The sequence below is a fragment of the Staphylococcus sp. TE8 genome (assembly GCF_000692055.1).
Classification (GTDB): domain Bacteria; phylum Bacillota; class Bacilli; order Staphylococcales; family Staphylococcaceae; genus Staphylococcus; species Staphylococcus capitis.
Map to the genome: position 1 here is coordinate 115,343 of NZ_JMGB01000001.1, position 57,671 is coordinate 173,013.

Annotated in this window: 57 protein-coding genes and 1 pseudogene (2 of these 58 running past the window's edge); 42 read left to right on the plus strand and 16 right to left on the minus strand. The window is 31.7% G+C overall.

Going from position 1 to position 57,671, the window contains the following annotated elements; translation table 11 throughout:
* Positions 1–1,132, plus strand: partial view of a cation:proton antiporter gene (locus CM54_RS00585; protein ID WP_002452630.1) — the 3' portion only. It extends 908 nt beyond the left edge of the window; only the last 1,132 of its 2,040 coding nucleotides appear in the window; the start codon falls outside the window, past its left edge; its stop codon occupies positions 1,130–1,132.
* Between the two features lie 601 nt (positions 1,133–1,733).
* Here the strand turns inward: CM54_RS00585 and mntC are convergent.
* From mntC to CM54_RS00600, 3 genes are read right to left on the minus strand one after another with little or no spacing between them, the layout of a single operon-like run.
* Positions 1,734–2,663, minus strand: coding sequence for a manganese ABC transporter substrate-binding lipoprotein MntC (gene mntC / locus CM54_RS00590; RefSeq protein ID WP_037548245.1), 930 nt, complete (start codon positions 2,661–2,663; stop codon positions 1,734–1,736).
* A complete protein-coding gene (locus CM54_RS00595) occupies positions 2,660–3,496 on the minus strand; it encodes a metal ABC transporter permease (protein ID WP_002433425.1) in 837 nt (278 codons plus the stop codon). The genes mntC and CM54_RS00595 overlap by 4 nt, the downstream gene beginning before the upstream one ends.
* The gene (locus CM54_RS00600) at positions 3,497–4,249 is read right to left on the minus strand and encodes a metal ABC transporter ATP-binding protein (RefSeq protein ID WP_030059002.1); all 753 of its coding nucleotides are present in this window, start codon (positions 4,247–4,249) and stop codon (positions 3,497–3,499) included.
* Between the two features lie 121 nt (positions 4,250–4,370).
* On the opposite strand from CM54_RS00600, the gene CM54_RS00605 reads away from it, so the two are divergent.
* Entirely contained in the window at positions 4,371–5,018 is a 648-nt protein-coding gene (locus tag CM54_RS00605) for a metal-dependent transcriptional regulator (RefSeq protein WP_002433449.1), read from the plus strand.
* A gap of 52 nt (positions 5,019–5,070) precedes the next feature.
* Here CM54_RS00605 and CM54_RS00610 read toward each other — a convergent pair whose 3' ends face one another.
* On the minus strand, positions 5,071–5,817 hold the full coding sequence (locus CM54_RS00610; RefSeq protein ID WP_037548248.1) for a M50 family metallopeptidase: 747 nt from the start codon (positions 5,815–5,817) through the stop codon (positions 5,071–5,073).
* A gap of 228 nt (positions 5,818–6,045) precedes the next feature.
* Here CM54_RS00610 and tarA point away from each other — a divergent pair, with 228 nt between their 5' ends.
* Entirely contained in the window at positions 6,046–6,807 is a 762-nt protein-coding gene (gene tarA, locus CM54_RS00615; RefSeq protein WP_037548252.1) for an N-acetylglucosaminyldiphosphoundecaprenol N-acetyl-beta-D-mannosaminyltransferase TarA, read from the plus strand.
* Between the two features lie 444 nt (positions 6,808–7,251).
* On the opposite strand, the gene CM54_RS00620 is transcribed toward tarA, so the two are convergent.
* From CM54_RS00620 to tagH, 3 genes are all read right to left on the minus strand, one after another.
* On the minus strand, positions 7,252–8,277 hold the full coding sequence (locus CM54_RS00620) for an NAD-dependent formate dehydrogenase (protein ID WP_037548254.1): 1,026 nt from the start codon (positions 8,275–8,277) through the stop codon (positions 7,252–7,254).
* A gap of 217 nt (positions 8,278–8,494) precedes the next feature.
* Positions 8,495–8,854: a DUF2294 domain-containing protein gene (locus tag CM54_RS00625; protein WP_030059007.1), complete on the minus strand. Its 360-nt coding sequence runs from the start codon at positions 8,852–8,854 to the stop codon at positions 8,495–8,497.
* A gap of 204 nt (positions 8,855–9,058) precedes the next feature.
* On the minus strand, positions 9,059–9,853 hold the full coding sequence (gene tagH / locus CM54_RS00630) for a teichoic acids export ABC transporter ATP-binding subunit TagH (RefSeq protein ID WP_002433506.1): 795 nt from the start codon (positions 9,851–9,853) through the stop codon (positions 9,059–9,061).
* A gap of 324 nt (positions 9,854–10,177) precedes the next feature.
* Here tagH and tagG point away from each other — a divergent pair, with 324 nt between their 5' ends.
* The 16 genes from tagG to CM54_RS00710 all read left to right on the plus strand — a co-directional run bounded on the left by tagG (position 10,178) and on the right by CM54_RS00710 (position 27,517).
* Positions 10,178–10,990, plus strand: a complete 813-nt coding sequence (gene tagG, locus CM54_RS00635; protein ID WP_037549778.1) for a teichoic acids export ABC transporter permease subunit TagG — start codon at positions 10,178–10,180, stop codon at positions 10,988–10,990.
* Positions 10,991–11,162: 172 nt separating this feature from the next.
* Positions 11,163–12,257 (plus strand): teichoic acid glycerol-phosphate primase TarB, encoded by a 1,095-nt coding sequence (tarB, locus tag CM54_RS00640; RefSeq protein WP_037548257.1) that lies wholly within the window; start codon positions 11,163–11,165, stop codon positions 12,255–12,257.
* The gene (locus CM54_RS00645; RefSeq protein ID WP_023350714.1) at positions 12,254–13,321 is read left to right on the plus strand and encodes a glycosyltransferase family 2 protein; all 1,068 of its coding nucleotides are present in this window, start codon (positions 12,254–12,256) and stop codon (positions 13,319–13,321) included. Before tarB ends, CM54_RS00645 begins: the two co-directional genes overlap by 4 nt.
* Before the next feature lie 125 nt (positions 13,322–13,446).
* Positions 13,447–13,845: a glycerol-3-phosphate cytidylyltransferase gene (tagD, locus tag CM54_RS00650; protein WP_037548261.1), complete on the plus strand. Its 399-nt coding sequence runs from the start codon at positions 13,447–13,449 to the stop codon at positions 13,843–13,845.
* Between the two features lie 355 nt (positions 13,846–14,200).
* Positions 14,201–15,928: an ABC transporter ATP-binding protein gene (locus CM54_RS00655; RefSeq protein WP_037548264.1), complete on the plus strand. Its 1,728-nt coding sequence runs from the start codon at positions 14,201–14,203 to the stop codon at positions 15,926–15,928.
* A 299-nt stretch (positions 15,929–16,227) separates the two neighbouring features.
* Positions 16,228–17,457, plus strand: coding sequence for a NupC/NupG family nucleoside CNT transporter (locus tag CM54_RS00660; RefSeq protein ID WP_037548266.1), 1,230 nt, complete (start codon positions 16,228–16,230; stop codon positions 17,455–17,457).
* A gap of 873 nt (positions 17,458–18,330) precedes the next feature.
* Entirely contained in the window at positions 18,331–19,164 is an 834-nt protein-coding gene (locus CM54_RS00665) for a YitT family protein (protein ID WP_002433225.1), read from the plus strand.
* Positions 19,165–19,413: 249 nt separating this feature from the next.
* A complete protein-coding gene (locus CM54_RS00670; protein WP_037548269.1) occupies positions 19,414–20,211 on the plus strand; it encodes an ABC transporter ATP-binding protein in 798 nt (265 codons plus the stop codon).
* Positions 20,212–20,238: 27 nt separating this feature from the next.
* Positions 20,239–21,243 (plus strand): FecCD family ABC transporter permease, encoded by a 1,005-nt coding sequence (locus CM54_RS00675; RefSeq protein ID WP_037548271.1) that lies wholly within the window; start codon positions 20,239–20,241, stop codon positions 21,241–21,243.
* The gene (locus CM54_RS00680; RefSeq protein WP_037548274.1) at positions 21,240–22,256 is read left to right on the plus strand and encodes a FecCD family ABC transporter permease; all 1,017 of its coding nucleotides are present in this window, start codon (positions 21,240–21,242) and stop codon (positions 22,254–22,256) included. The genes CM54_RS00675 and CM54_RS00680 overlap by 4 nt, the downstream gene beginning before the upstream one ends.
* 263 nt (positions 22,257–22,519) lie before the next feature.
* Positions 22,520–23,488, plus strand: coding sequence for a dihydroxyacetone kinase subunit DhaK (dhaK, locus tag CM54_RS00685; RefSeq protein ID WP_037548277.1), 969 nt, complete (start codon positions 22,520–22,522; stop codon positions 23,486–23,488).
* 41 nt (positions 23,489–23,529) lie between these two features.
* A complete protein-coding gene (gene dhaL / locus CM54_RS00690; RefSeq protein ID WP_037548281.1) occupies positions 23,530–24,105 on the plus strand; it encodes a dihydroxyacetone kinase subunit DhaL in 576 nt (191 codons plus the stop codon).
* Positions 24,106–24,107: 2 nt separating this feature from the next.
* Positions 24,108–24,485 carry a dihydroxyacetone kinase phosphoryl donor subunit DhaM gene (gene dhaM / locus CM54_RS00695; protein WP_002433105.1) on the plus strand — a complete coding sequence of 126 codons (378 nt, stop codon included), beginning with the start codon at positions 24,108–24,110 and terminating at the stop codon, positions 24,483–24,485.
* Positions 24,486–24,548: 63 nt separating this feature from the next.
* The gene (locus CM54_RS00700; RefSeq protein ID WP_002433134.1) at positions 24,549–25,049 is read left to right on the plus strand and encodes a hypothetical protein; all 501 of its coding nucleotides are present in this window, start codon (positions 24,549–24,551) and stop codon (positions 25,047–25,049) included.
* A 174-nt stretch (positions 25,050–25,223) separates the two neighbouring features.
* The gene (locus tag CM54_RS00705; RefSeq protein WP_002433414.1) at positions 25,224–26,291 is read left to right on the plus strand and encodes a YkvI family membrane protein; all 1,068 of its coding nucleotides are present in this window, start codon (positions 25,224–25,226) and stop codon (positions 26,289–26,291) included.
* 176 nt (positions 26,292–26,467) lie between these two features.
* Positions 26,468–27,517 (plus strand): alpha/beta hydrolase, encoded by a 1,050-nt coding sequence (locus tag CM54_RS00710; RefSeq protein ID WP_037548286.1) that lies wholly within the window; start codon positions 26,468–26,470, stop codon positions 27,515–27,517.
* A 212-nt stretch (positions 27,518–27,729) separates the two neighbouring features.
* On the opposite strand, the gene CM54_RS00715 is transcribed toward CM54_RS00710, so the two are convergent.
* On the minus strand, positions 27,730–28,236 hold the full coding sequence (locus CM54_RS00715) for a GNAT family N-acetyltransferase (protein WP_002433205.1): 507 nt from the start codon (positions 28,234–28,236) through the stop codon (positions 27,730–27,732).
* A gap of 120 nt (positions 28,237–28,356) precedes the next feature.
* On the opposite strand from CM54_RS00715, the gene graX reads away from it, so the two are divergent.
* The 7 genes from graX (at position 28,357) to CM54_RS00750 (ending at position 36,034) form a co-directional block, all read left to right on the plus strand.
* A complete protein-coding gene (graX, locus tag CM54_RS00720) occupies positions 28,357–29,280 on the plus strand; it encodes an auxiliary protein GraX/ApsX (RefSeq protein ID WP_002433148.1) in 924 nt (307 codons plus the stop codon).
* A gap of 16 nt (positions 29,281–29,296) precedes the next feature.
* Positions 29,297–29,971, plus strand: coding sequence for a response regulator transcription factor GraR/ApsR (graR, locus tag CM54_RS00725; RefSeq protein ID WP_002433229.1), 675 nt, complete (start codon positions 29,297–29,299; stop codon positions 29,969–29,971).
* On the plus strand, positions 29,964–31,004 hold the full coding sequence (graS, locus tag CM54_RS00730) for a histidine kinase GraS/ApsS (protein WP_037548290.1): 1,041 nt from the start codon (positions 29,964–29,966) through the stop codon (positions 31,002–31,004). The genes graR and graS overlap by 8 nt, the downstream gene beginning before the upstream one ends.
* Before the next feature lie 144 nt (positions 31,005–31,148).
* Positions 31,149–31,910, plus strand: coding sequence for an ABC transporter ATP-binding protein VraF (vraF, locus tag CM54_RS00735; protein WP_002433512.1), 762 nt, complete (start codon positions 31,149–31,151; stop codon positions 31,908–31,910).
* Positions 31,900–33,789: an ABC transporter permease gene (locus CM54_RS00740; protein WP_037548293.1), complete on the plus strand. Its 1,890-nt coding sequence runs from the start codon at positions 31,900–31,902 to the stop codon at positions 33,787–33,789. Before vraF ends, CM54_RS00740 begins: the two co-directional genes overlap by 11 nt.
* Positions 33,790–34,391: 602 nt before the next feature.
* Complete coding sequence (locus CM54_RS00745) at positions 34,392–35,009, plus strand: DUF47 domain-containing protein (RefSeq protein ID WP_002433514.1); 618 nt, start codon at positions 34,392–34,394, stop codon at positions 35,007–35,009.
* A gap of 14 nt (positions 35,010–35,023) precedes the next feature.
* On the plus strand, positions 35,024–36,034 hold the full coding sequence (locus tag CM54_RS00750; RefSeq protein ID WP_002433186.1) for an inorganic phosphate transporter: 1,011 nt from the start codon (positions 35,024–35,026) through the stop codon (positions 36,032–36,034).
* Positions 36,035–36,329: 295 nt separating this feature from the next.
* Here the strand turns inward: CM54_RS00750 and CM54_RS00755 are convergent, their stop codons facing one another.
* Entirely contained in the window at positions 36,330–37,139 is an 810-nt protein-coding gene (locus CM54_RS00755) for a LysM peptidoglycan-binding domain-containing protein (protein ID WP_002433301.1), read from the minus strand.
* A 434-nt stretch (positions 37,140–37,573) separates the two neighbouring features.
* Between CM54_RS00755 and CM54_RS00760 the strand changes: the two genes are divergently transcribed.
* From CM54_RS00760 to CM54_RS00800, 9 genes and pseudogenes are all read left to right on the plus strand, one after another.
* A complete protein-coding gene (locus tag CM54_RS00760; protein WP_002433380.1) occupies positions 37,574–38,233 on the plus strand; it encodes a Bax inhibitor-1/YccA family protein in 660 nt (219 codons plus the stop codon).
* A gap of 282 nt (positions 38,234–38,515) precedes the next feature.
* Positions 38,516–40,720 (plus strand): annotated as a pseudogene (locus tag CM54_RS13065) (helix-turn-helix transcriptional regulator).
* A gap of 85 nt (positions 40,721–40,805) precedes the next feature.
* Positions 40,806–41,165, plus strand: coding sequence for a transcriptional regulator, SarA/Rot family (locus CM54_RS00770; RefSeq protein ID WP_037548296.1), 360 nt, complete (start codon positions 40,806–40,808; stop codon positions 41,163–41,165).
* A 303-nt stretch (positions 41,166–41,468) separates the two neighbouring features.
* The gene (locus CM54_RS00775; protein WP_037548299.1) at positions 41,469–42,185 is read left to right on the plus strand and encodes a YebC/PmpR family DNA-binding transcriptional regulator; all 717 of its coding nucleotides are present in this window, start codon (positions 41,469–41,471) and stop codon (positions 42,183–42,185) included.
* Complete coding sequence (locus tag CM54_RS00780; protein ID WP_002433293.1) at positions 42,185–42,652, plus strand: cupin domain-containing protein; 468 nt, start codon at positions 42,185–42,187, stop codon at positions 42,650–42,652. Before CM54_RS00775 ends, CM54_RS00780 begins: the two co-directional genes overlap by 1 nt.
* A gap of 414 nt (positions 42,653–43,066) precedes the next feature.
* Entirely contained in the window at positions 43,067–43,672 is a 606-nt protein-coding gene (locus CM54_RS00785) for a DUF402 domain-containing protein (RefSeq protein ID WP_002433428.1), read from the plus strand.
* 93 nt (positions 43,673–43,765) lie between these two features.
* Positions 43,766–44,620 (plus strand): LysR family transcriptional regulator, encoded by an 855-nt coding sequence (locus CM54_RS00790; RefSeq protein WP_002433389.1) that lies wholly within the window; start codon positions 43,766–43,768, stop codon positions 44,618–44,620.
* Between the two features lie 122 nt (positions 44,621–44,742).
* Positions 44,743–45,900, plus strand: coding sequence for a sugar efflux transporter (locus tag CM54_RS00795; protein WP_162837217.1), 1,158 nt, complete (start codon positions 44,743–44,745; stop codon positions 45,898–45,900).
* A gap of 6 nt (positions 45,901–45,906) precedes the next feature.
* Positions 45,907–46,395: a DUF456 domain-containing protein gene (locus CM54_RS00800; protein WP_030059142.1), complete on the plus strand. Its 489-nt coding sequence runs from the start codon at positions 45,907–45,909 to the stop codon at positions 46,393–46,395.
* Between the two features lie 69 nt (positions 46,396–46,464).
* On the opposite strand, the gene CM54_RS00805 is transcribed toward CM54_RS00800, so the two are convergent.
* Positions 46,465–47,154 (minus strand): DUF1129 family protein, encoded by a 690-nt coding sequence (locus tag CM54_RS00805; protein WP_023350700.1) that lies wholly within the window; start codon positions 47,152–47,154, stop codon positions 46,465–46,467.
* Between the two features lie 143 nt (positions 47,155–47,297).
* On the opposite strand from CM54_RS00805, the gene CM54_RS00810 reads away from it, so the two are divergent.
* The 4 genes from CM54_RS00810 to CM54_RS00825 all read left to right on the plus strand — a co-directional run bounded on the left by CM54_RS00810 (position 47,298) and on the right by CM54_RS00825 (position 49,369).
* A complete protein-coding gene (locus CM54_RS00810; protein ID WP_037548303.1) occupies positions 47,298–47,753 on the plus strand; it encodes a GNAT family N-acetyltransferase in 456 nt (151 codons plus the stop codon).
* 57 nt (positions 47,754–47,810) lie between these two features.
* A complete protein-coding gene (locus CM54_RS00815; protein WP_037548305.1) occupies positions 47,811–48,245 on the plus strand; it encodes an SA0632 family lipoprotein in 435 nt (144 codons plus the stop codon).
* Between the two features lie 144 nt (positions 48,246–48,389).
* Positions 48,390–48,686: a hypothetical protein gene (locus CM54_RS00820; protein WP_002433439.1), complete on the plus strand. Its 297-nt coding sequence runs from the start codon at positions 48,390–48,392 to the stop codon at positions 48,684–48,686.
* Positions 48,687–48,808: 122 nt separating this feature from the next.
* The gene (locus CM54_RS00825) at positions 48,809–49,369 is read left to right on the plus strand and encodes a GNAT family N-acetyltransferase (protein ID WP_002432980.1); all 561 of its coding nucleotides are present in this window, start codon (positions 48,809–48,811) and stop codon (positions 49,367–49,369) included.
* Here CM54_RS00825 and CM54_RS12495 read toward each other — a convergent pair.
* The 5 genes from CM54_RS12495 to CM54_RS00845 form a co-directional block, all read right to left on the minus strand.
* Positions 49,326–49,715 (minus strand): hypothetical protein, encoded by a 390-nt coding sequence (locus CM54_RS12495; protein WP_030059134.1) that lies wholly within the window; start codon positions 49,713–49,715, stop codon positions 49,326–49,328. The genes CM54_RS00825 and CM54_RS12495 overlap by 44 nt on opposite strands.
* Positions 49,716–49,780: 65 nt before the next feature.
* A complete protein-coding gene (locus tag CM54_RS00830) occupies positions 49,781–50,347 on the minus strand; it encodes a TIGR00730 family Rossman fold protein (RefSeq protein ID WP_037549781.1) in 567 nt (188 codons plus the stop codon).
* A gap of 13 nt (positions 50,348–50,360) precedes the next feature.
* The gene (locus CM54_RS00835; RefSeq protein ID WP_037548308.1) at positions 50,361–50,807 is read right to left on the minus strand and encodes a YaiI/YqxD family protein; all 447 of its coding nucleotides are present in this window, start codon (positions 50,805–50,807) and stop codon (positions 50,361–50,363) included.
* A gap of 6 nt (positions 50,808–50,813) precedes the next feature.
* Positions 50,814–51,500, minus strand: a complete 687-nt coding sequence (locus CM54_RS00840; protein WP_002469839.1) for a hypothetical protein — start codon at positions 51,498–51,500, stop codon at positions 50,814–50,816.
* A 275-nt stretch (positions 51,501–51,775) separates the two neighbouring features.
* Positions 51,776–52,648, minus strand: a complete 873-nt coding sequence (locus CM54_RS00845) for an undecaprenyl-diphosphate phosphatase (RefSeq protein ID WP_002433118.1) — start codon at positions 52,646–52,648, stop codon at positions 51,776–51,778.
* Positions 52,649–52,873: 225 nt separating this feature from the next.
* Here CM54_RS00845 and CM54_RS00850 point away from each other — a divergent pair, with 225 nt between their 5' ends.
* Together CM54_RS00850 and cydC are read left to right on the plus strand one after the other, a co-directional pair.
* The gene (locus CM54_RS00850) at positions 52,874–54,502 is read left to right on the plus strand and encodes an ABC transporter ATP-binding protein/permease (RefSeq protein WP_037548313.1); all 1,629 of its coding nucleotides are present in this window, start codon (positions 52,874–52,876) and stop codon (positions 54,500–54,502) included.
* Between the two features lie 2 nt (positions 54,503–54,504).
* The gene (gene cydC, locus CM54_RS00855; protein WP_037548316.1) at positions 54,505–56,196 is read left to right on the plus strand and encodes a thiol reductant ABC exporter subunit CydC; all 1,692 of its coding nucleotides are present in this window, start codon (positions 54,505–54,507) and stop codon (positions 56,194–56,196) included.
* A 106-nt stretch (positions 56,197–56,302) separates the two neighbouring features.
* On the opposite strand, the gene mgrA is transcribed toward cydC, so the two are convergent.
* Entirely contained in the window at positions 56,303–56,743 is a 441-nt protein-coding gene (mgrA, locus tag CM54_RS00860) for an HTH-type transcriptional regulator MgrA (RefSeq protein WP_002433445.1), read from the minus strand.
* A gap of 224 nt (positions 56,744–56,967) precedes the next feature.
* Here mgrA and CM54_RS00865 point away from each other — a divergent pair, with 224 nt between their 5' ends.
* Positions 56,968–57,671, plus strand: partial view of a CobW family GTP-binding protein gene (locus CM54_RS00865; protein ID WP_030059123.1) — the 5' portion only. Its footprint extends 223 nt past the window's final position; 704 of the gene's 927 nt are visible here — the first part of the coding sequence; its start codon is at positions 56,968–56,970; its stop codon lies off the right edge, out of view.

The window sequence follows — 57,671 nt, forward strand, 5'->3', positions numbered from 1 at the left end:
AGAACCACATAATTTACTATTCTTAGTAGTTATCACTGTACTAGTCGCTTTAGCGGTATATCTCTTCAGATTTGTATGGGTATATGTGCTTTATCCTTATTTCTATTTATCAGTCAGTCCTTTCCAGAAAATGATATCAAAAGACGATGACGATAAAGCCCCAGAGAAAAAGCCTAAGAGAAGCTTATATGCACTTATTATGACGCTTTGCGGTGTACACGGGACAATTTCACTAGCAATCGCATTAACATTACCTTATTACTTGGCAAATCATCATTCATTCCATTATAGAAATGATTTATTATTTATTGCGTCAGGAATGGTCATCATTAGCTTGGTCATTGCTCAAGTATTACTTCCTTTAGTTACGCCTAATAAACCAAAAGTGAAATTAGGTAATATGACATTCAAAGAAGCAAGAGTATATATTTTGGAACATGTGATTGATTATTTAAATCAGAAATCTACATTTGAAACAAGTTATCGTTATGGAAATGTGATTAAAGAATATCATGATAAACTCACGTTCCTTAAAACAGTTGAAAAGGAAGATGAAAACTCTAAAGAGTTAGAACGTCTTCAAAAAATTGCGTTTAATGTAGAAACAAAAACATTAGAACAACTTGTTGATGATGGTGAGATTACAGATAGTGTACTTGAAAACTATATGCGCTATGCTGAACGTACACAAGTCTACAAACAAGCGTCACTATTTAGAAGGATTACAGTTGTTTTAAGAGGAATGTTATTGAAACGCCGTGTTAAAACTAAAATAAATTCTGCATCTTCTTTAAGTGTTACAGATAACTTACTTGAATTAGGTAAAATAAATAAATTAGTTCATTACAATGTAGTAAGTAGATTGTCTAAAGAGGCAACAACAGATAACAAACTAGAGATTGGTATGATATGCGATGGTTATCTTATGCGTATAGATAACTTAACTCCGAATAATTTCTTCAATTCTCAAAGTGAGGATACGATTACTAGAATTAAGTTGAATGCTTTAAGAGAACAGCGTCGAATTCTTCGTGAATTAATAGAAGATGAAGAAATTACAGAAGGCACAGCATTGAAGCTTAGAGAATCTATCAACTATGATGAAATGGTTATCGTTGATAGTATGACATGATAAAAAATATACGTTTGTTTATAAATTTTCTAAAAAAGAGCTCTCACTCATAAAGTGGTGAGGGCTCTTTTACATATATCATCATAAAAAAGTTGCACTAATCTCAACATAATTAGTGCAACTAATGTCTCCATGGGGGAGGATTGAATATCCATGGAGGTAGCTTAGTGATAGATGAAGCTATCACATCAAGTGATTATTTGTGGCTTCAGTAACTACTCAGAGTTGAATAGAACTGTTATGTACTACTCGAGGATTGATTGAGATGTTAAGATTAGTAGCACATTGTTAGTTTCCTTCTATTGTTTATCGCTCGAAAACAACAAAAAGAATGAGTGATTTCCGCTAAAATATTTACTCTGTAATTCGTGAGAGAGTGGGGCTCAAATAAGTTTGCGAAATATCCCCTTAACTAACACCACCATATCGTGTGTAAAAAAGATGTAGTTTATATTATAGGAGGGTAATATAAATGAAAAAACACACGATATGGGACTGCTAGTTACAAAATAATATATAAAAGTTCTAGAATTATCACGGATGAACATGACTTATGATTAATCTTCTACACTTTCTCACGTGTTCATCCGTGTATTTCTAGTTATTTCATACTGCCATGGATTGTCTCGATATTGGATTTCATCATTTTGTAGTATGAATCACCTTTAGTGCCTTCTTTACCTATAGAATCTGTAAATACTTCTCCATAGATATCCTTTTTTGTCTCTTCTGATAAACTTTGCATGGCTTTTTTATCCACACTTGTTTCAACTAATAGATGTTTGAGATGGTTGTCTTTAACGAAACGAATAGCTTGTTTCATTTGTCCTGGTGTACCTTGCTTTTCAGTATTGATTTCCCAAATATAGCCTGGCTTCACTTTAAATTGTTTAGCAAAGTATTTAAATGCACCTTCACTAGTCATCATAGCTCGATGCGCTTTAGGAATATCATTGAATTTGTTTTTACTCTCTTTATTTAACTTTTTGAGTTTAGCTAAGTAAGTTTTTCCGTGGTTTTTATACGTAGATTGATTTTGTTTATCATGTTGAATTAGAGTTTGTTGAATTGTTTTAACGTATTTAATACCGTTATCTAAACTTAACCAAGCATGTGGATCTTGTTTGTTCTTGTTACCATTTTCACCGTTTAAGTAAATAGGTGTAACATCTTTAGATGTAGCAACAACGCTCTTGTCTTTAGTAGATTTGCCTGCTTGTTTGAGCGCTTTTTCAAACCAACCATTTCCTGTTTCAAGATTTAACCCATTATAGAAAATAACATCTGCGTCAGTTAAAGCTTTAATGTCTTTGGGTTTTACTTCATATTCATGAGGGTCTTGACCGACTGGTACAATACTATGGACTTCGACCTTATCACCGCCGACATGTTTGACCATGTCATATAAAATTGAGTTGGTTGTTACAACTTTTAACTTACCTTCGGTAGAGCTATGATCCTTGTTATGTTGATTCCCACACGCGGCAAGAATCATGATAAATATTAATGCTAAAGCAAAAATCTTCTTCACGTTAAAGCGCCTCTTTTCTGTCTGTTATTCATTCTCGTAATTGCTAACGTTATAACGTAAATAGTAAATGTACAAATCACGATTGTAGCACCACTTGGGACGTTATATATATAACTAAAATATAGTCCGGTAATTGAACTGATAATACTAATAAGACTGGCAATAATCATCATGCTGTACAATTGTTTACTAATCAAAAATGCAGTTGATGCAGGAGTGATAAGTAAAGCCACTACAAGTATGATTCCGACCGTTTGAATACTTGCAACTGTGACAAGTGCTAGTAAAAGCATGACGAAATAATGGATGAGTGTTGTGTTTAAACCGCTCATACGGCTAAATGTTGCGTCAAAAGTAGATATCATTAAAGGTCGATAAAATACAACTATAAGTGTTAGCACACTCATTCCGATAATGATAGTTGTCCAAAATGATTGATTGGTTATAGCCAGTAAATTACCAAATAAAATATGGTATAAATCTGTCGTACTATTGATTAAACTTATAATAATGACTCCTGTTGCTAGAAATGCAGTAAAACTAATACCTATCGCTGCATCTGGTTTTGTCTTGCTTTTAGAAGTAATAAAACCAATAAAAAGACTGGCAATCATACCTGTTACTAATGCACCGATGAACATTGGAATATTGAATAGGAAAGATAGCGCAACGCCTGGTAACACCGCATGGCTCATTGCATCTCCCATTAGAGACAGGCCTCTAAGTACGATAATACTTCCTACAGTACCGCACACAATCCCTACTAATATAGAAGTGATTAATGCACGATTTAAAAATTGATAACTGAGTAAATGATTAAAGAAGTCTAACATTTAACACGCACTCCCTTGTAACTGTGACGATTGAAGTGGTGATAAATCATTATCAAAATTCATGAAAGTTGCATTCAATCGTTCAGAAGTTAAAGCTTCTTTTGGTGGTCCTATATATCTTAAGGATTGATTGAGTAATAAAATACGGTCAAAGTACTCCTCAGCTTTTGATAAATCGTGATGTACAATTAATATCAACTTACCTAAATGTCTAAGGTGCTTAATTTTTTTCATTATTAATTCTTCGCTGTAGATATCAATACCTACAAAAGGCTCGTCAAAACAATAGATATCACTCTCGCTCATTAATGCTCTCGCAACAAGTACACGTTGTAATTGACCACCACTTAATTCTGAAATTTGTCTATGACGCAAATCATCTAATTCTAAATCTTTAAGTAATTGGTTGAGTTTCGCTCGCTCAGTAATTTCTGGACGTTTAAACCACCCAATGTCTTGATAACATCCTGAAAGCACCACTTGTTCTACTTTGATAGGGAAGTCTAAATCTAATTGAGCTTTTTGAGGAATGTAAGTAATATATCTGAGTTGAGTATGTATAGGGCGATCGTATAACAATCTAGTTCCTGTCGCTTTAAATTCCCCGATAAAAGCTTTGAGCATTGATGATTTACCTGCTCCATTGGGACCTACGATGCCGACGATTTCACCACATATAGGTAATGAGAATGACACGTCTTTAAGGACATGCTTTTTCCCTAAAAATAAATTTAATTGATCAATTTTTAGCAAAAATTATAACCTCCTAATAAAAAGTTTAGGTTAACCTAATTTATTTTATAATAAACGTTGAAGTTTTAACATGTCAAGTGAATTCGTGATACAATAAGGTGAATGCGTGTGAGGTGAAATGATGTTAACTGAAGAAAAAGAGGATTACTTAAAAGCAATTTTAACGAATGACGGCGATGTATCCTTTGTATCTAATAAACAACTATCTCAATTTCTAAATATTAAACCCCCATCTGTCAGTGAAATGATAGGACGCTTGGAAAAGGAAGGTTATGTAGAAACTAAACATTATAAAGGTGCACGTTTAACTAAAGAAGGTTTAGACCGAACACTTGATATTATTAAACGTCATCGTTTACTAGAATTATTTTTAATAGAAATATTGCAATACAATTGGGAAGAGGTGCATCAAGAGGCAGAAATTCTTGAACACCGAATTTCTGATTTGTTTGTGGAACGCTTAGATAAAACGTTAAATTTTCCTAAAACATGTCCTCATGGTGGCGTGATTCCACGTGACCATCATTATAAAGAACTCTATACAACGTCTATCTTAGAATTCGAACCTGGTGACAATGTTATAGTCAGAAGAGTGCGTGATAAGACAGACTTACTTGTATACCTTTCAAGTAAAGATATCTATATCGGCAATACGGTAGAAATCGTTTCGAAAGATGATACTAATAAAGTAATTATTATTAAACGAAATGAAAATGTAACTATTTTAAGTTATGAAAATGCAATGAATATTTTTGCCGAAAAACAATAAAAGCTTAAGTTCTTAATGAGCGTTCTTTGAATCATTAAGAGCTTAAGCTTTTTTATAAAATCGTGTATTTAATGAGTAAATAGATCGTATAGAGGTTGAAGGCAATCCATATCGTACTATAAATGATTGTAGGTACTTTAGTGATATCAGTTAAAGCACTGCCGTCCCAACTTGGCTTAGGTCGTTGGAAGGTAAGATTAAATATTGTCCATGAAGATTGAATAATTTCACCTAGTAAAACGCCTAAAATAAGATGATAACTTAAAGAGACGATGTCATACACCATCATTGTATGGTTATGCTGGACTAAAAAGTATAAGAGTATACTGATTAACAGAATGACAATAATAGGTGATAGTTTTCGAGAGGTTAATATTAAAAAATAAATAAAAATCAAGAGATATGTGACTAGAAAAATACTTGGATGTTCAAAATGCGCAGCCACTAATCCAATTAAAAACATGATGGGTGGCATTAAGTAACCCCCAATTGTGGTTATGAATTGACCCAAATAACCTTTAGATTGAGTGATAGCATAGCCTTGTTGTAATGTTGTTTGTCTTTCAGTGGGACTTGTAACGATAACTAGATCTTTAGCTCGTCCACCTGCAAGACGATTAAATAATACATGACCAAACTCATGAGTTAAAACTGGTATATAGTTCAAATAGACATCTAGAAATCGAATGATACCGTTATGTCTGTTTTGATGAATAAAGATATAAATTATTCCAATTGCAATGATGAGATAAATATTTAAATGAATAACTGTTGTGAAAAAGTTCTCTAGATAGGACATGATTAACCTCGAATAAATAAATTTAAATATGTTCATTTATTTAATATTATAAATGAAAAAGCAGGAATTAGCCTTTAGACTTTAGATGTAATTTAAGGATTAAAGATTTCTTGTTTAATTTTGGATGTGGTAAAATAGACGGTACATTTTTAAGCATAGTACTATTAATACTTCTATATTTAATTTTAATTAATAAATGACTACACGAAGTGAAGTGGGGCAAATTTGATGAATAACGAGCAATTTAATAACAGTAAAGTCAACGTGCTGGGCGTAAAATTCAATAATACTACGATGTTGGAAATGATTGAGAATATCAAATCATTTTTCGAAAATAGAACTGAAAGTAATTTATTTATAGTAACGGCTAATCCTGAAATTGTTGTTTATGCAACTGAACATCCTTCGTATATGGATTTAATTAATAGTTCGGATTATGTTGTAGCTGATGGAACTGGAGTGGTTAAAGCATCAAAGCGATTAAATCAACCTCTGAGACGTCGAGTACCAGGGATTGAGTTGCTTGAAGAATGTTTGAAAATAGCTCATGCAAATCATCAGCGTGTGTATTTACTTGGTTCAAAAAATGAAATTATCGAAGCGGCTGAACGTAAATTACACTTAAAATATTCTTATGTGACGTTCGCTTACCATCATGGATATATTAATCTAGAGGATGAAACGGTGGTCAAAAGAATAACTAGTTTTAATCCTGACTACATTTTTGTTGGAATGGGATTCCCGAAACAAGAGGAATGGATTCATAAACATAATTCCAAATTTAATCAAACTGTTATGATGGGCGTAGGTGGCTCATTTGAAGTTTTAAGTGGGACGAAAAAGCGTGCCCCAAAATTGTTTCAAAAGCTGAATATTGAATGGGTATATCGTTTGCTTATAGATTGGAAGCGTATAGGTAGAATGATGAGTATTCCAAAATTTATGATAAAAGTATCTAAGCAAAAAAGAAAAAACAAAACTGATAAATAAGATAAAGCGAGAGATGGTTCAGGGAGGCCACCTCTCGCTTTCTATTTGAACAGGGATAACAATAATTTTAGGGATTTAACAACTCAATTATTTCTCAGGGGAAGGGGTAGAAAATAATTGAGATTATTTAATTTAATTCTGTAATATCAAGGGTAAGAAAAAGCTCTTTCAATGTCTTTTGTAAGCGAACAGGGATCTTACATGGCTGATAACATTTTTGATTTTGGGAAAGGTATAACGTTGATTAACTCGCCATAAGACATCTACTAAAGCTATCAAAGAGTACATGTACGCTATTAAGTCCAGAATGGCGCTTTTCATAGCGAAGTCTCTTTAAGTTATATCATCGTTCATTGAACTATACTTAGGGTTGTCATGATTTAAATAGTTGAGTGATTTGAATAAAGGTTTTTTAAAAATCTAATTAAACGTATTAAAGTGCTATTATTTAGCAGTATAACTTGAGCTTGAAATTTTTCCGCTTGAAACGATAACATCTTTATCTTGGAAAGGTTCATTATTAAAGAAACGATTTAGAATATCTTTGACACCATCTTCAATACGTTTTTGAGATTCTAAAGTCATACCTGAATAATGAATAGTCATACCATTTCTAGGCATTGTTCTCCAAGGATGGTCAGCTGGTGCTGGTTGTGGGTACCATACGTCGCCGGCATAACCTTGAATTTGACCACTATTAACAGCGTTGACTAATGCTTGAGTGTTGACGATTTTACCACGAGCTGTATTAACTAAATAACTACCTTTTTTCATTTTATTTAATACATCTTCATTAAATAAATTATCAGTAGAAGGTGTTAATGGTGCATGAATCGTAATTGCATCACTTGTTTTCACAAGTTCTTCGAATTCAACGAATCTTGAGTTTTCGTTATCTTTTTGATTGATTGGATCATAGTGTTGGATAGTTACGTTAAATGGTTTTAAGCGTTCAGCAACTAATTGACCAATACGACCGAAACCAAAGATACCGATTGTTTTGTTTTGAAGTTCGCGAGCTTGGTTACCGACTTTAGATAAGTCCCATTCTCCTTCGACTGATTGACGGTGTCCTTCCATAAAGTTACGTAATACAATAAGTAAGTCCATTACGGCATGTTCAGCTACACTTACAGTATTACTACCTGTTACTTCTACTACACCGACATCATTTTTACTTGCTGCATCTAAATCAACATGATCAGAACCAACACCTGCAGTGATTGCTAATTTTAAGTTTGGTGCTTTCTCGATTCTTTCTTTAGTCATATAAGCAGGATAGAATGGTGCACTAATTACAATATCCATATCGCTTAAGTGTTTATCTAAGTCATCTTCACCATTTTTTAAGATAACTAATTCATGGTCTGAATCTTTTAAGAAATCTCTAAGACCGATGGCTTTATCTGTATTTAATAATTGATTGTCTAAACCTTCTTCAGTTTCTGGGAATAATGCTACAATTTTCATACTCTATACACTCCTAAATTTAGAATTTTATCTAGTAAAAGTTCTAGCTATTCTATGATGAGAGCACTTATAACGTTTATAAAAAAATACTCAGCCTATTTGTCTAAACCACCTCCTTAAATGTATGAATTCTCATAAGCATTTAAAATGTAAGTGGGTTAGCAAACAGCACTGAGTACCTTACACCAATCCCATAGTATTATTACTATATTATTTGTTATTCAATTGATTTATCAAAAACGAAGATTGAAACAACTTCGTCGTCTTCTAAATTAACATCTGTAAAAAGTTTTACGAAATTTGCTCCAACAAGTTCCTCCATTTCAACTGGAGGTTTTTGTTTATATAATTCTTTAATTTCTTCAGTACGTCCATATTTAAGCATACTCTGAAAATCTTTATTTCTCAAATAAAAGTTTTCAACTTTACTTAAACTACCTGTCATATGACAAATTGCCCAGTTATCTTTAAAAAAGACTTTAACTTGTTCGGGGCCTTTACCAATATATGATTTACGGTAAGAACGTACTAAATTCGCAAATTGTTGGGTTTTCTTATTAGCTACTATCTCTTTCACCCTCTTTAATTTACGTTTCAGTTGTGACAACTTTGTGTATCTCTTAATTCCATCATAATACTACTTCTACTTTTTGAAAAGGGTTAAGCTCAAATTAATTGAAAATAATTATCATATGAGAGTTGCAATGTTTTAAATCTTTAATTTAAAAGCACATAAAAACTGTCAACAACGTTTATTGTGACAGTTTAGTATGATATTTGCTTATTTAATAACAAAACGTGATTCATCTAATTCGCTTCTAAAGGCTTTTTGTTGTGCTTTAGATTTCTTCTTGAAGTCCTTTAAGAATTCTTCGTATTTTGGTAATACATCATCAAGTTCACCAAATTCTTTTAATTTGCCACCTTCAATCCAAGCAATTTTTGTACAGAATTCTCTGACTTGGCGGAGATTATGGCTAACAAAGAAAATAGTTTTTTTCGCTTCTTTAAATTCATAAATTTTATCTAAACATTTTTGAGTAAATGTTTGATCTCCTACAGAAAGCGCTTCGTCAATAACTAAAATATCTGGATTAACAGTTACATTAATTGAAAATCCTAACTTAGCACGCATACCACTGGAATATTTTTTCACTGGTTGATAGATGAATTCACCTAATTCACTAAAATCAATGATTTTAGGCATTAACTCTTTGATTTCTTTACGTTTAAACCCCATACACAACATTTTAAATTCAATGTTTTCTACTCCTGTTAGTTGACCGTTTAAACCTGCATTAATTGCAATTACACTGACATCACCATGTCGTTCAATTTCTCCAGAGGAAGGGGAAAGTGAGCCGCCTATCATGTTACTTAAGGTAGACTTTCCGGAACCGTTAATTCCTACTAGACCTATGACGTCGCCTTCATGTGCTGTAAGTGAAACACCATCTAAAGCGAAAAATGTTTTATTTTTATTTTTAGGGATTAAAGCATCTTTAATTCGATCTTTATTATTTCTATATATACGGTATTCTTTAGTTACATTTTCAATATTTACCGAAACGCTCATTTTAGTACCTTCCTTATATACATTTGTATAGATTATAATATACAACACATCAGTTGTTAAATTTATTAACCTAGTGTAAAGTGAATAGAAGATTTTGTTAAAATTATTAAATGTGAAAATACTATCTTTGTCATACTTCACATAAAAGTTAAATATTATCATTACTGTTTTTAACGATAATGATTGTATAATATAATATGCTTGTAATAAACAATAAGCTATTATTCTGAATAAAGTGATTACAAAACATAAGTTTAAAAGACTATTTAATAAAGTTTTACAATAGATAGATTTCTATTGCATGAGAAAGCGTGGTTGGGTTTAATGTCAGCAGTTGGAACTGTTTTAAAGGAACACCTCAAAAACTTCTATTTAATTCAAAGACTGGCACAATTTCAAATTAAAATCTCAAATCACAGTAACTATTTAGGAATGGCATGGGAAATTTTAAACCCAGCGCTACAAATTATGGTTTACTGGCTAGTTTTTGGTTTAGGCATTAGAAGTAACGCACCAATACATGGTATCCCATTTGTATTTTGGTTGCTAGTGGGAATTAGTATGTGGTTTTTCATTAACCAAGGTGTTCTTGAAGGTACCAAATCAATTTCACAAAAATTTAATCAAGTTGCTAAAATGAATTTTCCATTATCTATTATTCCCACGTACATTGTAACTAGCAGATTTTACGGTCATTTAGGATTGTTAGCAATTATTATCATCGCATGTATGTTTAAAGGAATTATACCGAGTATTCATATTATTCAATTATTAATTTATGTACCTTTTGCATTTTTATTAACTTCATCCGTAGCCTTGTTAACGTCAACGCTAGGAATACTTGTGAGGGACACTCAAATGATAATGCAAGCACTCATGAGAATATTATTCTATATGTCTCCAATTTTATGGGTACCTAAAAATCATGGTGTGAGTGGTGTTATACATCAAATTATGATGTTCAACCCAGTTTATTTTATTGCCGAATCATATCGTGCGGCAATTTTATTCCATCAATGGTACTTTATCGATCATTGGAAATTGATGTTATATAACATTTGTATTATTATTTTGTTCTTTGTTATTGGCTCTATTCTTCATAAACGTTATAGAGATCATTTTGCAGATTTCTTATAAAGATTTATACATTGCCTTGGTCCGCTGTGGATCAAGGTTTTATTTTTGAAAAATAAAATCACACACACTACAACTTTTTAATGAGCATTAAAGATACTATTATCATTTTCTAAGGAAGAAAGAATCGTTTATAATTTAATAATACGATTGAGTAAATAAAGACGGTGAAAACATGAGAATTCTAATAAAAAAAATATATATGTTTATAATTAAGGTGTTAAATTATCTATTTAAACCTAAGAAAATAAACCGAAATCATATAGTCGTTATGATGACCTTTAAACAAGATGTGTTTCCAATAATTGAAGCATTAAGTCAACAGAAGTACGATATTACAGTTATTGGAAAAATGAAGGATCAAGCGCATTTAAAAAACTTGAAAAATATATCATTCATACCTGCAGGAAATAAAAATGTGATTAGCCACATTAAGGCATTAAGCTCAGCTAAAGTCATTATTGTTGACACGTATTATCTTATGATGGGCGGATATCATAAAAAGAAAGGGCAAGCTGTCATTCAAACTTGGCATGCAGCGGGAGCGCTCAAAGATTTCGGTTTGACCGACCATCAGGTGGACATGAATAATCAAACAATGGTTAAACAATATAAGCGTGTTTACGATGCAACAGACTATTATTTAATAGGTGGAGAAGAGATGGCTCAGTGTTTTAAGGAATCATTTGAAGCACGTCCTGATCAAATGTTAAAGTTTGGACTTCCTAGATTAGTAAAATATTTAAATATGGATATAGAAGAAGCACAACGTAGTTTGAAAGCGAAGTATCATATTAAAGATAAATTAGCGGTATATGTGCCAACGTATAGGGAATCTAAAATTGCAAATAGGACTATAAATAAAGAGAAGTTTGAACAAAACCTACCTAATTATACGTTATTAAGCCATTTGCACCCTTCGATTAGAGATCGACAATCATCACAAGATATTGATATATCTTCTTTAATGATTATGGCAGACGTCATTATTAGTGATTATAGTTCGCTACCAATTGAAGCAAGTTTGCTCAATAAACCTACCTTATTCTATAACTATGATGAGAAAGAATATGAAAATGTTAGAGGATTGAATTCATTTTATTATGAGATTCCAAATGACTACAAATTTACTGATGAAAATAGTTTAATTCAATCACTTAAAGAGAATGATGTACCACTACAATCATTATTTAATACTTGGCATCGATATAATACGAAAGAAAGTTTAAACGAGTTAGTCAATTTTATAAATAAGTTGGTGAAATTATGAAATTAGCAATCATTATTCCGGTATATAATGCTGAAGATACTATCAAACGAGCAATACTTTCTGTGGATAGTAAGTCAGATTATGAAATTATCTGCGTAAATGATGGTTCGACCGATAATACAAAACGCGTGCTTACAGAACTTCAGAAAGAACACAAAAATATTAAAGTGATTAATCAAGATAATCAAGGTGCAGCACGTAGTAGAAACGTTGGATTAGAGGCAATGTCAGATGACGTTGAAGGATTTCTATTTTTAGATGCTGATGACGAGTTCTTACCTAGTAGAATTGATTTAATGGTTGAAGCATTTCAAAAAAATGAAGAGACTGATGTAGTTATAGGACAAATGGGCAGAGGTATCAATGGTGATTGGAAAGTGATTCCGACACATGATGATATTGTATTGGATGAGTTAGTCACGCTTGATCGCAAGCCTGAAATTTTACAGTCGATAGGTCCTGGCGCCAAATTATTTAGTGCCAAATATGCAGGATTACGTTTTGATGAGGATGTCGTATTCTGTGAAGAACACACGTTTATTGTGAGAGCATTTTCTAAAGCAAGAGATATTCAACTTATACCAAATATTGTTTATGGATATAATGAAAGAGAAGGGTCAGTTACAGCTCAACGTGCTGATACATTTCTCCCTTATATGAAGGACGCTTTAAAAGTGCGCCGACGTGTCATGGAGTTATTGTTACTCATTGAGGAAAAGACATACTACAGTTATCGTATGGATAATCTTATCGTAAGTTATTTAATACAAGCGCATTTAATGAAGAATAGTCAAATGACTCAATCGTTCATGGATAGTGTTACAACTTATATCAAAGCTATGCAACATACCCATTACTCAGGGAATGCAATGTTTAGAATTGTAAGAGCTGTTGAGCAAAGTGCAACAAATTGGACGAAAACGTTATATCAACAATGGAGAAAGACATTACAAGGTGTTGGTATAGGTCGACCTGGTTATTTACGTTTTAAAGTTTCAGTACTTCCTAGACGTGCATCATTTTCAGGGAAGCAATCATTAAAACGCATGTTAAATAAGAAATAATGCAATAAGAAAATTTGTATAAAATTATCCTTATCTTATATTGAATTAATGGTAAGGGTGAAATATTTATGCTACATTAAGATTGTAAATTTTTATTAAATTTTAAGTTAAGGAGAATACGTATCATGAAACGAGTAATTACTTATGGTACATATGATTTACTACATTATGGTCATATCGAATTACTGAGAAGAGCACGTGAAATGGGCGATTATCTTATCGTGGCGCTCTCTACAGATGAATTCAACCAAATAAAAAATAAAAAGTCGTACTATGATTATGAGCAACGTAAAATGATGTTAGAGTCTATTCGTTATGTAGATTTAGTAATCCCTGAAGAAGGATGGGGCCAAAAAGAAAAAGATGTCGATCGTTTTGAAGTTGATGTCTTTGTTATGGGTCACGATTGGGAAGGCGAATTTGATTTCTTGAAAGATAAATGCGAAGTGATTTATCTAAATCGTACAGAAGGTATCTCAACAACTAAGATTAAAAAAGAATTATATGGAAAAGATGCTAAATAACTATAAAACTATTTACATGCGTGTTACTAAGAGTAGCACGCATATTTTGTGTATAAGAATTAAATGATTATTGCGTAAAATTATAGGCGTGGACCTTCGTCAGCTGAACTAAAAGGTGTTATAATACTTAATGCGAAGTACAAAGTTATAATGAACGTAAATAGCTTAAGATAAAGGGAATTTTTAAGAATTATTTTACAAGACTTGTTAATCTTTTTTATTTATTATATTTAATAATGTAAAATCATTTTTGTAATTTAAAAGATTGTAAAGTGTATTATTATTTGGGGTAGAAATGGATTTATAGTATGATTGAGCAAAATGAAAATATGACAATTTAAGACGAGGTAAAATTATGAAACAACAAAACCCTTTATTTTTCTTATTTAAGAGGCTTTCATGGCCATATGGGTTAATCATTGCAGCGGTTATTATTACTTCGTTAGGAAGTTTGAGTGGGCTATTAGTGCCATTATTTACAGGACGAATTGTAGATAAATTCTCTGTAAGTAGTATTAATTGGGGCATGATAGGAATTTTTGGCGCAATTTTCTTAGTTAACGCGTTACTAAGTGGTGTAGGACTTTATTTACTTAGTAAAATTGGTGAGAAAATTATTTATGCCATTCGTTCTATATTATGGGAACATATCATCCAATTAAAAATGCCGTTCTTTGATAAAAGCGAAAGTGGTCAGTTAATGAGTCGTCTTACTGATGACACAAAGGTTATTAATGAATTTATATCTCAAAAATTGCCTAATTTATTACCATCAGTATTAACTTTAATAGGTTCTTTAATAATGTTATTTATAATGGATTGGAAATTAACATTACTTACATTTATTACGATACCTATATTTGTTTTTATCATGATTCCACTAGGTCGAGTAATGCAAAAGATTTCTACAAATACGCAATCTGAAATCGCTAATTTTAGTGGTTTACTCGGTCGTGTACTTACGGAAATGAGATTGGTTAAGGTTTCTAATACTGAAAGATTAGAGCTAGACAATGCACATGTTAATTTGAAAAAGATTTATCATCTTGGCTTAAAGCAGGCTAAAATTTCAGCCATTGTGCAACCAATATCAGGTGTAGTTATGTTACTTACAATTGCGATTATTTTAGGCTTCGGTGCCCTAGAAATTGGTACAGGTGCTATTACGCCAGGTACATTAATCGCTATGATTTTCTATGTTATTCAACTTTCAATGCCTTTAATTAATTTATCTACGTTGGTGACTGATTATAAAAGAGCTGTCGGTGCAAGTCAGCGTATACATGAAATTATGCAAGAACCAATTGAACCAACTGAAGCTTTATCTGAATCTAAAGATGAAATCGTTGAAGATGGAGAGCTAAGCTTTGAAAATGTGGATTTCAAATATGATGTTAAGAAAATCCTGAACGATGTTACGTTTAATATACCTCAAGGCAAAGTAAGTGCCTTTGTGGGACCTTCAGGTTCAGGTAAAAGTACAATTTTCAATTTAATTGAACGTATGTATGATATTGAAAATGGAGACATTAAATATAATCATCGCAGTATATATGATATCCCATTGTCTAAATGGCGTAATAAGATTGGTTACGTTATGCAATCTAACTCAATGATGAGTGGTTCAATTCGAGATAACATATTATATGGTATCAATAGGAAAGTAACAGATGATGAATTAATTGAATATGCTAAACTTGCGAATTGTCATGAATTCATCATGCAATTTGATGAAGGCTATGACACTATGGTTGGTGAAAGAGGCCTTAAATTATCTGGTGGTCAACGTCAACGTATTGATATTGCGAGAAGCTTTGTTAAGAACCCAGATATTTTACTATTAGATGAGGCTACTGCCAATTTAGATAGTGAAAGTGAAGTTAAAATTCAAGAAGCGCTTGAGACATTAATGGAAGGTAGAACAACAGTAGTCATTGCTCATCGACTTTCTACTATTAAAAAAGCAGGACAAATTATCTTTATTGATAAAGGTCAAGTCACTGGTAAAGGTACTCATGGTGAATTAATGGCATCTCATGAAAAATATAAAAACTTTGTCACATCTCAAAAATTATCAGACTAAGTTATAGCACGTTCCACTATAATGTGGGGCGTGTTTTTTAATCTCCTCCTAAATATTGTGAGATATTCGTAAAACCATTATTTTAACCTAAATTTACAAGTGGTATAATGTCTCTTGTAAGAAGTGGAACGTTAGATATACATAATGTTATAAAGTACGGGTTATGACCGGATTTAAACGATTTAAATGGTATAAAGTTCAAATCTAGAAGCCCTTCTTGTAGAGTTTTGTAGTCTTACTACTATTTATATTGGATGTTTAATTATTTTTATGAAAATACATGAATAGGTAGGTGCCAAATGTTTTTACTAATTAATATCATTGGGTTAATCGTATTTTTGGGTATAGCGGTTATATTTTCAAGGAATCGTAAAAATATTCAATGGAAATCGATACTGATTTTAGTCATCTTGAATTTGTTTTTAGCATGGTTCTTTATTTATTTTCCATGGGGAAGAAATGGAGTCAAAGGTGCGGCAAATGGGATAGCATGGATGATAGAATCTGCGCACAAAGGAACTGGATTCGCGTTCGCTAGTTTCACTACTGGAAAGCAGATGGATATGGCTATTAGCGCGTTATTTCCTATCTTATTAGTTGTACCGTTATTTGATATTTTAATGTACTTTAATATACTTCCAAAAATTATTGGAGGTATTGGTTGGTTACTTGCTAAGATTACTCGTCAACCAAAATTTGAATCATTCTTTGGTGTGGAAATGATGTTCTTAGGAAATACTGAAGCCTTAGCAGTTTCCAATGAACAACTGAAACGCATGAATGAAATGCGTGTATTAACTTTGGCTATGATGTCGATGAGTTCCGTTTCAGGGGCTATTGTAGGTGCTTATGTTCAAATGATACCTGGCGAGCTCGTTTTGACAGCTATTCCTCTAAACATAATTAACGCGATTATCGTGTCATCTATACTGAATCCAGTATCTGTAGAGGAAAAAGAAGACGTTATTTATAGCATTAAAGATCATCAAGAAGAACGTCAACCATTCTTCTCTTTCTTAGGAGATTCAGTTTTAGCAGCTGGTAAGCTAGTGCTTATTATCATCGCATTTGTGATTAGTTTCGTAGCGTTAGCTGATTTAATTGATCGCTTAATTCATCTAATCACTGGGTTAATTGCCCATGGTTTTGGTTGGAAAGGTAGCTTTGGATTAAATCAAATTTTAGGTGTATTTATGTATCCATTCGCTTTATTACTTGGATTGCCTTGGAATGAAGCGTGGGAAGTTGCTCAACAAATGGCTAAAAAAATTGTTACTAACGAATTTGTAGTAATGGGTGAAGTTTCTAAGCAAGTCAATTCACTTTCACCACACCATAGAGCAGTGATTTCAACATTCTTAGTATCATTTGCTAACTTCTCAACTATAGGTATGATTGTAGGTACATTAAAAGGAATTGTTGATAAGAAAACATCAGATTTTGTATCCAAATACGTACCAATGATGTTATTGGCAGGTATTCTAGTATCATTACTAACTGCAGCATTTGTTGGATTATTTGCATGGTAATTAAATTTAAGAATTTAATTTTTCTAAGCGTCTGGGACATGATTCCCAAAAAGAGTAGCAGTAAAATGATTTCTAATTAAAATCATTTTACTGCTAATTTTATATTCATTACTTCATAATGTATGGTTTCGTGTCGCAGTGTGTCCGTCTCAATCTAGGTTTAGGACTGGGACTGCTCCTTCAGGAATCTCATCAAAGATACTACATATTACCATGTAATTTCACATCGATATACTTTAAAATATAAGGCACTTTCCTATCATTGAATAAACTTCACTAAACTGAATTACCGAGATGCCTTATGAATAAAAAACTATAATAAGACTCAATTTACACGATTAATAAAAACTTCAGTTCTTATCTCCCTAAAAGATATTTCGCAACATGTTAGAGAAATTGTTGGAACAATCCTTTTTATTATTTAATAGGAGGCTGAAAAGCTCTTTGAAATGATAAAAACCAAGTATAGAAAGTGAGGAGACACTTCTTATACTTGGCTTTTATGGGAAATGAATATTAATGTACTTGTAACGGTAAGGACTAGGTACTGTCACAGTACTTCGAGCAAAATTTGTTTTGTTACTATAAACAACACAAAGGAGATAACTTCTCTTTCAAGAAGTTAAAATAATTATAGCAGAACTTATACCATAAGTAAATTAAAAATTCAGAATATTTTAATTTGTTCGTCGATTGGTGTTTTATGAATAAGCAAATGCTAGTTGAGAAAGAAATAACAGTAAAAATATATTTTTTTACATTATTTAATCAATGACTTTGTTAAATATAAAAGATTTTGTTGAAGTAGTGTTGTAGAATATTACACGCTTGTGCTACCATTTTTATATTAAGAGAAAATAAAGGGGTGGTTGAATGAAAAGAACAATCAGAGATATATTATTAGTCATTGCTGGTTCATTCATTTTCTCAGCAGGAGTTAATGCTTTTATTATTTCTGGTAACTTAGGTGAGGGAGGAGTTACCGGTATAGCAATTGTATTATATTACGCATTTCATTTATCACCTGCAATTACAAACTTTGTGGTTAATGCTGTATTAATCATCATTGGCTATAAGTTTTTAAGTAAACGTAGTATGTATTTAACAGTTGTAGCAACTATTTTAATGTCTATCTTTTTAGATCTAACTGAGTCATGGCACGTGCATACAGGTAATGTGATTGTTAACGCAGTTTTTGGTGGTACGTGTGTCGGTGTGGGTATCGGAGTCATAGTATTAGCTGGAGGTACGACTGCTGGTACTGTCATATTAGCTAGAATCGTAAATAAATATTTAGATATCAGTACTCCATATGCTTTGCTTTTCTTCGATTTACTTGTGGTATTAATTTCTTTAACTCAAATTTCATTAGATAAGGCTTTAGTAACTATTATTTCTTTATATATAGGTACGAAAGTCATGGAATATGTGATCGAGGGTTTAAATACAAAGAAAGCAATGACTATTATTTCGAGTACGCCCGATGAGGTAGCTAAAGCCATTGATGAACAAGTTGGTAGAGGTTTAACAATACTCAATGGTCATGGGTATTATACACGTGAAGAAAAAGACGTGTTATATGTAGTTATCTCTAAAACTCAGGTCTCACGTGCTAAACGTATTATTAGAAATATTGATGAAAAAGCATTTTTAGTTATTCATGATGTAAGAGATGTGTATGGTAATGGTTTCTTACTAGATGAATAGTATTAAATTATTTAGTGAAAAAGCGGGACAGAAAGATTTTCTGTCCCGCTTTTCGTCGTTACTTTTCAAAATAAATGATTTAACCGATTAATAAAAATATCTGTTAGTCATTAAAAGCTATAGATGTTATAATAATATCTATGATAATGATTATCAATTACGATTAATAATGAAATAATAAACACGAAAAAGATAAATTCAATGTTTTTACGATATAAAATGTATTATTTAGATGAAAGTAGGGGAATTATGAGTCGTTTAAACGGTGAACAAGTTAAAATTGGTTACGGTGATACTACGATTATTAATAATTTAGACGTAGAGGTTCCAGATGGTAAAGTGACTTCTATAATTGGACCTAATGGTTGTGGCAAATCTACATTGCTTAAAGCGTTATCACGCTTGTTGTCTATTAAAGAAGGTGCAATTCATTTAGATGGTAAAAGTATCCATACTCAATCAACTAAAGAAATTGCTAAGAAGATTGCGATACTTCCGCAATCACCTGAAGTTGCTGACGGTTTAACGGTAGGTGAACTCGTATCATATGGGCGTTTTCCACATCAGAAGGGCTTTGGCCGTTTAACAGCAGAAGATAAAAAAGAAATTGATTGGGCATTATCAGTTACTGGTACTAGTGAATTCCGTCATCGTTCAATCAATGATTTAAGTGGTGGTCAAAGACAACGTGTTTGGATTGCAATGGCATTAGCACAACGTACGGATATTATATTCTTAGATGAACCTACAACTTATTTAGATATTTGTCATCAATTAGAAATACTTGAACTTGTACAGAAATTAAATAAAGAGCAAGGTTGTACGATTGTAATGGTATTGCATGATATTAACCAAGCTATTCGCTTCTCGGATCACTTAATTGCTATGAAAGATGGCAATATTGTAGCAAATGGTACAACTCAAGAAGTACTTACTAAAGATAATTTAGAAAAAGTATTCAATATCGATGTGGTATTAGATGAAGATCCTCGTACTGGTAAACCTCTACTTGTTACTTATGATTTGTTTAGTAAGACTTACTCGTAAAAGAGAAGACAAAGGATTAAAAATACAATGTTAGAAAAAAAGAAAAATGAAAACTTTAAGTTTATATCGCTTTTAATAGGTGGAGTAATAGTGCTAATACTAGCACTATTTCTTTCTATTTTATTTGGGAAAGCACATGTTGATATTCCTACCATATTTGATGCAATTTTCAATTATAATCCTAAAAATCAAAATCATAATATCATAAGTGAAATTAGAATACCTAGAGATTTAGGTGCAATTCTTGTAGGGATGGCTTTAGCTGTAGCTGGTGCTGTTATTCAAGGTGTAACTAAGAATGGGCTTGCTGATCCAAGTTTAATTGGACTAAACTCAGGTGCAACGTTTGGTTTGGCAATGACCTATGCTTTTTATCCTGAGGCACCATTTTTATTATTAATGATATCTGGATTTTTAGGTGCACTTTTAGGTGGCTTCATCGTGTTAATGATTGGGCGGTCTAGGCGTGATGGATTTAATCCTATGCGTATTATCTTAGCTGGTGCAGCTATAAGTGCGTTATTAACTGCACTAAGTCAAGGTGTCGCTCTTATATTTAGGTTAAATCAATCTCTAACTTTTTGGAGTGCTGGAGGAATATCAGGTACAACATGGGGACAACTTATATGGAGTGGCCCAATAATTATCGTTACGCTAATTATTATTTTAGTTATTAGCAAGCAACTTACTATTTTGAATTTAGGTGAATCACTTGCTAAGGGATTAGGCCAAAATGTCTCTATGATTCGCGGACTAAGCTTAGTTTTATCAATGATACTCGCTGGCGTTGCTGTGGCAATGGTTGGACAAATTGCTTTTGTAGGCTTAATGGTACCTCACATTGTTCGCTTTATTATAGGTACAGATTATTCAAAAGTGATTCCACTTACTGCAATATTTGGCGGTGTATTAGTATTAGTTGCTGACATGATTGCAAGACTACTAGGCGAAGCCCCGGTAGGAGCAATTATTTCGTTTATTGGCGTACCTTACTTTTTATACCTTGTTAAAAAAGGAGGACGTTCAATATGATTGACCCGAATTTAAGACGTAAACAAATCATTACTTTTATCGTATTTGCCGTATTACTATTTGCAGCATGTACTTGGAGTATTGCTTCAGGGGAATATAAAATACCTGTGCCAAATTTCTTTAAAACTCTAATTGGTCAGGGTGATGATACGGACTCGCTTATTTTAATAGATTTCCGACTTCCTCGCATGTTGATTACAATTTTAGCAGGTGCAGCGCTAAGTATGAGTGGTGCCGTTGTTCAAAGTGTTACTAAAAATCCTATAGCAGAACCTGGTATTTTAGGAATTAATGCAGGCGGGGGCTTTGCGATAGCATTATTTGTAGCAATTGGACAAGTTAAACCGGATAATTTCGTTTATGTTTTACCTATAATTAGTTTAGTTGGTGGTGTCGCTACAGCTTTAGTTATATTTATTTTTAGTGTAAATAAATATAGTGGGTTAACTCCTGCCAGCATGGTATTAATAGGTGTAGGTATGCAAACGGCATTATATGGAGGCTCTATTACCCTGATGTCAAAGTTTGATGAAGATCAATCAGAATTTATGGCAACTTGGTTTGCTGGTAATATTTGGGGAGATGATTGGACATTTGTTCTTGCATTTATTCCTTGGATGATTATTATCGTGCCATATCTGTTATTTAAATCAAATGAATTAAATATTATTAATACACATGAACATGTTGCTAAGGGGTTAGGCGTTAAAGTTGAACGTGAAAGAATAGTGTTATTTTTTGTAGCAGTTATTTTATCTTCAGTCGCTGTTGCGGTTGCTGGTGCAATTTCATTTATTGGTTTGATGGGGCCACATATAGCCAAACGTATAGTGGGTCCTAGACATCAACTTTTTTTACCAATTGCCATATTAGTTGGTGCATTTTTACTTGTTTTTTCCGATACTTTAGGAAAGGTTATTCTCCAACCGTCTGGCGTTCCTGCAGGTATAGTAGTTGCTATTATAGGGGCACCCTACTTCTTATACCTAATGTATAGAACAAAAAGTGTATAGATTAGTTAAGTGATAGGTAAATTATTAAATTTGAATATCGAGCGTATTTATATTTCTTAAAATAACGCATAATATAAAGCTTTTAAATGGATGAATTTTAGAGTGAACATTCATTTAAAGGCTTTTTTTAATATATAAGTATGAATCCTCTTATTAATTAGTAAACATGATTTGTGAACATTTTATTGAAGGCACACTTAATATTAGCGATTGTCTATAAAGCTGTTTTATACTGATGATAAATTGATAAGGAGGGATTTTTTATGAAGAAATTAATAAAAGATAGACAACAGTTTTTAAGTGATATGTTAGATGGCTTAAAAGTAGCAAATCCTGAATTAGATGTAATTGAAGATACAGTTGTAGTACGAAAAGATAAAAAACAAAATGGTGTAGCACTTGTATCAGGAGGTGGAAGCGGTCATGAACCTGCACATGCTGGTTATGTCGCGCAAGGTATGCTTGATGCTGCAGTTTGTGGTGAAGTTTTTACTTCTCCAACTCCAGACAAAATTTTAGAAGCTATTAGGGCCGTTCACACTGGTGATGGTGTTTTACTCATTGTTAAAAACTATGCTGGTGATGTGATGAACTTTGAAATGGCCCAAGAAATGGCTGAAATGGAAGATATTCAAGTTGAAACAGTAATAGTTAGAAATGATATTGCGATTAGTACGCCAGAACAAAGAAGAGGTGTAGCTGGTACAGTTTTAATTCATAAGTATGCAGGCTTTTTATCTGAAAAAGGAGTACCATTAACTGAAATAAAAGAAAAAGTAGAGTTAATGATGTCTGAAATAAAAACAATTGGTATGGCTTTAACACCTCCTATGGTTCCAACCACAGGTCAATATGGGTTTGATATTGATGACAATGAAATGGAAATTGGTATCGGTATCCATGGTGAAAAAGGTTTGCATCGTGAAGCTATACAACCAGTAGATCAAATTGTTTCAACATTAGTAGAAGAATTAGATAAAGAAATATCAGGAGAAGAATTTATAGTAATGGTTAATGGTATGGGTGGCACACCACTATCTGAACTCAATATTGTAACTAAATATCTCAAAGATTTATTTGATAAGAAGCATTATGGGGTAAAACATTGGTATGTAGGTGATTTTATGACATCACTTGATATGCAAGGCTTTTCTATCACATTAGTTCCTGCTAATGAAGAGTGGTTAACAGCATTTTTAGCACCTACAACAAGTCGTTATTTTAACTCATAAAAAATAATTGTGAATAAATATACAATATAGAGGTGTTAGCTATGAATGTAGAACAAATGAAAACTCAATTATTAAGTTTAGCGGATACTTTTAAAGATAAAGAATCAGAATTGACCGATTTAGATAGATCGATAGGTGACGGTGACCATGGCGTAAACATGGAAAGAGGTTTCTCTCATTTGAAAGATAATATCGATGATAAAGATATGGCTTCATTGTTTAAATCAACTGGAATGACATTGATGTCTAATATTGGCGGAGCATCCGGACCATTATATGGCTTTAGTTTTGTCAAAATGTCTAGTGTTGTTAAGGATGAAATCGATAAGGATAACCTAAAAGTATTATTAAATACATTTGCAGATGCAATAGCTCAAAGAGGTAAAGTTGAATTAAATGAAAAGACTATGTATGATGTTGTCGAAAGGGCAAGCGAAGCGCTACAACATGATGAAAAAGTGACCTTAGATAAATTACAAGGTTATGCTGACGATACTAAAGATATGACAGCAACGAAGGGTAGAGCTGCTTATTTTAAAGAGGATTCTAAAGGTTACATTGATCCGGGTGCACAAAGTATGGTTTATATACTTAATGCTTTGATAGGAGATGAGTAAATATGCCTACAATAGTGTTAGTAAGTCATAGTGTTGATATCGCAAACGGGACGAAACAATTGCTTGAACAAATGGTGAGTGACGTTGACGTCTTAGCATGTGGTGGCACAGATGATGGTGGTATAGGTACTTCTTTTAATAGCATCCAAGATGCAATCAATCATTTAGAAGACGATGCGTTATGCTTTTTTGATCTAGGATCTGCTGAGATGAATTTAGACATGGCAATAGAAATGTATGAAGGCGACCATCAAGTTTTAAAAGTTAATGCGCCACTCGTTGAAGGTAGTTTTACTGCGTCTGTTAAGCTGTCTACTGGTGGTAGTGTTGAAGAAGCAATTGAAGAAGTTTATCGTACGTCTTTTTCAAGTGAAAATTAACTAAAATTATGATATTATAGTTATAATTGTTAAATAAAATCTGGATAATAGGAGGACATAGCCATGCAACACCTTATAAAGAGACATGTATTGAATGGCGAATTCGAGCAGATACGACAATTAATGTCCGAAACAGATTTTATGGAATTTGAAGAGGCATATATTTCTAGCGCTCATGAAGTAGAGAGTATGATGTTTTATACATGCATTTTAGATTTAATTAGAAATGAAGAAACATCTGAATTGCATGATTTAGCATTCTTACTACTTGTTTATCCGATGAGTGAATACGAAGGTGCTTTAGATTCTGCATACTATCATGCTGAGTCTTCCATAAAACTCACTAACGGAAATGAAGTTAAAAGTTTACTACAAATGCTATTGCTTCACGCAATTCCAGAGCCTGTTATTTCTGATAAGAAAGCATTTGATGTAGCTAAACGTATTCTTAAACTTGATCCTAATAATAATGTAGCACGTAATGTGCTTAAAGACACTGCAAAACGTATGGACAACATTGTTGTCGATATTAATGAATTAAACAAACATAGAGATGCACGTTAGTTAAACGTATTTATCTCTTTATAATGCCATTAGAGTTACCACACTTTAATGGCTATTTTTATACAAATTTCCCTACTTTTATGCATTAATGTATAAGTCTAATAGGTGGGGTTGAAAATAAAAAACAGTACGTTATAATTCTCACTGTGAAAATCTAAGGAGGTAATTTTTTAAATGGGGCTGAATAAAGAAGCAATAAAAATAGGATTTGCTTATGTCGGCATCGTTGTAGGGGCAGGATTCTCAACTGGTCAAGAAGTTATGCAATTCTTTACACCTTTTGGTTTATGGTCTTATATCGGTGTTTTAATCTCAGGTTTCATTCTAGGATTTATCGGTAGACAAGTAGCTAAAATTGGTACAGCCTTTGAAGCTACCAATCATGAATCCACTTTACAATATGTATTTGGTGAGAAATTTAGTAAAGTATTTGACTATATACTAGTCTTCTTCTTGTTTGGTATCGCTGTAACAATGATTGCCGGTTCAGGATCAACGTTTAACCAAAGCTTTCATATACCTACTTGGCTAGGCGCCTTGATCATGACAATTGTAATTTATTTAACATTATTACTTGATTTTAATAAGATTGTTAGAGCTTTAGGGATTGTTACACCATTTCTAATTATAATGGTTATCCTTATTGCAGTTTATTATTTATTTACTGGTGATATCTCAATTGCCCAAGTAAATAATACAGTACCAGAAACAAGTGCATGGAAAGGTATATTCTGGGGACTTGTATACGGAGGTCTTGCTTTTGCAGTTGGCTTTAGTACAGTCGTTGCTATTGGTGGCGATGCGTCTAAGCGTAGAGTTTCAGGTGCTGGTGCGATGTTCGGTGGCGTTATTTATACCATCTTACTTGCACTAATTAACTTTTCACTACAAACAGAATATCCAAAAATTAAAAACGCAGATATTCCTACATTAGACTTAGCCAACTCAATCAATCCATGGATTGGTTTAGTATTAACTGTTATTATGTTAGCTGTAATGTATAACACTATTTTAGGACTTTGTTATTCATTCGCGGCACGTTTTACTGAACCATATAGCAAGAAATATCATATCTTTATCATTATTATGATGATTGCAGCTTATGTTTTAAGTTTCGTAGGATTCGCAGATTTAATTAACGTGTTATATAAATTTATGGGCGTTGTTGGTATGTTTATCGTTGTAGCAGTACTAATCAAGTACTTCAAACGTAAAAATGATGACAAGAAACACATTGCATAAGTTGTTATTTCGTATACACTTTACAATTTAAAATGATTGATTTAATCTTAAAAGCAATTCATCTTTCAATTAAAAGGTGAATTGCTTTTTCTTTATTTTTCAGAAAAAGTTAATGACCTAAGTCATCTAAGATATAAATTATTGAAAGAAGTCATGATTTGAGAGGATTACCAATAATGAAAGAAAAATATAAATGGTTGTTGATAACGTTATTCATCGTCATAATCATTGCAATCGTCTTGGGTTTTCTTTTGAAAAATCACTATGATAAAGGACAGGAAAAACAACAAGGTAGAGAGCATGTTCAAATTAATAATAAGAACGTGAAATTATTTCAAAATATTTCTTATGGCGAAGGACTACCTAATAGTAAATTAGATATTATTACGCCTTCTGATATGAGTAAAGATACCAAATTGCCAGTAATTTTTTGGATGCATGGTGGTGGTTTTATAGCAGGTGATAAGCAATATAAAAATCCACTTCTGTCAAAAATAGCTGAACAAGGATATATTGTAGTAAATGTGAATTACGCGTTAGCTCCACAATATAAGTATCCAACGCCGCTAGAGCAAATGAATGAGGCAGTTAAATTTATAAAGCAGAATAAACACGAACTACCCATTGATTTCAACCAAGTTGTTATTGGTGGTGATTCAGCTGGAGCTCAATTAACGAGTCAGTATGTTGCGATGCAAACTAATAAAAGTTTACGCAAAGAAATGAATTTCAAACAACAATTCAAGCCATCACAAATCAAAGCGGCTATATTCTTTGGTGGTTTCTATGATATGAAAACAGTGAAGGCAACAGAATTTCCAAGAATTCAATTATTTATGAAAAGCTATACAGGCATGAATAACTGGGAAACTAATTTTAAGAATTTATCTCAAATGTCGACGATAAATCAAGTCACTAAACAATATCCACCAACTTACTTATCAGTTGGAGATGCTGATCCATTTTATAGTCAAAATGAAGAATTCTATAAAGCACTTAAATCAGAAAATGTACCTGTAGATACGCTATTTTATGATGGAACACATCATTTACATCATCAATATCAGTTTCATTTAGATAAACCAGAATCAAAAGAGAATATTAAAAAAGTATTGTTATTTTTAAGTAGAAATACTTCATCTTCCGGCGTTGAAAGTGGAGAATCAACAGATGAGAAATCCGGTAATCAAACAAATAATAGTGTATCGCTATATCCATTTGAATAATATAAAGAAGGCAAATCGTTAGGGTTAGCTTAAAGCCTAACGATTTGCCTTTAATTTTATCAATTAAAAAAGGTATGAATGCATATAGTTTTTAAATACTCACTAAGAAATTTTGGTTCAGAATAAAACTCAAGTAAAAGAGTCAAATTCACAACTTATAGTTATTATTTAAAACTTGTAATATGTGGTAAAATTTAAAATAAGACTAAAAATTAATTTAATATTTTAGCCATTACGTACTCATTGAAATAACGACCATTTATAAAAAGTTTATCTTTAAGTTCACCTTCGATAGTGAAACCTGTACCTTTAAAAAGTTCAATAGCTCGTGAATTTTCAGTGACAACTGTAGCTTCTATGCGTCTAATATTATGATTAAGTGACCAAGCTTCGATTGAATTGATGAGCGCTTGACCAACACCATGTTTTTGATAATACTTTTTTACACCAAGATAGACAACAGCCTCATGTTGTGTACGTTCGAAAGTCTCTGTATTCACAAATGCGTAGCCAACGAGTTGTTCGTCACTTTCTGCTACAAAAATTGCTTTTGAAGGTGTTGTGATGTAACTTTCTAAACTTTGACTAACAGAAGCAATGCTTGGTGAATACTCACCAGGGTTATAAAACGTAAAATCTGATTCATCATAAATTTTGCTTAACAAATCTATAAAGTTTTCAACGTCTTTTATACTAATCTCACGAATTACGTGGGCCATGAAAACACTCCATTTTTCAATTAAGTAAATAGTTTCCTTCATTATAGTATAGTTTAAAGTTTTATGCTTGAATCAGTGATATTTTATTAATTATTAGAAAAAGTTAAGGAGTCGATAACCATGAAGCCTAAAGTTTTGCTTGCAGGTGGAACCGGCTATATCGGTAAATATTTGAGTAGAGTAATAGAAAAAGATGCTGAGCTTTACGCATTATCTAAATATCCTAAACCTGATAAAGGATCTACAGAAGAGATTACATGGTTGAAGAGTGATATTTTTAATTATGAAAATGTAGTTCAATCTATGGCAGGCATGGATGTAGCTGTGTTTTATTTAGATCCAACTAAAAACTCTGCAAAACTAACTCAAGCAACCGCTCGTGATTTAAATTTAATAGCTGCAGATAACTTTGGTAGAGCAGCAGCAATAAATCAAATTAAAAAATTAATTTATATACCTGGAAGTCGTCACGACAATGAAACGATGGAAAGATTAGGCGCTTATGGTGCTCCTGTAGAACGTACAAATGTAGAAGTGAAACGTCCGCATATTAATGTTGAATTACAAACTTCCAAATATGATGATGTTCGTACAGCGATGAAAATGGTCCTGCCGAAAAAGTGGACTTTGAATCAACTTGTAGACTACTATAGTCAATGGTTAGATGAAACTAAAGGTACGTTTGTACATACCAAAAAAGAAGATGAAGATTATATTATTTATCGTAAAAATAGCAGAAAACCTTTAGCAATTTTTAAGAAAAAACAGACTGCCGAAGATATCATTACGCTACATCTTGTTGGTGGTAAGTTAGCCAAACCCAATCTTAAAAAGCAAGGTAAGTTAGAATTTAGACTTCTTAAAGGAACGTCTTTAGTGATGGTTCACTTATATGATTATATACCTAAATTATTCTGGCCGATTTATTACTTTATTCAAGCACCTATTCAAGGTTTACTTATGCGAGGGTTTGAGATTGATTGCAGGATTAAGCATTTTCAAGGACGTGTTCAATCAGGTGAGAAATTTAAATATACTAAATAATTTCAGGTGATTTGTTATGCAAATACTATTGGTCGAAGATGACAATACGCTATTTCAAGAATTAAAAAAAGAATTAGAACAATGGGATTTCAACGTAGTAGGTGTTGAAGATTTTGGTAATGTAATGGACACTTTTGAGAGATTTAATCCAGAAATCGTTATTCTAGATGTTCAACTCCCCAAATATGACGGGTTTTATTGGTGTAGAAAAATGAGACAAGAATCAAATGTTCCTATCTTATTCCTCTCATCAAGAGATAATCCAATGGATCAAGTTATGAGTATGGAACTAGGTGCAGATGATTACATGCAAAAACCTTTCTATACTAATGTACTTATTGCGAAGTTACAAGCTATTTATAGACGTGTCTACGAATTTGGCGTCGAAGAGAAACGCACTTTAAATTGGCAAGATACTGTAGTGGATTTATCAAAAGATAGCATTCAAAAAGCCGACAAAACAATCTTCTTATCTAAGACAGAGATGATTATTTTAGAGATGCTTATTAATAAAAAGAATCAAATTGTGACACGAGATACGTTGATTACAGCACTATGGGATGATGAAGCGTTTGTGAGTGATAATACACTTACCGTTAACGTGAATCGCCTTAGAAAAAAATTGGCAGAAATTGGTATGGATGATGCGATAGAGACGAAAGTCGGTAAAGGATATATGGCTCATGAATAACTTTAAATGGTTCTGGTTATTTGTTAGGTCTCGGAGTAATTGGATACTATGGATTATATTTTTAAATGCAATTATGTTGGGTATCGCCTACATTGATTATGATATTTCAGTTGAGAGTGTAGGCTATATTGTTGTGCTCAATCTAGGATTAAGTGTCCTTTTCTTAATATTTACTTTCGTAAAGGAAGTCCGCTTGTCAAAACACTTTTATAAAAACAAAGAAATAGAGGAAATCAAACATAAAGATTTAGCGGAAACGCCATTTCAACAACTAACAATTGATTACTTATATCGTCATATCACAGCACAAAAAGATCAGGTCGTTGAGCAACAATTACAAATTAATAACCATGAACAAACAATCACAGAGTTTGTACATGACATTAAAACACCTGTGACAGCAATGAAGTTATTAATCGATCAAGAAACCGATGAACGACGTAAAAAAGCGTTATTATTTGAGTGGTCGAGAATCAATGAGATGTTAGATAAGCAATTATATTTAACGCGTTTAGAATCAAAGAATCGTGATATGTACTTCGATCATGTGGAGTTAAAACGTATGGTGATTGATGAAATACAATTAACACGTCATATCAGTCAAGCGAAAGGGATAGGATTCGATCTAGACTTTGAAGATGTCGATAAAGTGTTTACAGATGTGAAATGGTGCAGAATGATGATTAGACAAATTTTATCTAATTCATTGAAATATAGTGATAATACTACAATTGAATTATCAAGTTATATGAAAAATGGTCACGTTATTCTAGAAATTAAAGACTATGGAAGAGGAATAAGTAAGCGAGATTTACCTCGTATATTTGATAGAGGGTTCACATCTACTCTTAATCGAAATGAAACAGCTTCTTCGGGGATGGGATTATATTTAGTGAATAGTGTTAAAGATCAATTGAGCATTGGTGTGAAGGTTGAATCTGTAGTAGGCGAAGGCACTACATTTTATTTAATTTTCCCTCAACAAAATGAAATTGTAGAGCGCATGTCTAAAGTGACAAGATTGTCATTTTAAACATGCGTTTTGTTACTTACAATTATCACAATTGTAATTTTTAGTCGTTATAATATAAGTGTATAAAGTGATGATAATTTGAACTTGTTTAGCTTTGGCTGAATTAGAGAGCATAAATGTTTAAAGTAAGTCAGGAGTGATGATTTGACTATATTAGAAGTTAAACAATTGTCAAAAATATATGGAAGTAAAAATGTAGCTCAAGAAGTATTAAAAGATATTAATTTGAGTGTAGATGAAGGCGAATTCATCTCAATTATGGGACCATCAGGGTCAGGGAAGACAACATTGTTAAATGTCCTAAGCTCAATTGATTATATGACAAAAGGTTCAATTACATTGAATGGTAAGCAATTAGAAAGATTATCTAATAAGCAACTTTCTGAAATAAGAAAAAAAGATATTGGTTTTATCTTCCAAGATTATAATATCCTACATACTTTAACAGTAAAAGAGAATATTATGCTACCTTTATCTGTTCAAAAAGTTGGAAAAGAAGAAATGGCTAGACGTTATAATCGAATTGTTGAAGCGTTAAATATTAGTGATATTAGTGATAAATATCCATCCGAGTTATCTGGCGGCCAACGTCAACGTACTTCTGCAGCAAGAGCGTTCATTAATTTACCTTCAATTATATTTGCTGATGAACCAACAGGAGCTTTGGATTCTAAAAGTACTCAAGACCTACTCAAAAGATTGACCTATATGAATGAAAGATTTCAAACAACGATTATTATGGTTACGCATGATCCAGTTGCAGCAAGTTTCTCAAATAGAGTCGTTATGCTAAAAGATGGACAAATTTTTACTGAAATATATCAAGGTGATGATGATAAACAAACTTTTTATAAAGAAATTATCAGAACACAAAGTGTACTTGGTGGAGTAAATTATGAGTTTTAATCAGATTATCTTCAAAAACTTTAAGCAAAATATTGCGCGTTATGCCATTTATCTATTATCACTAATTATAAGCGTGGTATTATATTTTAGTTTTGTTACATTAAAATATGCTCACCATCTTCATGGAAATCAATCCTACCCGATTATTAAAGAAGGTTCTCAAGTTGGTAGTTATTTTCTTTTTATAATTATTATTGTATTTCTACTATATGCAAATTTTTTATTTATGAAAAGACGAGGGCGTGAGCTTTCACTTTTACAAATTATAGGACTAACGCGATCAAACATAATGAGAATGATTATGCTTGAGCAATTAATGACATTTGTAATAACAGTAATTATTGGTATTGCTTTAGGTGTTTTTGGTTCGAAAATACTTTTAATGATTGTGCTTCGATTACTGGGCATAAATATTAGTGTGTCTATTATTTTTAATTTTCATGCAGTGTTAGAGACTCTTTTACTCATTTTGGTAGCGTATATACTTATTATTATTCAAAGTTACATTTTTATACGTAAACGTTCGATTCATGAGCTTGCACATGATTTTACTAAAAAAGAAGTAAATGATACTAAAATTACATTGAGTGAAGTTATCTTAGGTTTACTTGGGATTATTATGATTTGTGTTGGATACTTTTTATCAACTAAATTAGTTGAAAATGTTGATTCAATTTTACAACCTTTCGTTATTCTATTTTTAACTGTTTTAGGATCATACTTTTTCTTTAGAAGTACGGTATCTTTAATTTTAAAAACTATACAATACTTTAGAAATGGCAATGTCAGTGTGACAGATGTCATGTTTACATCATCTATCATTTACCGTATTAGAAAAAATGCTTTTTCATTAACGGTGATGGCAGTTGTGTCGGCGATTACAGTTTCTGTGCTATGTTTTGCGGCTTTAAGTAGAAGTACTTTAACGAATGAAGTCTTACTAAGTTCACCTCATGACGTCACTTTGAAAAGTCAAAAGCAGGCAAATCAGTTAGCATATGAATTAAACAATCGTAACGTTGAACATTACTATAATTATAAAGAAGTTGTCTATGCTCATTTGTATAAAGATCATATGTTTACAGAAGGTATTTCAAGGCCAAGTGTGATTGCTGTAACAAGTGATAAATACATCCCTAATGTTAATATTGGTAGTGGTCAAACAGATATCATAGTCCCTAGAGGTTCAATTAAAGATGTAGTTAAAGTTGATCGTAAAGGTTCAACTCTTATAGGTACAAAAAATAATTATGTTAAAGTAAAACTCAGAAAAGCAATTAATAAAGTTTACTTTATGTCTAGTGTAGATTTAGGTGGAGCAACACTCGTGTTAAATGATGAGGATTATCAGAGATTGAGAGAACACGCTAAAGGAAAACATATCGTATCTCAATATGGGTTTGATATAAAACACAAAAAGGACTTACCTGAATTGGAGAAAATCGTCCAAAGTATTAGTAAAGATATTGAAACACGTAGTGAAGCTGCAAGTGAAATATCGAGTTTAACTGGCGTACTATTATTTGTAACATCATTCCTAGGAATAACGTTTTTAATTGCTGCTGGCTGTATTATATATATTAAACAAATTGATGAAACTGAAGATGAGTTAGAAAACTATTCTATATTGAGAAAACTTGGTTTTACGCATCAAGATATGGCAAAAGGGTTGAAGTTAAAAGTCATTTTTAATTTCGGTTTACCTTTGATTATTGCGTTATTACATGGTTATTTTGCGTCGATTGCCTACATGCATTTAATGGGTGTAACTAATCAATTACCTATATTTATTGTTATGGCTTTATATACAGGTATTTACGCAGTGTTCGCGATTATAGGCTATAATCATTCTAAGCGAACAATTAGACATTCAATTTAATTCACCTATTATAGAATAGAATATTATGATTTATGAGGCTTAGCATCACAAGACAATTTGATGCTGAGCCTTAATTTATGGATAATGGTTACTTTTTAAATCACATAGCTTAAATAAATGCATTTGAAAGTGCATGTTTAGTTACATATCAATATTTGTTTAGCATCATTTTATAAATATTTGAATTTTAAGAGAGAAATCGTTAACTTTGTAATGGAGTAGAATTTAAGCGCTCTAATTAATTTTTTGATTGATTTCTAAAATTAGAATTTCGTTTTAGAATTTGATCGCTAATTTAAAAATAGGACTATGAACATCTTACTCAGGAAAATATGTAAAGTTTAAGTTTCTTATTTGTTAAGAATTTGTAAATAGAATTGTAGTTATGTAAATTTTGTGCTATTTTCAAGTAGGGACAAAACGGGATATTTAAGAACATCAGCTTGTTTTAACTTTATAATTAATTTACATATTTTTTACAATAAGAGTATTGCTTACTACTTTTTTCTGAAAATTGTAAATATGTTCCTAAACCACTTGTCTTACGGATTAAAAATTTATGAATGTGATTGGTGACAATCGCTCAAAATGGAGGATTTTGAATGTTTAGTAAGAAAAAGGATAAGTTCATGGTTCAATTAGAAGAAATGGTATTCAACCTAGATCGTGCAGCAATTGAATTCGGAAAAATGGATTTCAACACACATTTAGATTTGAAAGCTTATTCTGATAATATTAAAACGTATGAGTCACATGGTGACGAGTTGATGCACCAAGTTATTACTGACTTGAATCAAACGTTTATTACACCAATCGAACGTGAAGATATCCTATCTTTATGTAATGCAATCGACGATGTTTTAGATGCGATGGAAGAGACATCTGCTATGTTTGAAATGTATTCAATTGAATATACAGATGAATACATGGCTGAATTTGTTGAAAATATTCAAAAAGCAGTTGCTGAAATGAAGTTAGCAGTAGGATTATTAGTAGACAAAAAATTATCTCACATGCGTATTCATTCTATTAATATTAAAGAATTTGAAACAAATTGTGACGGAATCTTAAGACAGTCAATGAAACACATCTTTAACAGTGAAACAGATCCAATCACATTAATTAAAATAAAAGATATTTATCAAAGTATGGAAGAAATTGCTGATAAATGCCAAACAGTTGCTAATAACTTTGAAACTATAATTATGAAAAATAGCTAAGGGAGTCCTCATTTATGTCATATATTTTAATCGTCACGATAGCTATAGTTATATTTTCATTAGTATTTGACTTTATCAATGGTTTCCATGATACTGCCAACGCTGTAGCAACTGCTGTTTCTACAAGAGCTTTAACTCCTAGATCTGCTATTTTATTAGCAGCAGTAATGAACTTTATTGGTGCCTTAACATTTACTGGGGTAGCTGGAACAATTACAAAGGATATTGTTGATCCATTTAAATTACAACATGGTCTAGTTGTTGTTTTAGCAGCAATTATTGCAGCAATTATTTGGAACTTAGTAACTTGGTTATATGGTATTCCAAGTTCTTCATCACATGCATTAATTGGGTCAATTGCTGGTGCGGCTATAGCTTCTCAAGGTTCATTTGCAGTACTACATTATCAAGGATTTACGAAGATAATTATTGTATTAATTATTTCACCAATCATTGCATTTTGTGTTGGTTTTATTATGTATTCTATCGTGAAGGTCGTATTTAAAAACGCAAATTTAACACGTGCAAATCGTAACTTTAGATTTTTCCAAATCTTTACTGCAGCATTACAATCATTCTCACATGGTACGAACGATGCTCAGAAATCAATGGGGATTATCACTTTAGCATTAATCGTTGCGAATCTTCAGACTGGTTCAAGTGTAGAACCTCAGTTATGGGTTAAAATCGCTTGTGCAACTGCAATGGGTCTGGGTACAGCTGTAGGTGGTTGGAAAATCATCAAAACTGTTGGTGGTAACATTATGAAAATTCGTCCGGCTAACGGAGCAGCAGCAGATCTTTCTTCTGCATTAACAATTTTCGTAGCGTCATCACTACACTTCCCATTATCAACAACTCACGTTGTTTCTTCATCAATCCTTGGTGTAGGTGCTTCTAACCGCGCTAAAGGTGTAAAATGGAGTACAGCTCAACGAATGGTTATTACTTGGGTAATTACGTTACCAATTTCAGCATTATTGGCTGGCATTGTGTACTTTATCATGCATCTATTTTTAAAATAAGATATAACATAGCAATATTAGATATAAAGACTTGTAACTTTAATAAGCTTATAAGTAGCAAAATACCAACAAAATCTAAGGTTTTGTTGGTATTTTTGTGTTTTGAATAATAAATTTGTGAGGGGGATTAATGTTTATACCCAGGAAATATTTAACTGAATGGTTAAATTTTTCATTATTATTAGTAATGGCGAAGTATAAATAACTACGACATATATAATGGAAGAGAATTTGGCATAAAAAAACCACTTAAGACGGGTAGATGCCTTAAGTGGTAATCAATAAATCTATTGAATTAATGAATATAAGCGTAAAGTGATACTTCTGAAGCTGGAATTGTACGATAATCAGAGTTGTATGGTCCATTAGTATAGTTCATTTCTGAGATTAGAATACTTCCGTCTCCATTAACTCGTTCAACATAAGCAACATGACCGTATGGTCCTGGAGTGCTTTGCATAATAGCACCTACAGTTGGGTTATTATCTACTTGATAACCATCGTTTGCTGCGTTTGCTGCCCAATATTTAGCATCTGACCAATATGTGCTAATTGGTTTACCAGCTTGTGCACGTTTATCGAACACGTACCAAGTACATTGACCTTCAGTATATAAGTTTTGGTGGTTAAATGAAGGTGAGTTGTAATCATTTCCTGTAGATGGAGTAGCTGTACCAGCTGCACCAGCGCCTGATCCACCATTAGGTACTTTTAATGTTTGGCCAGGTGTAATTAAATAACCATTTAAATTGTTTGCTTTCATTAAAGCGTTAACTGAAACACCATATTTATTGGCGATAATGTTTAATGATTCTCCAGCTTTTACAGTGTGTGTAGAAGCTGAACCTGTGTTAGAAGAAGCGTTTGAATTAGAGCTTTGTGAAGCACTTCCACCTACATTAATAACTTGTCCAGGGAACACCATGTTATTATTTAAATTATTATTTTGTTTAATGTTTTCTACTGAAGTATTATATTTTTGAGCAATACTCCATAAAGATTCTCCTGATTTAACTTTATGCTGGGTTGAAGCTTCAGCATCATGATGTGAAAGTACTGCGGCTGCACCTGAAGCGGCTGTTACTGCAAAGGCTAACTTTTTCAAAGTGACTCCTCCTTAAATGTAATTAAATTAAATTAAATTGATTGTGTTTATTATGTAGACAATTGTCCCCACAAGTCTTAAAACATGAACCTAACTCTTTAATTACTTTTGACTATACTTTCTTATTACGTACCCAATACTAACAAAAATAATAGCCTCTGTGGGCTTTGTTATTATCTTGTAATATTGTTAACAATTTTTACGAAAAGTACATATAACCTGTATTAGTTGATTTTAAAGGATTTATAGACTTTTTTGATTAAAATTAATTCATGAAAGTTTTATAAATTGTAATAAAGTAATATTAATTATAGATAAGTTTTCGGAAACTTCTTTATATTTAGATAATACTAAGTTAAACACTTTAGAATTTTTATTGGTTATTGTAAACTTTTAGTAATTGAGAATTTTTTAGTATAAAAGGAGATTAAAAAATGTCCCAATCGACTCAAAGTGCAAACAAATCACAAAATCACTCTAAAGATAAGCACCAATCCCATGCTTACGGTAAGGTATGGCTGTTCTTTATGTACTATTGGATTATTTTTGGAATAGGTTGTTACTTCGGCCAATACTTACCTATGTCTTGGAGAAAACCTCTATCTATAGCGTTATTTGTTATTTTACTGGCTACATTATTTATAAAAAGGGCGCGTAAATATGGTCTCATCATCTCGCATATCTACGCTATTATTGTCGGACTACTTTCATATGCGATGTTTACTGCATATCTACAAAATTTAGGTGCAGAAGTATTTTATAAAAATATTTTACTTGCAATAGGTGCATTTATCGCATTTGGTATTGTAGGGTATTTCTTAATTAATGACGCATCAAGTATGGGGAAATATTTATTTGTTACTTTAATAGCATTAATTATTGCTAGTTTAATAGGATTATTTATTCATAACCCTATATTCCATACTGTAATCACAGTTATTAGCTTGTTATTGTTCCTATTATATACACTTTATGATTTCAATAGGATGAAAAGAGGTCAGTTTTCACCACGAGAAATGGGCTTTAACCTATTTATCAATTTATTAAATATAATAGAAGATATACTAAGATTAGCTAATCGTTTCAAAAATTAAATCTATAATGTTTAATATTCAAGATGTGGGCGTATGTCTTCCTAATGAGAGCATTTGAGTTATTAAATGGCTTGATAATTGTTTGAGTTATGGAATTTTAACGCCACATCTTTTTTTAATGTATAATTAGATAGAATAGATACATAAAAAATAATTGATTATATATATAATTTCGCTTTTGATATAATTTTCATATTGTGTTAAATTGGCGTTTATCGAATGTGAACAATGGTTAAGTATTATTTATAGTAGGCTATTTAAAATAGGAAAAGAGGTAAAGTAATGTCACATTCCTGTTTGCATATACTTTCTAAGAACGAGTATTCAACAACAAGATGCCAAGATGGGATACTCTTATTTTGGCCAATTGAGGGAAGTATGCATCTTCAACAATTCAGAAAGCAAAGAACGATTAATAATGAATTATATATTGTTAATAATATGGATGTTTTTGGAATCAATGACAATGGAACTACATTAGAAATATACATTTCTAGTGATTGGTTTGCAGAATTAGGATATGCATTTTTTGATTATCACTATACTGCTGAGTTGATTAAATCTACAAATGAAATTAAATATTTGATGGCTCAACTTGCATTAAATTATATTGATGGGAATACTGAAAAAGAATATGAACTCATTAATAAAATTGTTGAAATGCTTGCTCAGGAAGCGAGTATAGATAAAAAAATAGCCGAAGATCAATACATTTATGCCTTTTATGGTGACTTAAAAGATGAATTAGATTACATATACAATCATATGAGTGAAAGGTTAACTTTAAGAGATATCTCGAATCAACTCTACATATCAAAATCTAATCTGTCTTCTCAATTTCACACTCTAATGGGAATGGGGTTTAAAAAATACGTTGATACATTGAAAATTAGTAAATCTATAGAAATGTTATTAACCACGAATAAAACGATTAGTCAAATTAGTGATGCACTTGGATTTAGTAACGCCTCGACTTATTCTAAATTATTCAAGAATTATCTAAGTGTGACACCTAATGAATATCGGACTATGAAAAAATATGATAAATATAATGGTTGTACAGATGAAACGGTGCCAGAAAACAAAAAAAGGCCATTAAAAAACTCATCCGTTCAGTTATACCTAACGATGTTTCAGATATATATGATGAAATTAGAATTGATAATTCACAAATTGTAAATGCTTCTCCTTTTTATTCAGTCATCCAAATTCATACTATTGAAGAAATAAAGTTGCTATTTTTAGAAGGACTTTATCAGAAAATGGGTTATGAAGGGTCTAATATTATCTTCTACTTTATCCCTTATTTATATGAGTATGGCAAATTATTAACACAAAATGAAAAAAATTATATTAGCCAAACTATTATTGAAAATGATTTACATATAGCTTTCAATGTTAATGAAATTGAACATATAAATGACTTAATAGAGAGTTTTAAAACAAGTCTTAAGCAATTGGACAAGAAAAATCACAATTCTAATTATAATTATGAGATTCAATTTATTTTCAATTTAAATGATAAAGATATACGTAGTATATATAGAGATATTTTAAAAATGCAGAATACACACATAAATTATACTATCGGTTTAGATATTAGTTGTATGGTCGACGATCCAGCTCAATTTAAATCTTTAGAAGCGCAAATTAAAAGACTAAAATTTGATTATCTCTATATAGACAATGCACAATTGACATCTCCTTATTTAATGGATAGTAATGAAGGTCTTCTATTGAAAAATGTTCTACAGTTGAAACACTTAAGTGTAAATTTAAATCAATTTGATTTTAGTAAAGAAAACCTCATCTTTTTAAACTTAGTTAATCACCAACTGTTAAATAATGAAGAGATTGATTTAAGTCATAGTGCACCACTCTTATATCTGTCTGTTATTAAATTAAAAGAGCATTTTTCAGGGTACGGCTTAAATTTATTTTCTCATCCAGATTTATTTAATTCTGTTCATTTATTTGATGAAAATGGTTTTAAAACAACATATGGGTTAATATTTAATGATTTAAGTTGGATGATTAATCAAAACAAAGTTAAAAATGGGTTCTATAACATTATTGATAGTAGCGATAGATATCTCCTTTATTTATATGATTGGCGAGTAGTTGAAAGCGAATCAAGCATAGACAACTTTAATAATATTGATATTTACATTAATTTTTGTGAAGAAGAACTTAAAGATGAATATATATGTATGATTGTTAAAGTTGATAATGAGAGTGGGAACATTAATCATATTATTCCACCTAATTTACGGAATAAATATCAATGGTCTACTAAATTTTTAATCAAAGTAGAAGATAATTTTAGACCTAATATTAAAATTTTTGAGCATGATTTTACAGAATCGTCATTAAAGCTAAGCTTGAAGTACAATTCGGCTTATCTTGTAAAAATCTATAAAAAAAATAACAAAATAAAAAAGGCGTAACACAATTCAATTTAAATTTATTGGTAATTTTGACATATGATTAAAAACAAATGCCAAAGACAATTATCCAGATATTTAGGATAATGTTACTATACATTGTCTACATATATTTGGAGGTGCGCGTCTTGAATGAACAGAAGCTAGAAAAACTACTAGGATTTTACAAACAATATAAAGCATTATCTGAATATATAGATAAAGAATATAAGTTGACATTAAATGATCTTGCTGTAATAGACTTAGCTAGAAAGTATTGTTCAGATGAACAAATACTTATGCAATCATTTTTAAAAATAGCTATAAGTGAATTAGAATTAAGTAGAACAAAGTTACTAGTATCAATTCGAAGATTAATAGATAAAGAGAAATTAAGCAAAGTAAGATCAACTAGAGATGAAAGAAAAATTTTTCTATATATGAGTGAAGAAAACTTGGAAATATTTAATGCTTTATTTGATGACGTTGAAAACTTTTTAAATATTTAATTAAGGGTGTCGATTTATAAATATTATAAATCGACACTTTTTATGTTTATTCCATGTATACATACATAAGTATTATGCTAGATAGAGACTGATATAAATCACAAAATTTTTAGCACAAAGATGAGAGGAACTAAAAAAGCATCTTTGTTTTTTAATAATAATTGTAGAAAACAGAATAAATTCAGTTAAATATCACTTTAAAAATATTGATATAGCAGTAGTTTACATCTGTTTAAGAGATTTTACAAAAATTACTGCTAAATATATAATGAAGAACATAGAGTACGAAAGTGAGATGACATTATGGGACGTAAATGGAACAACATTAAAGAGAAAAAGGCCCAAAAAGATAAAAATACGAGTAGAATTTATGCCAAATTCGGCAAAGAAATATATGTAGCAGCAAAATCTGGAGAACCTAATCCAGAATCTAACCAAGCACTAAGATTAGTATTGGAACGTGCTAAAACATATTCAGTACCTAATCACATTATTGATAGAGCTATTGATAAAGCTAAAGGTGCTGGTGAGGAAAATTATGATCATTTAAGATATGAAGGCTTTGGACCAAGTGGTTCAATGTTAATTGTTGATGCCTTAACAAATAATGTGAATCGTACAGCTTCAGATGTGCGTGCAGCCTTCGGTAAAAATGGTGGAAATATGGGTGTTTCTGGTTCAGTAGCTTACATGTTTGATCATACAGCGACTTTCGGTGTAGAAGGTAAATCTGCAGATGAAATCTTAGAAACGTTAATGGAACAAGATGTTGATGTGAGAGATGTCATTGATGAAGATGGATTAACAATTGTTTATGCAGAACCTGATCAATTTGCTCAAGTTCAAGATGCTTTACGTGAATCTGGTGTTGAGGATTTTAAAGTAGCAGAATTTGAAATGTTGCCTCAAACAGATATTGAGTTATCTGAAGAAGATCAAGCCATATTTGAGAAATTAGTGGACGCACTTGAAGATTTAGAAGATGTTCAAAACGTATTCCACAATGTAGATTTAAAATAATGAAAACTTCAAAAGAGTGGATTCAAGAACTTAAATTAATAGCTCATCCTGAAGGCGGTTATTATAGAGAAACACTACGCGAAGATACGCTCAACAGAGCACCTTATAGTAGTATATATTTCCTCTTAACACATGACAATATATCTCATTTTCACCGAATTGACGCAGATGAAGTATGGTATCATCATGCCGGAGAAACATTAACTATTCACATGATTACACCACAAGGTAAGTATCATAGTGTGAAATTAGGTCAAAATATATCCGCTGGAGATGTATTACAATATTGTGTTCCTAAAGGTACAGTATTTGCATCTTCTATAGATGATAATGAAGGTTATAGTCTTGTCGGATGCATGTGTCAACCTGCCTTCGAATTTGAACATTTCGAATTGTTGAAACAAGACCAATTGTTAAAGCATTATCCCGACTTAGAAAATATTATAAGAAAATACGCTGTATTGTAATAAATGAAGCCTTTAAATGGATTTAAACTTAGTCCGTTTAAAGGTTTTTTTAATATAAATTAAACTTTTAGTGTCAAAATAAGTTTGTTAATTGGCTGAGTCAAAGAGTTTTTTAGCAACATCTACAATATATTTAAGTTCTTTCATTACTTTTCTTCAATTAATTTATTTCCTTCTTTTGTTGAGGCAAAATAACATTTAAGACTTACCACTCATTAATTAGAAAATTCTGGAAATATCTAGAGTTAATATTAAAACATAGTAACATTATCAATTTTAAGTAAATTACATCAATTTATAGTAAAATAGTTTTAATATAATTTTGAAAATAACAGTGTAAAAGTCATTAATCTAAAACATTAAGATGACATTAACTAACCAGTTTTATATAATAAAAATAAGGAGTTGGTGACTGTGAAAGTAAAATATATAGACAAACGTCACTGGCGTCGCCTGGTAGAGAGAGAGTATACAGAGGTTAAAGTTAATAATAATAGATTTAAAGGTATTATCGGCTTGGTCACGATGAAAAAGGTTCGTGAGCCTTTAGAGGTGACGGTAGTTGGACAAAACATAATAGTTGCAGATGACAATTATAGATGGTTGCAAATACTACCAGAAAAAAAGCGATATAGTATTACAGTCATGTTTGATGATAAAGGCAATCCGCTAGAATATTATTTTGATATTAATATTAAAAATATCACTCAAAAGGGAAATGCACGTACGTTAGATTTATGTTTAGATGTGCTGGTGTTACCTACTGGGGAATATGAACTTGTAGACGAAGATGATTTGATGTATGCCTTGCAAAATAAGCAAATTTCTAAGAAACAATATCATGAGGCTTATATTATTGCTCATCAATTAATGATTGAAATAGAAGAGAACTTTTCAGAGGTTCAAGACAAGGTCATGCATTGTTACAATAAAATTTATCATAAATCTCTAAGAAATAAGCATAAACGTCCTTTTAAACCCAAAAATAAGCACAAACATCACCGACGTAAAGCAAAGTGAATGACAATAAAAGGATATGTGGTTGAAGGTTAATCAACTAAAGCTAAATCATCATAGCAAAGATTTAAGGATAGAAATATTTAGGGGGACGCTATGAAAATTGATGATTATCGTTTACTCATCACTCTAGATGAAACAAAAACGTTACGTAAAGCGGCAGAGATATTATATATTTCACAACCAGCTGTAACTCAACGTCTAAAAGCGATTGAGGGTTCGTTTGGAGTAGAAATATTTATTCGTACAAAAAAACAATTGATCACTACAACTGAAGGCGCTATGATTATTGACCACGCGCGTGATATGTTGAAACGTGAACGTTTATTCTTCGATAAAATGCAGGCACATATCGGAGAGGTGAATGGTACGATTTCAATAGGATGTTCGTCTTTAATCGGTCAAACGTTACTACCCGAAGTATTGAGTTTATACAATACACAGTTTCCTAACGTAGAAATCCAAGTTCAAGTAGGATCTACTGAACAGATTAAAGCCAATCATCGAGATTATCACGTCATGATTACCAGAGGGAATAAAGTCATGAATCTATCTAATACACACCTATTTAATGATGACCACTACTTTATTTATCCCAAAGATCGACGTGAGGATGTTACAAAGTTACCATTTATTGAATTTCAAGCAGATCCTATTTATATTAATCAAATTAAGCAATGGTACAATGATAATTTAGGTCAAGATTATCATGCAACGATAACGGTGGACCAAGTTGCAACTTGTAAGGAAATGCTTCTAAGTGGTGTGGGGGTAACGATTTTACCTGAAATTATGATGAAGCATATCGATAAAAATATGTTTGAATTTGAGAAGGTTAGTATTGATGAAGAACCTCTCATACGCTCAACTTATATGAGTTATGATGGAAGTATGTTGCAACTGCCTCAAGTAGATTCATTTGTAAATCTAATGTTGAATTTTATTCGATAAATTTTTAAAAGGTATTGCCATTTAGTCTATTTTAAAAAGTACAATTTAATAAAAGAATAGAGGTTTGAAAATTGTTTACAGCACTGTTTCATATTAAAAACTATAAACTATTTGTTGTGAATATGATGCTACTCGGCATGGGTATAGCAGTGACTGTACCATACCTCGTCTTATTCGCTACAAAAGATTTAGGAATGACAACAACTCAATATGGTTTATTATTAGCATTAGCTGCAGTTAGTCAATTCGTAGTGAATTCAATTATTGCTAGGTTTTCTGATACACATAATGTTAATAGGAAAGTCCTTATTATTAGTGCGCTATTCATGGGTGCCGTAAGCTTTTCTATTTATTTTTATGTTCATCAAATATGGTTATTTATAGTTCTATATGCAATTTTCCAAGGTTTATTTGCTCCAGCAATGCCGCAATTATATGCTTCTGCAAGAGAGTCAATTAATATCTCAAGTTCGAGAGATCGTGCGAAGTTTGCAAATACCGTGTTACGTTCCATGTTTTCATTAGGATTTTTATTTGGTCCCTTTATAGGGTCACAATTAATCGAATTAAATGGATATTCTGGGTTATTTGGTGGAACGGTAGCTATTCTATTGTTCACCTTAATTCTACAAGTCTTTTTCTATCAGAATTTACCAGTTGAATACCAAGTCTCATCGCAACATCATGTTGAGAAATCCGCTCCAAATATGTTTAAAGATAAAGCATTATTTATTCCGTTTATCGCGTTTATTCTTTTACATATTGGACAATGGATGTACACGATGAATATGCCATTATTCGTCACAAATTATCTAAGAGAACGTGATAGTTATGTAGGATATTTAGCGAGTTTATGTGCTGGTCTTGAAGTGCCTTTCATGGTTATATTAGGTATTTTATCAGCCAAATTTCCAACACGAACTTTACTACTTTTTGGTTCGCTCTTTGGCGGCGCATTTTATTTTAGCATTGGTGTATTTAAAAACTTTTACATGATGTTAGCTGGTCAAGTTTTCTTAGCAATTTTCTTAGCTATACTATTAGGATTAGGAATTAGTTACTTTCAAGATATTTTACCTGATTTCCCGGGTTATGCCTCTACGTTATTTGCGAATGCAATGGTTATAGGTCAATTATGTGGAAATTTATTAGGTGGCGTTATGAGCCATTGGGTTGGTTTGGAAAATGTCTTTTTTGTATCAGCGACGTCAATTCTAATTGGTATGATACTTATTTTCTTTACAAAAGATCAAAAAATAACTGAAGAAGATATGGAGTAGATTTAGATGACAGCAGTTTTATGGATAATTATTATCCTCATGTTTGTCTTAGCATTTGTAGGCTTAATTAAGCCGATTATTCCATCAATGCTAGTCATGTGGATAGGTTTTTTAATTTATCAAATAGGTTTTAACGATGGCCGTTTATCATGGATATTTTACGTAGCTATGATTTTATTTACTTTATTTATTCTCGTGGCTGATTTCATGATGAATAAATACTTTGTTAATCGATTTGGTGGAAGTAAAGTGGGCGAGTATACTGCGCTTGTAGGTGTTATCGTTGGGTGTTTCGTATTTCCACCATTTGGCATAATATTAGTTCCTTTAATTGCAGTATTTGTTGTGGAATTATTAAATGGTTTTGATTTTAAGAAAGCTTTAAAGGTGAGTTTAGGTTCTGTTGTAGCTTTTCTAGCTAGCACAGTAGCTCAAGCAATCATTATGGTCATTATGGTAATCTGGTTCTTTGTAGATGTGTTCTTAATTAATTAATGCTTTGTTGAAAATAAAAGACTTACTTTCAGTAAAATTCTCCCGTGGGAAGACTGAAAGTAAGTCTTTTTACATGCGTGTGTTAGCGTCTCTATTATAAAAATGATGGTCAACATAAAACGCAATAGGCGTAATTAAAATTGCAATAATAATAAACGTCCAATTACTTACATTAATATAAGGCCCAAAGGCTAAAAATGACTGAGGAATAAAAAATACATAAAACAGGGTAATTAATAGCAAAGCTATAACGCCATATGTTAACCACCAAACCCAATGTGAATTATTAAAGCATTGTAATTGAATTGTCCTAAAACTCATCCATATAAATAAGAATATTATAAAGAGACCTACGATTACAGTTATTGGGAAAGTATATAGATACAAGTAGTTACTATCTCCTCCAATAAAAAAGCCAATAAATCCCTTTAAGAAGCAAAACATGCCTATTAAAAATATAAAATTATGATATATATACTTAAAAATGTTCTTAATGGTTTCATTGGGTAGCGCTTTAATTTCTTTTTTAGCATGTGCTTTAGGATCATGATCAAAGAACTCCATCGCTAGCATGCCTTTATCTTCAGCACGAATCAAATGTTTCAAAATGCGATTTAACATAAGTTCTGAATCATGAGGATTCACGCTTAAGTCAGCGCGAATATACGTCATGTAATTCTCAAATATTTCACGATCGGTGTTGTTAAGTCGTAAAGATTTAACATTATTCTCCTTAGTTAATTGTGCTGTAGATTTCATGATAATTTAAGTGCTCCTTCATTTTCTAAAAGTAAAACCTCATAGACAATTCTTATTTATAAATAAAATATATGACGTGTTATTATGACTAATAATATCATATAAGTGTTATTAATATCATTAACAATTGAGGAGTTCTTTATATGAAGAAAATGACATTGGAAGATGAGAGTTGGATTAACGAAATAGCTAGAATACATGAACATTTAATCTCAGAAAATGAATTTAATTATCAAGTGACTTCAACATCAATGGCATTAAGATATGAGATGATTATTTCAAGACTAAAATATGCGAATGATATTATTTTAATAAATGAACATGCGGGCAGTCTTAAAGGATTTATTTGGGCGCATTATGAACCACAGCTCAAAATAGTACAAATTGAAGTACTATATGTAAAACCAGACTTTAGAAGACAAGGAATTGCTTCACAGTTAAAACGCGATATTGAGCAGTGGGCAAATTCAATGGATGCTATAAGTATTGAAAGTACAGTTAATAAAGAAAACAACGACATGGTAAAATTAAATGAAAATTTAGGCTATCAAACGTCGCATCTAAAAATGTCTAAAAAATTAAAGGGAAAAAATGAATAAATTAAAAAAGCATGTTAAAATAAATTGTATTTATAAGTTTAAACAAAGGAGTCTATCATGAAAAAATGGTTCACTTTACTCTTAGCATCAACTTTAATGTTAACAGCATGTGGTAAAAGTAACGAGAAAGCTTCTTTAGAAAAAAGCATTAACCAATTAGAGAAAGAAAATAAAGATTTAAAGAAACAGAAAAAAGATTTAGAAAACCAAAAAAACAAACTTAAAGATCAGCAAGATAATCTTCAAAAAGATATCAACGAATTGCCGGCTGAAGATTCGTCTAGTAACTCATCTGAAAAAGATTCATCTAATTCAAGTGAAGATAAAAATTCAGAAGATTCTTCAACGACTAATTCAGAACAATCAACAAATTCTACAAAATCGAAGCAATCTAACCAAGGACAAACGCCTAACAAAGAGACACAAAAAAGTGACTCTACAAGTAAGAATAACGATTCTAAAACTACTTCCAATACACAAACCTCAGATTAATAAACGTTTGATGCAGTTTTGAATAGGGTAATATAATTGATAAATTACACAAATTCAATTTACAAAGTGAGTATTTAATACTATTTTGAATTAAATTTATGAAAGATGATTGATACTACACATCTATAAGAGGAGAGATTAACGATGCACGAACAAGATTTTAATATTTTAGAAGGACAAAATATTACGTTACCTGAATTGGGCAGAGAATTAGAAAATATTACTGGACGTACTATTATTGATTCAACTAGTGAAATTAAACGTGTGATTGCACATTTACCAAACTTTGAATCTGATACAGACACATTCGTTGCAACATATCGTTTAAACCATCAAAATGATTTTATTGATGCAACATTTACTGCACCTAAAGAACAACGTGATCGTTTAAAAGAAATTCCTGTTCACGTAAAATTAATTAGTTATATTTCTAAAGCATAAAAATTAAACATAATGACAGAAATGATTAGCGCGATATGAATGTGGGGACAACTTCATAACGCGTTAATTTTGTATTAGAATAATATTGAATTAAGCTTTATGGGTAAAATGGAGTGTTTAACATGGGAACTTACATTGAAACTGAACGTTTGAAGTTGCGTGATTGGGAAGAAAAGGATTTATTACCATTTCAGAAAATGAATGCAAATCAGCAAGTCCGTAGGTATTTTCCAAGTTTATTAAGTTACCGTCGTTCAGAACTTGATATGAAAAAAATGGATGAAATTATCAAAGATAATGGAATCGGTCTTTTTGCGGTTGAATTAAAGGAAACGGGTGAATGGTTAGGGTTTATCGGAGTAAACTACATCCCCGAAGACAGCAAATATCCTTTTAAAGAACTACCTTTTTATGAAATTGGCTGGCGATTAATTCCTGAAGTTTGGGGTAACGGATTAGCTACTGAAGGTGCACAAGCTGTATTGTCTTACGCAAAAGAAAAAGGCATTACTGAATTATATAGTTTTACATCTGAAACAAATCTACCTTCAAGAAAGGTAATGGAGAAAATAGGAATGACCTTCTTAGATAACTTCGAATTTCCAAACCTAAGCAAATACCATCCCCTCAAACGCCATGTTAGATATTACATAGAACTACTTCCTTCACAAAGTGAAGGTTAGTAGTTCTTAGTGCAATTGCAAGAGCAATTGTAAACCTTGAGGATACTTCCTTCACAAAGTGAAGGTTAGTAGTTCTTAGTGCAATTGCAAGAGCAATTGTAAACCTTGAGGATACTTCCTTCACAAAGTGAAGGTTAGTAGTTCTTAGTGCAATTGCAAGAGCAATTGTAAACCTTGAGGATACTTCCTTCACAAAGTGAAGGTTAGTAGTTCTTAGTGCAATTGGGAGCGAGACAGAAATCAGTAAATATTGATTTCGTTGTCTTGCCCCCGCAAGTGCGATTAGGTTTTGAAGTACCATTTCTAAATGTGCTTCAAAGCCAATCGCATACTGCGATACAAACATAATAAGATGAAACCTTTTTAATATCAAAACGCGTCTATAGAATAACCTATAGACGCGTTATTTATTTAATCGTATGTACGTACGCCAAGTGGTTTGTAATTATTGAGACCTTCTAACAGCGCTTCTTTAGTATCAAATAATGGTGCTAATTTTTGATATTTTTTATCAATAAAGCCTTCTTTTATCATATGGTCAATGAGTGCTTGTAAAGGCTCAAAGAAGCCATTTAAATTAAAGACACCTATAGGTTTTTGATGAATACCAATTTGCGCCCAGCTATACATTTCGAAAAATTCTTCAAGAGAACCAGCACCTCCAGGAGCCATAACAAAGGCATCTGCTAATTCTGTCATTTTATTCTTTCTTTCATGCATTGAATCCACTAAAATAAGTTCACTTACTTTTTGACTCGTGATTTCTCGCTCATCTAACATCCTAGGCATAACACCAATAGCTTTACCGCCGTGATCTAGGACACCATCTTGAATAGCACCCATTATTCCTACTGATCCAGCTCCAAATACAAGTTCGTAGCCTTGTTCTGCCATATACTTTCCTAACTCATAAGCTTCTTTTACATATGAAAGATCTTTACCTTTGCTTGCTCCACAATAAACTGCAATTCTTTTAATCATGTGAGACCTCCTAAAGTTGTTTAATAACATTCGTAATTGTTTGTTCAAATTTTAATCTGTCATTCGTAGTAAAAGGCGGAGGACCTTTATGTCGGCCACCTTGCTTTCTAATTTGTGCATTAAGATAACGTTGGTCTAACAGAGTTTGAATATTATCAGCACGATATATACTTCCTTTATGATGCATTACAATATGTACTTTGTCTATAAGTAAACTAGCTAGGCCATAATCTTGAGTAATGACAATATCTTCCTTTTTAGCTAATTGTACAATTTTATAATCAACAGCATCTGGCCCATCGTCAACATACACAGTTTTTACATGTTCAGGCTGAATTTGATGAGAAAAGTGACTAAAACTTCTTAAAACGTTAACAAAAATGCCTGTCCCTTTAGTTAATTCAATCACTGAATTAACAACAGGACAAGCATCTCCATCTATGATTACTTTGACCATTAACAACTAACCTTGAGTGTTATCAGATTCTTTATTTTGTTTTACAACGCTGTCAGCCACGTAATCATCATATTTTTTAAATTCTTTTTTTCTAGCCTTTTTCTCTGCTTCTTGTTGTTTTTCTTCTTGTTTGTGACGTTTTTCAATATTTTTTTGAAGCTTTTTATCTAATTTTTTTACATCTTTACGATTATCTTTTTCAAGTTTTTCGCCTTTTTTCTCAGTTTTATCGTCCAACTTGCCTGGAGTAAGACCTACTTTTTCTTCGTACTTTTGAGATTTTTTCATATCTTTAATACGTTGTTTTTTATTTTCTTCACGTTGCTTTTCTTCTTCTTTATGACGTTTCTCAATATTTTTCTGAAGTTTTTTATTCATTTTTTCTGCTTCTTTACGATTTTGTTTAGCTAGCTTTTCGCCTTTTTTCTCGATGTAAGCAGGGTCGTTTTCTTTGGCGATTTTCTTCAATTCACGTTTGTTATCAAATTCTTGTTTTTTATCGCCCACATATTCTTTAACATCTGAAGCCTTGTTTGAAATAGTTGAAGTAGCTTTTGATGTAGCTTTAGTTGTAGCATCAGTAGCTTTACGTACATCAGGATGTTCTTTAATACGTTTACGTTCAACGACTAACGGTACAATAACAATAGGTAATACATTGATTAAAGTCTTAATGAGTCTCTTTTTGTCCATACTCGTTGCCTCCATTAATTTTACTATTCTTTTCCATACCCTATGATACATCATACTAAACGATTGTTATCAATGGAAACCGATAATTTAATTTTGGAAAACTAAAAAACACTAGCGAGTTTAATATAAACCTACTAGTGTTTATTGAAAATTATTAAATGAGTACTATCTAAAGTTAGCAACACTAAGGATTAAAAATCCAAGTGAATAGAGGATTACAATGGACAGAGTCCATTGCATAATAAACACTAAGGATTGAAAATCCAAGTGTTGCTTTAAATTCCTTTGCCAATGCCAAAACCAAAGTAAAGGATTGCAATAATTACAACTAATACGATTCGGTAAATCGCAAAAGGAATTAATTTAACTTTATTTATTAAATGTAAGAATGTCTTAATCGCAATTAAACCAACTATAAATGCTGCTAAGAATCCTAGTAAATAGAAAGGTACATGAGCTAAGTGAATATACTCATAATGTTTTAGTAAAGATAAACCACTTGCTGCAAGCATAATTGGTACTGACATTATAAATGTAAAATCTGATGCTGCTTTATGATTTAATTTCATAAATACACCAGTTGAAATAGTAGAACCAGATCTACTGAAACCTGGCCACATTGCTATAGCTTGCGAGATACCAATGACAAATGCTTGGAAATAATTAATTTGATCTACTGTTTGAGGGTGTTGAACCTTCTCAGAATATTTATCAGCTAAAATCATGTAGATTGCACCAATGAATAAGCCAATCATTACAGTAGGAACACTGAATAAATATTTTTCAATTAAATCATCAAATAAGAACCCTAAAATACCCGCTGGAATCATACCTACTAATACATGCAATAAGTTCAAACGCTTAGGTTGGGAACGTCGTTGAACACTGCCTTCATTTTCGGGTTTATGATGACCTATATGTAATATTTCTAAGAAACGATCACGAAATACCCATGCCGCTGCAAAGACAGACCCAAGTTGTATAACAACTTTGAAGGTAAACGCAGATTGTTCACCTAAAAATTTAGTGGACTTTAACCACATATCATCAACTAGTATCATATGTCCTGTAGAAGATACAGGGGCGAACTCAGTAAGTCCTTCGACGATACCTAAAATGATGCCTTTTATCAATTCAAGTAAAAACATAATTTACCCACTTTCGTAAAACATTTATTTATTCTTTCATTTTTCAAAATTACCATATTATCATAGCATATTAAATTAATATGGTGGTAACCTAATCATCAACACTGGACCAAAGTATGACATAATAATTATTTTAATAATTGAAACAAAATACTCAAAAAATGAATGAGCGTATTAATTTAAATTTCTAACAAACCTTTTATAATGAAAGTAGGTGAGATTATTGTGAAAAAACTAACAAATTTAGTATTCAAATATAAAATATATCCCGCACTCATGTTAATCATGAGCGTTTTTTTATCTATATCAGTAGTTATTCAAAATGTTTCTATTGCCAAATTACTAAATCATATGTTGTACCATCATAAGCATTCACTTATAGGACTTTTTATACTGATTTTAGTTATTCTTCTAGCACGTGCAACTTTCAATATGTTGAATCAACGTATCGGTGATCAGATGGCTACTAAAGTGAAATATGATTTAAGACAACAAGTGATAAATAAAAATAGTACACGAGCAATTGGAGAACAAATGAATATTTTAACAGAAAGTATTGATGGTATTGCACCATTCTTTCAAAGTTATTTGCCACAAGTATTTAAATCAATGATGATTCCAGTCGCGATTATAGTCGCTATGTGTTATGTACACTTATCAACTGCAATAATTATGATGGTTACAGCTCCATTTATTCCTATGTTTTATATCATTTTTGGTTTGAAAACAAGAGATGAGTCAAAGGACCAAATGACATATTTAAATCAATTTAGTCAAAGGTTTTTAAACACTGCCAAAGGTTTAATTACGCTTAAATTATTAAATCAAACTAAGAATACTGAAGCGCGCCTTTATGAAGATAGTACTAAATTTAGAGATTTAACTATGAAAATTTTAAAAAGTGCATTCTTATCAGGATTAATGCTTGAATTTATTAGTATGTTAGGTATTGGTCTTGTGGCGCTTGAAGCGGCGTTAAGTCTAGTCGTATTCAATAAAATTAACTTCATTACAGCTACTATTGCAATCATTCTAGCTCCTGAATTTTATAATGCTATTAAAGATTTAGGACAAGCGTTTCATACTGGTAAACAAAGTGAAGGTTCAAGTGATGTTGTTTTCGAGTTCTTAGACTCTGAAAATAAACCACCACACCCACATCCAAATATAAAGGCTTATCAAAAATCACAGGTCAAAGTAGAAGACGTGTCATATCAGTACTCAAATAGTAATCAGAATGCTCTTACTCATATTAATATGGTGATATATTCAGGTGATAAAATTGCAATTGTTGGTCCAAGTGGTGCAGGTAAAACTACGTTAGCTCATATTCTAAGTCAAATTAAAACGCCAACAGAAGGCAGTGTATCATTTAATAATGAAGATACACGTATTGGATTTCTGAGCCAAAATCCTTATATTTTTACAGATTCCATTAAGAATAATATAGCGATGTTTAATAATGAAGTTTCTGATAAAACTATCATTCAAGTTTTAGAAGAAGTCGGTCTAAAAGATAAAGTGTTATCTCTGAAAGATACTATTTATACACCAATTGGAGAAGGTGGCGAAATGCTATCTGGTGGCCAAATGAGACGAATAGAGTTGTGTCGGTTATTAGTGATGAATCCAGATTTAGTTATATTTGATGAGCCGGCTATCGGTCTAGACATTGAAACAGAACGTACAATCCAAAATGTTATTCAAAATCATTTTAAAGATACTACGATGATTATTATTGCTCATCGTGATTCTACAATTAACAAAGCTCAACGTCGTATTTATCTAGAAGATGGGCATCTTATAAAAGATGATACGACGATATCAGTATCGCAAAGTGAGGTGGATGAATAAGCATGAAATCACAAATTCATTTTCGAAAAGATAAAGATTTATTTCTAGCTATTTTGGTTGGGGTAGTAGGTGGACTTGTGGCGTTAGCAATGTTCTTTTTAAGTGGTTATATGGTGACACAAAGTGCATTAGGCGCACCCTTATATGCATTAATGGTTCTAGTGGTTTCTGTAAAAATGTTTGGCTTCCTAAGAGCGATTACACGATATATTGAGAGATTGTTATCACATAGAACGACTTTTACTATGCTAAGAGATGTAAGAGTACAGTTTCTTAAAAAATTAATTCCAGCAGTACCTGATATCTATCGGAAATTTAATTCTAGCGACTTAATTTCTCGTATGGTAAGCCGAGTAGAGGCGTTACAAAATATTTATTTAAGAGTTTATTATCCCCCAATAGTGATAGGTTTAACTGCAATCGTGTCTGTAATTACATTTATTTTCATTTCACCGATGCATTCATTTCTTATTACGTTAAGTATGATCCTCACTCTTTGTATAGTTCCATGGCTAAGTGCTAAAAAAGCACGAACACTCAAAAGACAGGTAGCTCTACATCAAAGTCACTTTCTACAGCGTTTTTATGATTATAAAGAAGGTGATGATGAATTAAGACGCTTTCGCCAAAGAGATGAATTTAAAACAGATGTCTTACAACGTTTGAAACAATATGACACTATGCAATCAAAAGAACGTCGTTTTCTATCTTTATATGATTATATGTTAAATATTATAGCGATGATTTCAATATTTCTTAGTTTAGTTATTGGCGTGCAACAGATTCAATCTGGACATTTGAATGTCGTTTATTTAACTAGTATTGTTCTAATGATATTAACTTTATTTGAACAGGCAGTACCAATGAGTAATGTTGCATATTATAAAACTGATACTGATCAAGCGCTTGATGAAATAAATGATGTTATCAGTGTCCCTCAATCTAATGAGTTACATTCATTGAATCATGCAGATACGACAACGCCATTGTTTGAAATAAATGATGTCACCTTTGGTTATTGGAACCAACAAACACCAGTGCTCAACAATATTGATTTAACTATTCAAGAAGGTGAGAAAGTAGCTATCATTGGTCCGTCAGGTTCCGGGAAAAGTACTTTACTACAAGTCATGTTAGGTCTATATCATGTTGATCAAGGTACTGTAAAATTAAAACACCAAATAGTTACTGATATTAATGAGGAAGACAAGTATTATAAGATGAATGGTATGTTACAGTCTCAACATATATTTGATGGGACGGTACGAGATAATTTATTTTCAGAAAAAGAGGATGCTATATTAAAACAAGCTCTTCAATCTGTAGGACTTGGGTACCTGGATCTAGAAAGAAATGTAACATTAGATGGAGAAAATTTATCTGGTGGCGAAAAACAAAGGTTGAGCTTAGCTAGACTTTTACTCAGAGATTCAGCTGATATATGGATTTTAGATGAACCAACGACTGCATTAGATTTAGAAAATACTACTAAAACGATGAATTTAATTGAAGCATCTTCAAAAACGTTAGTTATTGCCACACATGATTTAGATGTGCTTCCACGTTTTGATAAAATTATAGTTATGATTGATGGAGAAATTAAAGAAAGTGGTTCTTATGAAAGTCTATTAGAAGGTAATGGCTATTTATCTCAGATGATTGAGATCAACCATAGTTCAAAAAATGTACATTAACAGCAAATAAAGTCGTATCGATAATCGATACGACTTTGTCTGTTGTTTCATTAAAATGTATATTAATTCCTTAGTTTAACTTTAATTTCATGACAGAAACTTTCTATTATTCTTTCGTTTCAGTAAATGCATCGATGACTTTACCTAATAAGCGATTAAGTTCTTTGACTTCTTCTTTAGATAAAGATGAAGCTGTTGCAACTTTCTCCGATGCTGTGCTTAATTCAGGTCTAATTGTTTCGCTCTTATCTGTTAAGTGAATAAATACTTCACGTTGATCCACTTCAGAACGTTCGCGTTTAATTAAATCAACTTGTTCCATTCGTTTAAGTAATGGTGATACAGTCCCTGTATCTAGTGCTAATTCTGTAACGACTTTTTTGACATTAACAGGTGACTCGTCCCATAAAATCGTTAATACAAGAAATTGTGGGTAAGTTAGGTTGTACTTTTTAAAGACTTTGTTAGAGTAGTAGCGATTAACTTGTCTTTGAGCATTGTACAAACTAAAGCATAGCTGCTCTTTTAAATTATGTTGATCAGACATTAAAGTTCTCCTCCAGACATTCTATCCGTTTTTTCTCTTTTTCGGATTGGAATCCGTCTATGTTGTACAAAATATAATTTATACAACACTTTGATTCAATGCCATGCTAAAATTAAAGTATGCTTAAAGTTTAGAAGATATCTTACATTAAATCAAGTAAAAAGATAATTAAATATATATGTTATCATTTTCAAAAATGCTTGTAATAGAAAAGGGAATATAATATGAGAAATAATAAAGATGAAAAAATAACAATTTCTATCATTAGCGGATTTTTAGGTAGTGGTAAAACTACTTTACTGACACATTATATTAGTGAAATATTAAAAACTGATGAGAAAGTTAAAGTTATTATGAATGAATTTGGCTCATTAGACGTTGATGGTAATCATTTAAGTAATATCGTAGATGTACGTTCAATATTGAATGGCTGTGTTTGTTGTGATTTAAAAATAGATTTAGTGAATCAAATTGAATCACTTGTACAAGGTAATGAAACGGATCATATCATTATTGAAGCTACAGGTATCGCACATCCTATTGAAATTATAATGGCCTGCCAAGACCCACGAATTGTAAAGTATGTACGCCAACCACAAGTCATTGGTGTCGTTGATGCAGAGCGCTTTATAAATAGAATGCAGTATTCGGAGTCAACGATGAGATTAATGGAAGAACAGCTTGAAGTGAGTCATATATTAATTGTGAACAAAACAGATTTGATTAGCGAAGACAAACAGCAACAATTAAAAGATGAATTAAATCTAATCAATGCACAGGTTCCAATTATTTTAACAAGTTATGGAAAGGTAAACATCGATGAAATATCACAATTTCGTGACGATCTCGTAACGACACACACACATTCACATCATCATGGTATAAATAGTATGCAATATACGTTTAGTGGACCAATTGATCGGCAACT

Coding starts and splice junctions, on each gene's coding strand:
- graR (WP_002433229.1), top strand. CDS start 29,297: ATGCAAATACTATTGGTCGAAGATGACAATACGCTATTTCAAGAATTA.
- CM54_RS00605 (WP_002433449.1), top strand. CDS start 4,371: ATGTTAACTGAAGAAAAAGAGGATTACTTAAAAGCAATTTTAACGAAT.
- CM54_RS00760 (WP_002433380.1), top strand. CDS start 37,574: ATGTCCCAATCGACTCAAAGTGCAAACAAATCACAAAATCACTCTAAA.
- CM54_RS00805 (WP_023350700.1), bottom strand. CDS start 47,154: ATGAAATCTACAGCACAATTAACTAAGGAGAATAATGTTAAATCTTTA.
- CM54_RS00750 (WP_002433186.1), top strand. CDS start 35,024: ATGTCATATATTTTAATCGTCACGATAGCTATAGTTATATTTTCATTA.
- CM54_RS00705 (WP_002433414.1), top strand. CDS start 25,224: ATGGGGCTGAATAAAGAAGCAATAAAAATAGGATTTGCTTATGTCGGC.
- graS (WP_037548290.1), top strand. CDS start 29,964: ATGAATAACTTTAAATGGTTCTGGTTATTTGTTAGGTCTCGGAGTAAT.
- CM54_RS00795 (WP_162837217.1), top strand. CDS start 44,743: ATGATGCTACTCGGCATGGGTATAGCAGTGACTGTACCATACCTCGTC.
- CM54_RS00660 (WP_037548266.1), top strand. CDS start 16,228: ATGTTTTTACTAATTAATATCATTGGGTTAATCGTATTTTTGGGTATA.
- CM54_RS00845 (WP_002433118.1), bottom strand. CDS start 52,648: ATGTTTTTACTTGAATTGATAAAAGGCATCATTTTAGGTATCGTCGAA.
- CM54_RS12495 (WP_030059134.1), bottom strand. CDS start 49,715: ATGTTTGTATCGCAGTATGCGATTGGCTTTGAAGCACATTTAGAAATG.
- dhaM (WP_002433105.1), top strand. CDS start 24,108: ATGCCTACAATAGTGTTAGTAAGTCATAGTGTTGATATCGCAAACGGG.
- CM54_RS00655 (WP_037548264.1), top strand. CDS start 14,201: ATGAAACAACAAAACCCTTTATTTTTCTTATTTAAGAGGCTTTCATGG.
- mgrA (WP_002433445.1), bottom strand. CDS start 56,743: ATGTCTGATCAACATAATTTAAAAGAGCAGCTATGCTTTAGTTTGTAC.
- CM54_RS00710 (WP_037548286.1), top strand. CDS start 26,468: ATGAAAGAAAAATATAAATGGTTGTTGATAACGTTATTCATCGTCATA.
- tarA (WP_037548252.1), top strand. CDS start 6,046: ATGAATAACGAGCAATTTAATAACAGTAAAGTCAACGTGCTGGGCGTA.
- CM54_RS00815 (WP_037548305.1), top strand. CDS start 47,811: ATGAAAAAATGGTTCACTTTACTCTTAGCATCAACTTTAATGTTAACA.
- dhaL (WP_037548281.1), top strand. CDS start 23,530: ATGAATGTAGAACAAATGAAAACTCAATTATTAAGTTTAGCGGATACT.
- CM54_RS00810 (WP_037548303.1), top strand. CDS start 47,298: ATGAAGAAAATGACATTGGAAGATGAGAGTTGGATTAACGAAATAGCT.
- dhaK (WP_037548277.1), top strand. CDS start 22,520: ATGAAGAAATTAATAAAAGATAGACAACAGTTTTTAAGTGATATGTTA.
- CM54_RS00645 (WP_023350714.1), top strand. CDS start 12,254: ATGAAATTAGCAATCATTATTCCGGTATATAATGCTGAAGATACTATC.
- CM54_RS00780 (WP_002433293.1), top strand. CDS start 42,185: ATGAAAACTTCAAAAGAGTGGATTCAAGAACTTAAATTAATAGCTCAT.
- CM54_RS00820 (WP_002433439.1), top strand. CDS start 48,390: ATGCACGAACAAGATTTTAATATTTTAGAAGGACAAAATATTACGTTA.
- CM54_RS00825 (WP_002432980.1), top strand. CDS start 48,809: ATGGGAACTTACATTGAAACTGAACGTTTGAAGTTGCGTGATTGGGAA.
- CM54_RS00680 (WP_037548274.1), top strand. CDS start 21,240: ATGATTGACCCGAATTTAAGACGTAAACAAATCATTACTTTTATCGTA.
- CM54_RS00675 (WP_037548271.1), top strand. CDS start 20,239: ATGTTAGAAAAAAAGAAAAATGAAAACTTTAAGTTTATATCGCTTTTA.
- tagD (WP_037548261.1), top strand. CDS start 13,447: ATGAAACGAGTAATTACTTATGGTACATATGATTTACTACATTATGGT.
- tarB (WP_037548257.1), top strand. CDS start 11,163: ATGAGAATTCTAATAAAAAAAATATATATGTTTATAATTAAGGTGTTA.
- CM54_RS00665 (WP_002433225.1), top strand. CDS start 18,331: ATGAAAAGAACAATCAGAGATATATTATTAGTCATTGCTGGTTCATTC.
- CM54_RS00840 (WP_002469839.1), bottom strand. CDS start 51,500: ATGGACAAAAAGAGACTCATTAAGACTTTAATCAATGTATTACCTATT.
- CM54_RS00715 (WP_002433205.1), bottom strand. CDS start 28,236: ATGGCCCACGTAATTCGTGAGATTAGTATAAAAGACGTTGAAAACTTT.
- CM54_RS00790 (WP_002433389.1), top strand. CDS start 43,766: ATGAAAATTGATGATTATCGTTTACTCATCACTCTAGATGAAACAAAA.
- CM54_RS00775 (WP_037548299.1), top strand. CDS start 41,469: ATGGGACGTAAATGGAACAACATTAAAGAGAAAAAGGCCCAAAAAGAT.
- CM54_RS00800 (WP_030059142.1), top strand. CDS start 45,907: ATGACAGCAGTTTTATGGATAATTATTATCCTCATGTTTGTCTTAGCA.
- CM54_RS00835 (WP_037548308.1), bottom strand. CDS start 50,807: ATGGTCAAAGTAATCATAGATGGAGATGCTTGTCCTGTTGTTAATTCA.
- tagG (WP_037549778.1), top strand. CDS start 10,178: ATGTCAGCAGTTGGAACTGTTTTAAAGGAACACCTCAAAAACTTCTAT.
- graX (WP_002433148.1), top strand. CDS start 28,357: ATGAAGCCTAAAGTTTTGCTTGCAGGTGGAACCGGCTATATCGGTAAA.
- CM54_RS00670 (WP_037548269.1), top strand. CDS start 19,414: ATGAGTCGTTTAAACGGTGAACAAGTTAAAATTGGTTACGGTGATACT.
- tagH (WP_002433506.1), bottom strand. CDS start 9,853: ATGAGCGTTTCGGTAAATATTGAAAATGTAACTAAAGAATACCGTATA.
- CM54_RS00610 (WP_037548248.1), bottom strand. CDS start 5,817: ATGTCCTATCTAGAGAACTTTTTCACAACAGTTATTCATTTAAATATT.
- cydC (WP_037548316.1), top strand. CDS start 54,505: ATGAAATCACAAATTCATTTTCGAAAAGATAAAGATTTATTTCTAGCT.
- CM54_RS00620 (WP_037548254.1), bottom strand. CDS start 8,277: ATGAAAATTGTAGCATTATTCCCAGAAACTGAAGAAGGTTTAGACAAT.
- CM54_RS00595 (WP_002433425.1), bottom strand. CDS start 3,496: ATGTTAGACTTCTTTAATCATTTACTCAGTTATCAATTTTTAAATCGT.
- CM54_RS00700 (WP_002433134.1), top strand. CDS start 24,549: ATGCAACACCTTATAAAGAGACATGTATTGAATGGCGAATTCGAGCAG.
- CM54_RS00740 (WP_037548293.1), top strand. CDS start 31,900: ATGAGTTTTAATCAGATTATCTTCAAAAACTTTAAGCAAAATATTGCG.
- CM54_RS00745 (WP_002433514.1), top strand. CDS start 34,392: ATGTTTAGTAAGAAAAAGGATAAGTTCATGGTTCAATTAGAAGAAATG.